This window comes from Novipirellula rosea (assembly GCF_039541335.1).
Classification (GTDB): domain Bacteria; phylum Planctomycetota; class Planctomycetia; order Pirellulales; family Pirellulaceae; genus Novipirellula; species Novipirellula rosea.
In genome coordinates this window covers 1-53,951 of record NZ_BAABGA010000047.1, presented here as the reverse complement: position 1 = coordinate 53,951, position 53,951 = coordinate 1, and the positions used below count along the sequence as shown (strand labels likewise).

Genomic DNA, 53,951 nt, shown 5'->3' with positions numbered 1-53,951 from the left:
GCCACCAACGAGGAGCAATGAGTTGCAGCTTGCCGAAGAGTTCGCCCGTGACCACGTCCTCACTGGATGCACGAACATTGAGTGGACAATGTAGTTTCCCCTGCTCGGCTAAGTCGCAAAGACACCCTGATTTCCCTCCGATTTCAACCAGCACAGACGACCTCTTTGTTGCGATGAACTTCCTGCTTCTCTTGGATATTCAATGTGGTTGGACGCCAATCTCGGCACTCCTGACGATAGGGACATCCAGAACAGTTCATTGGGCTTTCGATGGGGTAGAAAATCTGATTCTCGACTGCCTTCTCAACATTCTTTGCCACATCTCCGAGTCGGTTCAAATCCTGCTGTGACCTCGATGTTTTCAGTCTCTGAATTTTCGGGGTAGTCGTTTTTGTGAAAACGACGAATTCCACTGAAACCCATCGGTCCAGTGTGGACAGGGCTGACTGAGTGTAGCAACTCGGTTGAAGCGAACTTTCCACGTCGAAAACGGAGTAAGACCTTGCCGATGTCTTGAACTCAGTGACTACCGTTTGTTCGGTTGATCCTGAAATCAGATCACATGTTGCGGCCAGTGGTCGCTCTAGGATGTTGCCACTACTATCGCACAATGGAACCAACACACGTTCTTCTACAGCGATGATGTTCGTTGGTGGTTCTTCTTTGGAATACAATTCCATCAGGGCCTGCCCCTTACCAAGCAAGTCAGACGCCGATTCTTTTGCTTTAAACGTGACCTTTTGATCTGCGGTGCGAACATCCCATGATCCCAAAAAATCCGCCTTCAGGTTCTGTTCAGAAGATTCTCTGCCTAACCTGATTCGTTGGTGGTGACCGGCCAGAGCATCATGAATGGCGGAGCCAAAAACGAGACTGCTGCTAAGTGTCCTGCGAGGGATTTTGACAATCCTCTCGAAGAAGAACTGGAGCGGACAGCGTCGATATTGGTTAATCGAACTGAAACTCCAATGGGGACGCTTGATTGGTTTCACGAAATAATCTCGGTTGGTGGGTGCAAATGATCTGTCTAGCCAGATTTCTTGCCGTTCAAGGGCATGAACTGGTCGATGACGTTGCCTGCCTCACGGCGAGTCATGTCGTAGAGATCGGTTTCGCGACCGAGGATCGTTTTTGCTCTCTGTTCCAGTTGGGGCTTCGTGAGACCATCCCGTTTTCCGAGAGTGAGCAAAAACTGAATCTGCTTGTTGGTCGCCGGAGGATGGAATGGCTCGTCAGCATGAGCGGCGTTGCCATTCAAGCGATCGGCGTGTCCATTGCCGTTGGAACTTGGGAGCGTCGATGTTTGGCGAGGTGAATGATGACCGTTGGTGTTGGGCCGCGGTTCGATCGATCCATCGTCTTGGTATCGTTCAATTTGAATTCGGAGCGATTCCTCAGCCAAATCATAGAACTTTTTGATCTCTTCGATCACAAATTCGGGATCGTTGACCGGAGCTCCAATTTCGCCCTCCAGGTTCACACTGAACCCAGTGCTGTTAAAATCTTTCGAAACCTTTCGACTCATCCCCACGTTTACCTTCAACATCAAATTGTCTCGCGTTTTGAGTAAGTGACAAACCACTTACCCCGATTACGACGAGATGACTTCCTACATGTTTGGATCTCACCATGACATTGCAAGCCGTGCTCGACACTTACCGTAGGCTGCCACTCGAAACTAAGTCCCAAATGGAGGACGTAATCCAATCTGTTATTGATGAGGAGGAAATGATTGTGATCAACAGCTCGGAGTTAGGTAATAAGATTTTGCGTCTTGCATCGTCTGTTGACTGGAAAAGAGAGTGCGGTCCCTTTTCAAGACAATGTTTCGGAATTCTGTTGCGAGATTATCTAGCGGAGCAGCCAGATTGGTCCGAACCTTTCGAGGAGAAATTTGCTGGGCGAAAACAGAAAATCTACTATCTGGATGTCGACTGATCAGTACGCCAGCCGTTCTCCGAAACTTGCCATTGCCTCTTGTTGGTCGGATCGTAGGCGGTGAGCTGTCCACCAAAACCACAGCCGGTATCAATGCAGATACAAGTTCCGTAGTCGCGAATTCTTTTGCCTACTGAGTGACCAACGATGGCAACTTTTCCAGTTCGGTGTTTGCATATGTCCATCTCATCGATGCCAGTCCATCGCAGCACGGATGAAAGCTGAAGCGGCAATGGTGTGTAGCTGCAAAAGTTCGCGTGTGTGAAAATGAAGCTTGCAGTTTCGTAGTAGTCACGACATGACTCCAAAAATGCCCAGTGGGATTTGGGGATACCATCCAGCTTTTGCTTACCATAGGAAGCGACAGTTTCTCGGCCACCGCTCACCAAGAATCGATCGTAGGCGTAACGATCTTTTCGTGCATCCAAGAGCATCTCATCATGATTCCCCAAAATCGGGACTAGATTGCAGCGATCTTGAAGTTCGATCAGACATTCGACCACGCCCTTGGAATCAGGTCCACGATTGACGTAGTCGCCCAGCGTCACAATGACGTCGTCTGCGGAAGGCTGAATGGCTTTGATCAAAGCTCGCAGGGCCATAGCATGGCCGTGAATGTCGCCGATCGCGATAAGTCGGCCGTTGGTGTTAGGCTTGTTCGTCATGCGAGTTCCAGGAATGGCGGGAAAACCTAACTTACCTGGAACTCGCGACAACCGTGGGCCAGCCTAAACTGCCAGTTCCAACGCTTCATCCCATGCTCGTGCCTTCAGCGAAGCTCCGCTACCGAACCAGGCCGACTCCAACCGGCTAGAAGCTCGATCCCGATCGGTCTTTCCCCGAGTCGTCCGGTGATGGTCAACAAACTCCGTGACTGCATTAAACGCGGCCCATGTCGTCAGCTTCGTCTCGGGAATGTCGTGCCCTAGCCCTTCCTCGAATAATCGGAAAAGTTCGGATCGAACATTTTCAGCTCGCTTGTTCTTTGAGTCTGGGGTATCTGGGTACAGACGCTCAAAGTAACCGGCCAGTTGCTCGCGACTTGGATAGTGATTCGCCAGATGATTGATCCGTTCCTCGACGCTATCGTAAAATTTCGCCGCGAGTCCCAGGATCTTCTGAGCTTCGCCGACTTTTGCGGCGAGATCACCTTTGTGAATGACGGAGACTCCCTGCCCACGTCCGCGTCGTTCGGCAAGTCCCAGCGTGTTGGCGCACACAACTCGGATTGGGGTAAAGAAAACCCGCAATGCTGAACTGCCGTCATGGGAATTGCTTAGCAATAGGAATTTGTCAGTCACATCCTCGGAGTCTTTGATTCGGATCTCGCCCGGCAGTTTTGCCAGCATCCAAATCTTCTCACCCTTCCCGAGAGCCCCAGCAGTGTGATACCGCAACTGCCCATCCGCGACGATGGAATCCAGGAATCCAAAACTTTGATAGTTCTGGACCGGCTGATAGCTGTTGCCAACGACTCCCAGTACTTCACGAGAATCGTCTCGAACGACGGCCTTCCGCTGAGGAATCAGAGTGCCATCGCTCGTGTAGATCGGTTTTAAGTCGACGTAGTAGTCGAGACCGGCTGCGGTGATCGCTTCACGGGATGTCGCTGGTTGATCTAGCCGAGTCCCAAGTCCATGCCAGGGAGTTTCCCCGGCGTACATCATTGCTGTCTTTCCGTCCGTCGTCGCCAGTGCATGAGCCATTGCGTAGTCCTGAGTTTGAGAAGTGGAACAACTCAAGTACCCTCCTAAATGGCTTTCGACTCGCCAAATTGTTACTTCTGTGATCTCCGCTGTTTGCAAATACACAGTACATCCGATTTGCATTTCCAATCAGTGCCTCGAAACCAAAGACGGAATATCTCCTCCGTTGACTTGATAAGCACTACCAATGCCTTCATTTTCCACCTAATCCGATCGGCTATACTGCCGGCACCAAATTAATGTTAACCTTTTCGAATCTAGAAACCTTGTTGGCATTTTTGTAGACAGCTAAACCTATTGACATAGGCGTGATTCTTCTTGCTTGTTGATCCGAAAAACAGCGTGCAATTGTGTCAGGCGATGAGAACTACCACACTTGCTGTGATCGCTGACAATTCGCTAGCGTGCCAACGAGTTGCAGTGCGGGCTAGTAGATACGATCTAACTCGTAGGAAATTAACGCGACTAATTTCGCAACATCGACAATGTAATTGAGGATTTTTAATTGTCCATCACGTCCAAACCGCTCTTCCGAGGCGAAGCGCTCCGGCCGCATCTAAAATCCTTCTCACTCCACGATAATTCAACAGCGGTAGACGTGATGCACCGATGACCAACAACACAGTCTATTTCATTTCGTCACCTACACCTTGGCTTCTCGCCGTTCTCAACTCACCGGCACTATGGTGGTTCAGTTGGCGTCGGGCACAGCACGGCAAAGACGAGGCACTCCGATACTTCACGCAATACGTTGCTGGAATCCCAATTCCAGATCAACCAGGCGAGTTCGATCCATCCTTGACGGAGAAAATGGGCGATTGCATCGACGGCGTCCAGAAAGCAGATCAAGCGTTCGCAGACTGGCTTCATACCGAAATGGAGATCGAGAAGCTGCCTCGATTGCTTCAAACGGCATCCCTGCAAGACTTCAACGCAATCGTTGCATCAGTCCGAAAGTCGCGTGGCAAAAAGAATCCTATCACGCCTGCAGGATTGAAAGCTCTACGTGACGGATTCAATGAAACGTCACTGCCTGCGTCGAAGCTGCGGCAGCAAGCGAAGCAGCTGGAGTGGCAACTCGCATTGCTGGTCAATCAAGCCTTTGGCCTGACCGTTGAAGAAGAGTCACTTCTCTGGAAAACTGCTCCGCCTCGAATGCCCATCATGCCGCCGTCATCAGCAAATGGAGCAACGACATGAAACGGATCACGGATGCACAGATACTCGGCGAGATGGGGGTCAACCTGATCCAAAAAGTGGTTTTGAAAATGGGCTTCACCTGGCACCCCTCGAATCAACCAGTGGAAGCGGGGATCGACGGATGGGTGGAACTGCGCGATGACGTGACAGGCGAAGTGAAGAACTGTTGGATTCCCGTTCAAAGCAAAGCCGTTTCAGAAATCACAGAAGCAAAGGGAGCACCGACGTATTACTGCAAACCCGCTGATCTCCAGTACTGGCTCGAAGGAAGCACACCCGTGATCTTGGTCGTCTCAGTTCCTGAAGACGAAATTGCTTACTGGGTCAACGTCAAAGACTATTTTCGCGACAAAGATTCTAAGAACGACAAAACGATTCGATTTGACCCGATCGAAGATCGGCTCAACGAGTCTTCCGCTCAACAATGGAAAGCGATTGGTAATCGACACGGTGCGGGGACTTATTTTACCCCGTCACCGACACCTGAAAAACTAATGTCAAACTTGATCCGCGTGGATCGAATAGGGGAAACGATTTTTACGGCGGAGACGGATTGCGAGAGCGGAAAGGATTTCCGAGAGAAGCTCAAGGAAGTCGAACCCTATCCGCCGCGTGAATGGGCATACGGCAACGGGAAGCGAGTCTACTCATACCACGACTTAAGCAATGAACCATGGTCGCTCGTATGCAATGTCACGACAGTGACGACGATTGATGCTGACGCTATGGCCAGCTCGACAGACCCGAAGCTGCGATCGGTATTCGTTCAAATTCTGAACGGGTGTTTCAACGAGATCACCAACTCCTGGCGATTGCGATGGGATTCAGAACAGGAGTGCCACTACTTCAAGCCGCATTCACGTGACATCATCCGAGACTTTTATTATCGCTCGCGAAAGAAAAAGACACAACGAGCCGTTGTTTCCAAACAGATGAACAAGGCCGAACCTACGCGGGTGGCCTACTATCGTCACAACGCTTTCTCGCATCGCTTTTTGCGTTTCGATGATTCTTGGTTCTTGATGATCGAGCCAACTTACGTCTTTACATCGGATGGGGTGGCTCCTGATCCTTACCGACAAGAACATCTTTCGGGAATCAAGAATCTGGAAAAGGATGCGGCGGTGTCGGGAGCCATCGTCATGTACACAGAGATGCTCAAGGATCGAGACTCGTTGCTCGACGATCCCTACCTATTTCTCGGTTTTGGTTCAATCGAATGGGCTGAATGTCCGGTTGGCATCGACGACAAAGCGTGGACACGAATCAAAAGTTCAGTCCCTGAAGAACCGGACGACATCGATTTATCAAATTTTGGAGCAGGTTTGTTTGATGAATAGAAAGGTAACCTTTATCAACGAACCTGAGCTTGAGTTTGGCAGTGGCAAACACATCGACATTCGATTCGGTCTGTCAACGCATGGCCCGCTCGATGCCGGAACCGAGATGGCACCCAGCAAGGTCAGGCTTGGCTTAGTTGGCGACCAACAAACGATTGATCTATTCACACGGTGGCTCAATAAGTGCCGCGCGGGCGTTGCTGCCAAGAAGACGTCTCTTGTGACGTTGTTTCCCGCGTTTCTTGGATTTGGCGATGGCAAACCGCTGTGTGACTTTGTAGCGAACGACCAAACCACGCGATCAATCAATTCGCGAGAGATTCGGCGACTAGCGACGATCGCGGATCGAGAGCGGATGGTTTCTGAGTCGGTGGACTACTTTCTATCTGAAGCCAACGATCTCTTGCAGAGCGTCTCCGCCGACGTCGTGATATGTCTGCCACCGCCGGATCTTCTCAAACCCATCGACACCGGTTCCGTCGCTCCAGGAACACCACGCTCTCGCCGACGAAGGTCGAAAGACGAAGCCCACAAAACAGTTTGGCACGATCTGTTGAAGGCTCGCGCCATGACAATGAAGGCTCCTGTACAAATGGTTCGTCCTGCAACCTACGGTGGAAAGGTCCACCGGTACCGACAGGATGGCTCCTCCACCAAGGATATCGAGGACGAAGCATCCCGTGCCTGGAATTTCTATACGGCACTCTATTACAAAGCGGGCGGAGTTCCATGGCGACTTCCACGCATTGCAACCGACTTGGACACGTGCTTTGTTGGGGTCAGCTATTTTTATACTGCCGACCGTGACTCCATCCAAACGAGCGTGGCTCAGGTTTTCAACGAACGCGGTGAAGGCGTCGTTGTTCGTGGTGGCCAGGTATTGGTTGAAAAAGAGGACCGCACCGTTCACATGGACGTCGATGTTTCAGCCGAACTTTTGCGATCCGCCTTGAAACTCTACAAGAAGGAACACGGAAACCTACCGGCCAGGGTCGTCTGTCACAAAACGTCATACTTCGACGAGGGTGAGACGGAAGGGTTCAACAACGTGGTTGACCAGTTTAACATTGACCAGCTGGACCTTGTCTCGATCCGCAAATCATCGGTTCGATTCTTTCGCGGCAAGCCCAATCCGCCGCTTCGCGGAACCGCCATCGAATTGGACGATTGCACGTCGATCCTTTATACCCAAGGCAGCGTCGACTTCTACCGGGCCTACCCAGGCATGTACGTTCCGCGCCCCATCGAAATCCAGTTCGATCAAATTGAACGCCCGCCTGAACGCATCCTCATGGAGATTCTGGCGCTGAGCAAAATGAACTGGAACAGCACCCGGTTCGTGAACTCCGATCCTATCACGATCGCCGCCGCCAGAAACGTTGGCAACGTCTTACGCTACCTGGATGCCGATTCGGTGATTCCAGTTCGATATAGTTACTACATGTAGAGTGCATTTTCGAAATTGATTAGTAGGTCCATATTCTCGAACTGAATTTAACTTTCGAGCCATCCTCAATCGGTACGCCAGCTACCCGCAACCAACCGTAGAATGCTTCGACTTTATCTCGCTTTTGAGTGCGACCGAAGCGGTTTTTCGCAAACGTGAACAGGACTCGCTTCTTTGCTCGCGACATGGCGACAAAAAAATTATTTCCCTCGCCGTCAGGATCAGACAGGTTGCCGAAGGCCGCATCTTCGAGACCAAGGAAAACTACCGTGTGGTACTCTAAACCTTTGCTCTTGTGAATGGTCATGATTGGAATTGATGTCTCGCCCATCAAGTCCGATAGCACATGCGTCCAGTCTCGCGATTGAGTAGGTTTGTCTCCGTATCGCTTCAGTAATTCCGTTGCCAAATCTTGCAGCGTTTTTTTGAAAAAATCTCCTTGTCGATAGGGTTCATGATTCAGCTTGATCGCATCAACACCGAACGCCTTAACTACCTCCAGCAACTGCGATCCAACACCTCTACCTGTTGCTTCGCATCCCGGAAGCGATACGGCAAGCTTTTCGATGGTCGTAGAAAGCAGGCTGTTACGACGCATCACCACTTTGTCCGTGTTCCCGTAAGTGGTCTGGCTCAAAGTCTTCTGAAGTCTTTCCCAAGCCACCGGTTGCGCCGTTCGGCTAGTCGCGACTTGAAACGCATCCAGCAAGATTGTGACGACCGGTTCAGACAAGAGATCTTGAAGTTGAGACTCATCGCGAACTTGCACCGCAGCAGTTCTCGCACGCATCGCTGTTGAAAGTGAGTCTGAATACTTCGACACTTGTTGCCTGCAAATTACGCAAACATCGCGTGGAGAAATGCCATCAATTTCAATTGTCTGCGTTAAAACTTCGGCAATTGCGTTTGCTTCGGCTTCGTCGTCCGCAAACTCGAAGACGCGGCACTCGCCTTCCCCGTGTTGCTTTCCGAGGCCATGAATCGGAGTCACCGCGTATGGCTCAATTTGCTTGGCGAGGGAACCTATGATCGCGATCAATTCTGGCTCGGAACGAAAGTTGCATCTTAGTAGATGGGGTTCAGCGCGATACTCGTCCGCGAACTGGCGAGTGACTCCCGCCAATGCACCTGCCCAAGTCATGATGCATTGCTTTGTATCGCCGACGGCGGTGAGGATGGATTTTGATTCGTGAAATGATGTTCTGACGAAGTCGTATTGCAGGTCAGTGGTGTCTTGGAACTCGTCCAAAAAGACGTGCGAGTAAGTTGATCGAAGTGCCGACAACAACTGGGGATTGGCTCTGACCAGCAGTTCCGCCAAACGTGAGATCATGCCGAAACTCAAGATCGGACGCTTCGGAGAGAGATATCGCCTCCACGCGGCGACTACGATGCGATCCTCCAGAGAACCCGCCGCCAAATCCGACGGGTCAACTGGTAACCTCTGCAAAAATTGCTCTCGAAACCAAGCGATGGGCTTAATTTGACTGTAGCCTGCCGGACCAACACCAAGAGCGCTCGCCTCTCTCTGTATGATGCTACTTGCCGTCCTGTCTCCAATTTCGTAGAAGTCGATAGAATAGTCGGTTGGTGGACGCCAACATTCTGGAATGGCCAAGCGAAATCGGTCAACAATTTGCTTGTCAAAGGCCGCGTATGTCCACGAGTCGAAACGTTCCGCTAGATTTTCGGGAAGGCGATCAGCTACACGTTCCCGCAAGTTCTTGGCAGCATCTCGCTTGAAACTAATGGCCAGAATGCGTTTTGGGTCGGGACAGATCCCTGTACGCAGCAGGTAGTCGGCCCGCTGGGCCAAAAGCTCAGTTTTTCCGGAACCGGGGCCAGCAACAACAATACTATTCTTTTCACTTCGCACCGCCGCTTCGGCTGCTTCTTCAAGACCTGCGACACCAACGGGACGCCAATCCTGCGGCTCGATTCGCGATTTTTTTGTTGCGCACCTACCCATTTCCGATTCTCTGCTTGATCGCGGAAAAAAAACGCGAGAGTTCGGACGGGCAATTCTGTATCAACAGTTCGTCGTTAATCTGCGACAAAGCCGCCATGTGCGTAGCAGGTTTGCTGCCGTTCAGGAAGAAGTAGCGATACCATCGGAAGAGGTCAATGTCCCTTTCCGTGTAGACTTTTGAAGCTCCAGTTTTTAACCCAAGCACAGCGTCGAGCAGACTCGTCAACTGGGCGGTCTTTTTAGTCGCATCATCCACTGCAAATGCGTGGGGATTGCCTGAAGCGATGGCGGAATACTGCGCCGTGAAAGAACGAAGCATCGAAAAATCCAGGTCCAATGGAGTTGAAAAGTACACTCCGAACTTTTCAAGATGGGCGATCCAAGAATTCAGAGTTGCATCCGCAACATCCGCTGAAGGCATGGTGACAAGCTGCGCCAGCGTTATGAATTCGTCTCCGTACCCGAGCAAACGCAACTGATTGCAAACGTAGTGAATGCGTCCCCAACCACCTCCTTCACGCTCGCAATCGAGGTCCAGTAGAGTGAGATACGGAATTGACAAGCTGTTAAGTAATCGCCACAGGTGATTGACGTGTCTTCCACCAAGAGGAACGACAGAGATTACATTCGGATCCGATTCCAGTTCATTCGCTTGCAACAAACGAGCAAGCACGACTTGTTCGCTGTCACCCTCTCCCAACACAACCAACCGAGCGAAATACAACTCAGGAAAGGCACGGACAGCCTCCCGAACAAATTTGTCTGCTTCTGTACCATCTTCCGGCAACTCAATCATAGACACCTGTGTTACCGCATCCTCGGGACGCAACCGAAGATGCCGCACTTCTTGCGGCTCAATCCTTGAGAGAACAGATGCGGAATGCGAGCTGAAAACGGCTTGTGCACGAGGTGAACCAGCAATTCGACGAAACATTTTCAAGACACGACCAAGTAAGTGCGGTGCCAAATGTGTTTCGGGTTCTTCAATCGCAAAGAGCGTCAACTCGGGTGGCGCAAGCGAGTCAGCATCGAACGTGGACGGCCGGCTTTCGTCCATCGCATCTTGCTCAATCTTGAACGCCGATTCAATGATCGCGAAGTAGAGTAGCGAGCGCAAGCCATCACTGAGACGATCAACAGGAACCGTTTCGCCGTCATTAGCTGTTTGCATCCGCGCAGAAAATGACGAAACTAAATCCTGGAGCGAACGACTCTCTAAGTCCAACGCCACCTCAATGAACCTAGAGCTATTGCAGAGAGCTTTCCAAGAATTGTTAAGTTGAGTTCGCAGCTCGTTTATCGCTGGTTCCGCCGCAAACGATTGCGACAGGCCCTCAACGGCTTGTCCGACAATCTGTTCCAATCCATCGTTCCAGACTGCGGCATCCAACAATCGCTTCAAAAGTGAACCTGACGACACCGCGACATGCTTTGTCGGATCACGAGCGCCGGGGACGTAGTGAACGTGGATTCGTTGCCGTTCGTAAGGTTCAACGCGTTTGCATTGTCGGGGATCCACAGGATCAGAAAAACTCCCAGCTTGGCGAACCCAGGTGAGTGATTGTTCGATCTCGCCCTCCGGCAGATTTCCCTTGGTCCACGTAGCAGCTAGACGCATGCGACAATAAGGGCGTTCACCTGGGGAGTCGACTAACATCTGCTTGAAGTGCTGAGCGACCGTCTGATCGTTGCCTGGGGCGCCAAGTTCCGGGAAGTCCAACCGAACATCAATCCACAATTCCAGTGTTTCGAGCTCGGCATCATTGCGAGAAATTCCGGCGGGAAGAAAGAAATCATCGGCTCGGATGGTTCGTTCACTTTTTGTCAGACCGAATAGCCGAGCAAGGCCGATCATCGTGGCCGACTTCCCGGCCCCATTTCCACCAATCAACGCAGTGACGTCATCGAGTTTGATGGTTGTCGGTTCCGGACCAAAACACCGGAAATTGCATAACGTGACGCTTGAGATTTGCATGATCGCCAGATTGTTGCCGAAATTGCCTCGAACAACAATCACCATCCGGATTAGTTTTGGCAAATTTCTTCATCAGCAACGCCACGATGATGGTGTTCATTGCAGCGGAGTGTCACAGGAAATGTCTGGGATTTAGAAAGAGCGACCGACAGCCGCAATCCCGACACAGTGCTTCTGGATTCAAGTGACACCTCTGATGAGCTATCTTCGATTGAAACCCCGACACGAAGAAGCGTTTGACATTCTCTCAAATTAAATCGAACATCAGTTGTCAAAGTGCGTCGCCGCAATTCCCGGCTACGCAGCAAAACTAAACGCGGGTCGGCGTCAAGAATGCTGGCTGGGCATTTCCCACCAGCGTTATTCTAACATTGAATTTGTCGTCCGTTCACTTCAATTTGCGTGCTTACGCTTATCAGTCCTCTTTTTGGCAAACGACAGCATCAGAGCTATCTGAGAGCGACACGCCTCAGACTTCAGCGGGTTCAAAAATCGTTTCTAATCCATCTAGCAGCTCGGATGTTGAAAGTTCCCTGTAGATTTCGTCTGCGAAGACTACTTTCACAGCTTTTGATTTTGCGGGATAGATTGTCATGGTGCTAACTGGTCGAGCACAATGTTCGTCTCGAGGCCATATCTGTACAATATCTAAGTCATTACCAGGCGTTTGCTCAAGCCTCGTCACCCAAATCTCATGTCGTTTGGATTTTCCTACCATCAGCGAGTAGGCGTTATTGGCCAATCCGAGTCTTGGGAATTGCGTGGTATATGCTTCAGTGAACATGTCTCCTTCTGGCGTCGCACCGGAAATAGTTAACTCGTTTCCGTGTTGCTCAATAAATTGAAGCACCTCGGTCGCGACTCCGCTCCGTCTTGTGCCTTCCTCGACGTAAATCCATTCAACGAAGCTTGATTGGTTGTCGTCAACGATCACAAATGAGACTAAGCGACTGCTGTCAGGCTCTGCTGGAAACGCGAAATACATTTTGCGAGGCATGCTTACACGACCACCGTAATGCTTTACCGTTGCCTTCCAGATTTGAAAGCGTGCAGTGCTTTAGGTTGGTTTCATCAGAAATGCCTTATGGTTCAATGTAAAATGTTGGTGATGTGCAAGGACATAAATACAACTACATAATTGCGCTCTAGCAAGAGCAACGAGCAAGTTTTCCTCTTATTTGAGGTAACGAGAATCAACAGAATCCCCACAGGCAGCCGACACGTTCCAGAAACTTATTTTTGGAATTCTGTCTCGAAAACGAGCAGTCTTCTATCCGGACAGCTATTCCGGCGTGCTTGCTACAAGTTCGTCCCATCTGTGGGGCTGGATCACGCGACCATCTTTGTAAAGGATTCCCGTCCAACATCTAGCACGATGTAGGAAACGATCTCGCTTGGACATCCTGCCGTCGTCGGCGATGTAGTCGCGGACGCTTCGTCGAATGCTGCGAGGAAAGACGTGACCAGCTTGCTTGAACCAACGCCTTTGATGTTGCCGAACGGCTCGAAAGAATGCTGGCGTTGGTTCATCGGCAAGAACAGAGGCAATTGGATTCAAGAAAATGCACCGGTACTCTCCGCTGGCTATCATTGCTTTGCCTCGAGATTCGACTTCAGATGCTAAAGCATTAAAGTCAGGGATGTGCGTTTCGATCTTGACGTTTCTGCTCATAAGAAAACTCGCTCATGCTCTGGTTTCGGAAAACAAATGTTACTTCAAAGAACTTTGAAGTAGATCTGTGACATACTCGGTCCAGGTCTTGCCGGCAAGGAACGCCTGTGCTTTTGCGTGGTTGAATACAGGCTCAGGGACGGCGATGTGAACGACACGATAGCCAGCGGCTGTCTCCCCTCCCGGTAGCCGACCAGTAATCGGCGTTGCGTTTCTCCCGCCATCGGCATTGTTCCCGTCATGATTCGTTGGCATGGTTTTACCGGACATTCGTTTGAATTGAGTTTCAATCGGAAGAGACCTAGGGGGGCGGAGCTTAGAGAGAAGATTGGATGCTTACGTTAAAAGTTCATCCAAAGCACCTCGCTTCGGCTTCCTCCGGAGTTAGAAAACTGAACGTGAGTTGATTTTTCTAATTTCCTCCAGCTTGAGAGCTCGCGGTCGTAAACCGGAGTCGAGTAGCCACTGACGATGACCTTCGCCTCCAGTGCCTTGATGGTGTTTAAGAAAAGCAAATGCTCAGCGTCACTCATGGTGAACTCGTAGAGCGGCTGCTTTTGATTTGCCAAGGTGCCATGTGGATATGGCGGATCACAGTAAAACAGGGAGTCATCGGAATCGTACTTTCTGAATAAGTCAAGAGCCGGAAGTGACTCGACGACGACTGTTCGGAATCGATCTGCTACCTCAGGAAGCCCGTCAACTGCGGAGAGGTATTTTGATATTGGCTCGGGCATTTGACGCCTAGCACGTTTGCTCGTGGCCCAGGCACTTGGCGTTAATGCCTGGCTCCCCAAGCCGCCGCGAGCTTGCCTGCACCGAACAAAGAACCAGTAAGCACGCTGGACAGGATCGCTAGGTTCTTTTTCCTGAACAAGTGACTCAAATTCCTTTCGACTGTACGGTGTCAGCTCACACATCTGTTGAAGCAATTTAAGTTTTTCAGGATCACGAATCACCCGAAACAGGTTGACCAGTCGAAAGTCGAGATCATTGTAAATCTCAATCTCGCTACGTTGTTTCTTCAGAAGAACGTTTGCCATCCCACCGTATGGTTCGACGTATATTCGGTGATCAGGAAAGTGTTCCAAGATCCAATTCGCATGCAAGCTCTTACCACCCATCCACGCAATTGGAGCTGCCGGCGATTTGGCAGTTTTCCAGTCCTGAGACTGGATCTCTAGTTCGTAGTTCATTGAAATTCTCGTGAAGAAGGTTTGGCTGATTCAAGTGATTCAGCTGCTTCTCCATTTACCGATCGCACGATTCCTTCTCTTGTTCGGACTACAGAAAATGCAGATACCAATTGCCAACTTAAAGAAATCACCGCAGCCTCAAAATCGTCACCGCAAAATCCAAGCAATTCCAAGGGATTCGGTCTTGATGGGTGACGGATTTATTGACGGAGAAATAGTTGCGATAGGTTAAGGAATGTTGGTCGCAGACTTGAGTGCGTCCGTCACGCATTCGTCCCAGGTCTTGCCGGCCGTATTTTACGTGTCTGCATTGTGGTTGTTTGCTCTTCGAAAGAATCTGCGTGGAAGATCGTGATCAGCCTGCCTGAACCATCTAGGCTGAAGCAGTTGCACGCTCGAGAAACAGCTTGCTGATGTGACATCAGTTGAGGCTGTGCATGTCGGTGCTCTAAATCGCTTCTCGCGATATTGCTGTTTTTGGCAAGCGACACATTTGGGCTTGCTCTTGGGGGTCGCACTCACACCAGATCTGAGTATTCGAAGAGATTAAGCGGTTCGAGTATTCCGTCGACGGTTCCCTCAACGCAGATATATGCTTTCGCTTCGGATCCTGGGTGAGGTCCGGCCTCTTCAATTTTCAAGAGAGCTCGATGATGAATCGAACCGAATTTTTTAAGGATCATCAGGTACGTCGTGCAAACTCTTTGGATGTCGTTTATGAGAAAGAGCTCATCTTCGATCTGCTTAAGTGATTTGGTAATGTGTTCCAGAATTTCTTCTGTCTTCTCCTCTGAACTTGACCTGACTGAAACGCCATCATTTATTTGCTTAGCAATATCCGGCAATACGTTTTTCAAGTCGAGTCGAAACACTCGAGAGAGGGATGCATGCACTTGAATGATGCCGAATACTCGCTGAAGGTGCTGATTCGTAACATTTGAATCTTCGGAATCAAGATCCACTTTGTTGAGAAGGCTTATGGCGTCCCACCTGACAGAATTAGAGTAGCACTCGCAATCCATAAACCGAGATTCGAGGAATTCGTAACGGTCGATTAAAGGAGCAACCAATGAGTCGACACCAATTATAGAGTCTTGACAGGTGTCGATATTGGGGACTTTTAAGATTAAACCGTCTTGCAAAACTTGAGATGGAGACTTTAGGTGTATTAACGTGGTTTCACGTCCCTGGAAAACTATTTGAGAGAACATCGTTGAGAAATTTGTTTTATCGATATTTGTTTCAGTGACCATTTGAGATGATTTGCTGTAAGGGGTTGGGCGTCCAAATTAGGTTAATGTGACGGTTGTGAATCACACACGAGTCTGTTTTAGCGATGTTCCTGATAAATCTTTTTCTCTTTGCATCCAAACGGCTCTGAGAGTGATTTTGCGGATTTCGATCCACGGAGTCGTGCTATAGTTCGTAGCTATCTTCAGGAGAGATCAGCTGATTCTAGTGAATCATCTGCTTCTTCATTTACCGGTCTAATTGTTCCTTTTATCGCTCGCATGTCCGAGGATGCCAGAACAAATCTGAGTTAGATGTTCTGACGTTCTGGGAAGCAAACGCTCCCAAACCTTCGCAAGTGATTCATTTGCGGAGACATGTGTGTGGTGAGGGTCATGGATTGGTGGACGTAGACTTGAGGGTGTCGGTTATGAATTCGGTCCAAGTCTTACCGGCTAGCAATGCTTGGACTTTGGCGTGTCGGAACACTTGGTCAGGGACGGCAACATGAACAATGCGAAAACCTTTGGAAGGCTTACCATTGGCTTCGCGACCGTTCTTGATCTTCAATGAGTTGTCGTCGCCGGATGTTGCTCGCTTATTCATCGCACTGGTTCTCATTCGGTTTTGGGATTGTGGTTGGCAATACGATGCCACCGGTAAAAGGTGGTTCCTTGAGCAACGATGGCACGTTGGATCGTTTCCATTCCATACGTCGCCCCGCTACTAAAGTGCCTCTCATCCCACTTGGACCGAAACAGACCGCTACTGCGAAACAGGCGGTCAATCTGGGCAACGCATGGCCCACACCAAAATGCCAGGAGACGACACAGGCTGAGATCGGCTTGACTTTGATTGCCGTTGAACTCGCGGGAACTTCCACCCCAAAGCTCGCGGAACTTATCTCCGTTGCGGGCTGCCATTGCCCTATTGAGCACAGCGTGGTCCGACGCACAGGATGGGGCGGCAGGCAGCGGAATGCTCTTGTCGAGATCCCCGGGGTCGTCAAAAAATAGCCTCAGAATATCGGCTATCGCGTCGGTCGCATCACGAATGCGGAGATCACCGTCGATCGTCAGCGTGGTGATGGTGAAGAACCGCCCCGAACTGTAAATTTCGATTTCAGGATCTGACCGCCGACGACTGGGGAAGAATGAGTCAATCGTTGCAATGGCCTTCAATCCCGTACCCGATGGCGATACTTCAGTGTAGGTTGGCAAAAAGTCGCGGATCTCATCCGCTGTAACCGACAGGTTGCCAGTGGTGGGGTCTCGACAGTCGTCCAGGTCGACCCCGATGAAGGGATCGTCCATGGTAAAAACGAACCCGATTCCATCGAGCTCATCCAAGTGCTTCGAATACGTCAGGATAGCGTTGTCGATGCCGGACCATGTCGATGGGTCTTTGACGCTCGCGAAGCGTCTTGACTTCGGATTCACAGGAACCTTTCGCCGGCGTCCGCCGCATTGATCCTGCACGTACTTCCAGCAGACCCATTGATCGAAACGTCGCAGCTTCGCCGGAACGGCGTTGACATCAATGGAAGGTTTGTTGCTGACGGCTGACATTGTTGGATGTACTTTAATTGGTTTGTCTTCATGGTTCTCTTTCTCTCTACCCTGTGAATTACTTGATTTACTCTGCTGTGAAATATTGTTCTCATGGTTCATCTTTTGTTTCCACTTCTTCTTCGGCATGAAATTGTTTTAGATCCGATACTTGAGATTTGAAGCCAAAGCTTCGCACATCGCTGGCACCGGTTTTCCCAAGGCGTTGACCGCATTGGATCGGAACCGGGTTACCGATAATTCTGATACGTTCCAATCATGGGACTTTCTCGTTCGCACGAATCCAAAGAAAGAACCCCACCAGCCGCAGGGGCTGATGGGGTTCAGTGAAGATTTCAACTGAGCCGTCAAACGATCATCTAGGCCAGTAAGTCATCCTTGGGTGATTTGCCGTAACCAGGAACATCAGGAACGCTAGGCGGAGCCACCCGAAGTTGGCGTGTGACGCTGGGAGCATCGCCGAGTGGTGGCATCGGCTTCAACAGATCATCCTTTTCGTCAGGTGAAAGTATCGGATTGAGTATCGTTTCAATCTGACTCAATCCGATTCGATCTTTCAGTACTTGGAGGTTTGCCTCACGCCGTTTCTGACATGCTAAACGTCGTTCGTCGGCTTTCATGCTGGAGTACGTCCCAAAATCGAACTGCCCCCAGTCAAGCGCTTGCTCATATAGGCAGAGCAGATGGACTCGCCAAACGTCTTTGAGTACGCCACCATGACGAGCTTTTTGAGTATTTCGATCTTTCTCATGACTTGCAATCCAACCGTCATCTTTCAGCAGGCGTCCAAACGCCCTCTTGGATGGCATTGGCGACGAGTTGCTGCCGCGTGCGAGTGCATTTGCGACCGTCATGGCCTCGTCACGAATCAAGTCAACAATTTGTCCGTTGTGCAGGCATCCAATCTTGGTCCCATTGGGGCGGTAAACGGTTTTATAGATTTCTTCATCTGAATTACCGTTCGCATCCTCCGCCGCCGTGAGTTTGTTCACAGTAAGAACTTGCTGCGCGGAATAACCTAGGTTTTCGATTGGAACAAGTGGATTTGATTCAAGGTACTCATCAATGTCGTCAATCTGAATGTACGCCCTCCCTGACAGCAACCCGTCGCTGATGTGCTCCGCAAAGGCCATCGTCGGCTTGTCGTCAATGGACTGCAAATGAATGCGCCTGACATGGGCAACTAACGCTTCTGAACAGGCATGAAAGTGATCGTCCGCTTCCTCTTCGGTGCATGCCTCCTGTTGCATCGCAAAGTGCAGGAAAGTCATTGCCGCTGACTGAATTACATTGGCCGCATCCAGGACGCGTCGATGAACCGGCGGTTCCTTGTCAAACAGATGCCGTTCGTCCAACGCCTCGCGGCAGTTTGACAGACGCGGTGCCAGCCATGTCACGAAGGTGTGCGTCACTTGAGTGAACACGCCGTCGGCGGCCAATCCTTGAAAGTAGTCAAGGCGATTAGGTCGAGGCCCCGCAGCGGCCTGCCCGAATGTCTCAGCGTCAACAGACAGGCTGATCGTTCGGTAGAGCATCGAGTCAAGCCCATCGGGCATTTGTTCCCCTGTAAAGATGCAAAGACCGCGTGGCGCATCCCGATCACGAAGGCTGCCGTCGCCATTGCAACGATCACGAGATGCACCGTTCCCCATTGCACGAATGATGTCATCCGCACGCTTTGATTCAATACCGCCATGACGTGAAGTTGAATGCTGCAAATAGTCGTCGACAAGAATGCCGACGTTTCCACAGCGTGCGAATCTCGCCTGGATGCCCATGGACGTCGAATTGAATGCAACGCAATCACTATCGCTTGGCTCTTGGATCCACAAAGAAAGCATCAGTTTCCCTAGCGCCGTCTTCAAGCAACCCGTCGGACCGTAGAGGAACACGACAAATTTTGGATCTCGGATCATCGCTGCGATGACGGAGAAGAACGCCGGATACATCACGTTTGGATCACCAACGAGGAGCATGTCGAGAAACCCCCTGATTGCCTTCTTAGTTTGTTTTTTTGACCTAGCTGGTTTGAGGCGGTATCGCTTGAGCTGTTGACTCACTTCCACGGAAACGTGATCTAGGCCCTTTATGCTGTTCGCTAAAATCGGAACATCGGAACAAGCCGCGTTAATGTCCTTGAGGCCAAGGGTTTGCGCCGCACCGGGTTCGTCCATCCAAACGGCGTCGTGAGCCGAAGGAACGGAACGGATGATTTCTCCTGCGTCTACGTAAACAGGTTGGCCATCTAAAAGCATCCAGCCAAGCTCAGTCACCACCGCTTCTCGTTCCGCATTTGCCACATCATCCATCAAACACTCGCGGAACAGAATGAACGCCTTTGGTAGGGCAGAAAACGAGAATCCCAACGGCGCGATTAGAAGGAACGAACGTTCATCAACCAAGTTTTCCAATTTGACCCTAATTTCAATTGGTTTGGATTTACTCAGAAATCTCAGCAGACACCAAACCTCCGTTCCCCTCGGTTTCACCTTATTGATTACGCGAACAAGGTAAACGCCGTGATTCGCAAGCTTCACGTCAAAGCTATTTCTCCCCTTCCACCTAGTTTCATAGGTTCCCTCTTCGTCACGGTGCCACCTGGGGTTTTGATTTGCAGATTTATTTTGGTTATCCATCTCAATATTCTCTTTTATTGCTGTTGATTTCGTTTCTTCGTAAGTGTTGCTATCGATCACGTTGATTTCCCTACTGTCTTGGAATTGACCACAAGGACCTCGAACGCGGCCTGTAAATGGGCGGACGTGTAAAGCACCGTCCGACCCATCAAGGTATGCGTGAGCTTCAATCGAAGCCTCGCGTCACGCAGGACGTGTCGTGGCACGCCAATGCACTCAGCCGCTTCGGATTCCGAAAGGGAAACACGACCGACTGGCCAGCCCGGCAGAGTTCCGGTGCATTCGAGAACAGACTCGATAAGCTGCCGAAGACTTTCGGCGGGGATGGCGAGCGATATCTGGTGGGACATGCTTGCCGAAGATGGGGCTTGACTCATGGGACTACCTCTTAAAACGGGGGTGGAGGTGATCCCGGATGCAGACACAACATTTCCCCAGAAAAGAAGAGCGCAGACCGGGACCACCAATTAAAAAAATTGATTGTCTCGGCACGCAGTTGGGGCAAAGCGCGAGGAGAGTAGTGAGCTTGTCCACGCTCAAGAGTCATCGACGTGCTCCGGTCCTTTTAACCGTTCCTGATGCAAAGCAGAAAGCATTTCGACAACGCCCATCCAATTGGGCTAGTTTCAGTCTAGCGAGCGAAATGCTAACGGCAAGCCCAGCGTCAGGCTGGTAGGCCCCGTTGCGTTTCCAGACTTGCATTTGACACGATTGAAACGTCGCTGACTCTATCGAAACAGGAAGCCTAGATCGTGTCAGACCTCTTGCGCCGATAGGGTCAGAATGCACGACCCTCGTCGCTGAACCCCGAGCCCCTTGGCTTTCGAGGTCACGTGTGCCGAGACTGGCATCGATGCTAACGCGAGCGGATCAGACAGCCCGGCAGATACGAGCCAAAATTCTATTCGCCCACAGCTGAGAAAATCGCAGCCACGGTCGTTGGACCACCAAAGAGCACGAGAGACACCTAACGGGGTCCAAATCGCAGTCGCTCCAACCGAGGCCGATCGAGACATGTTCGTTCGGATCACCGCGTCGATCGAGTGATTTTGAAGAGCGATCGCGGACCCGGATTGAAGTACTGCCCCCTTGCCGCCCGCGTCACTCTGCATGAAAATTTTTAGCTAATCCAGTTCACGCAAATCTACGGGACAGATATGGTATTTGACGAGCAAATGCGGTGGAGCAATACCATTGGTTCATGAGAAAGTAAGCGTTGCACCGCTGCACGGCCAAATACCGGTTTGAGGCATTTTTGCGAAAGGAAGAAAATGAGCGTTAACCCGCGGGATGAGTTCGTTAAGACTTGGCTGAATCGACGGTGGAAGACCAGCGGCGCAGGGGCGAAGTGGCAGAATATTCGCGGTTTTAATGTTTCTGTGGTGAGGGACTTTGACGATCCAAGTACTTGGAAGTGGCGACTAAAGTCGATAGATTCCGACGTGGAAGAGTTTAGCTCGGACCTATTTGACAGCGAGCAGTTCGCGAAGCGGGATGTACTCCTTAAACTGGCCGGCAAGCTCGGTATTGGCAATTAGGCCGCAGCGTTGACGGCTGGTCTGGCCAAATTCGCAAACGCTTCTTTAGCAACCGTCTATAGACGCCGTGAGGAACGGTGTTCGATTCACTTCTCTAGGAACTCATGTCATGGCCGAATAGGGTCAATGTCAAAGTGAAGTCATTATTCAACGATATCAACCAGAAACGAGTTCCAGATTTCGAAGCTGGTGCTTTCGGTCATGCCAGCCATCGGATCGTGTTTAAAGCTCCTTTGGCCTCAGAACCGTATTCGGGTCGCCCCAGGGGATCAGATGGACGTTGCGAGACTTTCTGCAAGTCGTTAGCAGACAGAGACCTAGCTCGGTGAATGTGGGCTGCGCTGAGTGGTCGAATTGGGGGCCAATCGCACCACTCGTCGTACCCGAAACCAGCAGTCTCGATTCATCTCTTTAACGGCAGCCCATCGACTCAGACGGTGGGCCGATATTGTCCGTGCGGTACAGAAACGTTGCGACCATAAGCTGCAGTGTTTCGACGACCGACGTCGATGCGGAATGTGTTCGATACCGCTGCCGATTTTATTCGGTAGATTAACGAAACGTTGATGATCCACTGCGGTGCAAAGGAGCAACCCGATGATAAACGGTAATCGTAATCTCCAAGTGTTGAAGTGCCAAAACCGGATCGTGTGCTCCCATCAATGGCTTATGCGATCGACCAGCTGTCTGGGCTTGGGGGGTAGCGAACGATTTAATCGTCAACTTGGGGTAGGTTACCGTTGCTGAGCAAGAGCTAGAAGTCTTTTTAGATCTGCTATCGCTATCGGTTTTGAGATAACGGAATCAAAGCAACCCAGTTTGGAGATGTTTTCGAGTTCGTTAACCGCATGAGCCGTAACCGCACAGATCATCGGCGCATCAGTCGATAAATGCTCGCGAATTTGCTTCGCTACCTGACGCCCATCGATTCCTGGCATTTCAATGTCAAGGAAAACGAGATCAGGGTTGAAGGTGACTACCAAATCGAACGCAGTGGCTCCATCATTTGCAATTTCAATTTATGACCGGCAAACTCGATCAATCAGTCGGAACATAATTTTTGCCGCCGCTTTACAATCATCGACGACAAGCACACGTAGCAATCTCTTGGGATCTTCTGATTTTGCCGAAAGTGTTTCCGCAGCGGATTGGCAATCCACGGCCGCAGCGTTGGGTTGCATTGAGACGCCCACAGGTAACCGCACTGAAAACACGGATCCTACGTCGACCTGACTCTCTACATCGAACACGCCCTCATGCTTTTCGATGATTCGACGAACAATCGCCAAACCCAGTCCCGTGCACTTTTCGTCACCGCTAGGTACGATCGATGCCGTTTTAAACGGCTCAAATAGCGATTCAAGTTCGTCCGCCGGGATGCCAGGTCCAAAGTCCTGGACACGAACTTCGAAGGTGTCCGGGTGCCGAGATAGCGTTACGATTACCTGCGACCCGGGGGGAGAATACTTAACCGCGTTACCAATCAAATTGCCCAGGACTTGCAAAAACTTTCCTGGATCGACTCGGGCAAAGAGTGTTCCAGGCATCTTTACAAAGTCGATCCCGATCGATTTCGATGCTGAAAGTAGCTGCTGTGATTGCACAAAACGCTCAATCAGTCCCACCACATCGACAGTTTCCAGTTTGATATTGAAGGAACCTGCTTCGATCGCTGACACATCCAGCAGGTCATTGACAATGGTCAACATAGTCGTACCTTGCTCGGTGATGCTTTGCAGCAAGGTACACTGTTCGTCCGACAAAATGCCCGAGAGCTCTTGAAGAAGCACTTCGGCTTGCATTTTGATCAACGCCAGCGGGTTTCGCAAATCGTGCGCGACGATACCAATCGCTTGGTTCTTTTCTTGATTCAGCCGGCGAAGTTCACTGCTCTGTTTGTGAAGCTGTCGCTGGGTTGTAATCAATTCGTTTGTGATTCGAGTGAGTTCCTCGAATTCCCGCTCACCTGGAGAGTCTGCGTTGGCGGTCTGAGCGGACTCGCGGAAGGGCATTCGGGGCTCCGGTTCTAGCCGAGAAGATCATTTGCAATCGAAATCGCCTCCTCCGCATTGCTCGCCATCGCGTCGGCGTTGATCGCCTGAACAAGCGATGGCTCAATCAGAAAAGGTCGCCCTCCGACCAAAATCTTGACATTCGCTAACGCGGGATCTTCACGGAGAAGCTCGATTACTTGAGTCAGCGGACCAAGGTGAAAGCCCATTGTAGCAGATAACGCAAGGATTTGCGCCCGCTCTTTCGTGACCGTTTCCACGATTCCTCGGATCGGGACATTGGCGCCCAAGTAACAAGTGTTCCAACCGTCAAGCTCAAGCAGGTCAGCCACCATTCGTAGACCGATTTCATGAAGATCGCCTGAAACGCAAGCTGCAACCAATCGTTTGTCCCGCCCTGAATGGGTGAACACCATCGGATACAGTCGCGACATGACCCACTGAGTAACTGCCGTACAAAAATGTTCCTGTGCCACCGTCAGCTCGCCGAGATGCCACAGTCGGCCGATTTCGTACTGGACTGGTTGAAAGATGCCAAGATAGACCGTTTTGATGGGCATTCCGTCATCAACCGCATTCGTAACTAATTCAACCGCAGACGTACGATCTCCGTCGAGCAACGTTTGCAGGTAGGTGGCCGCCAGCCGATCGGTCTCCGATCCCCCTTCCAGATGGCTGGCCTGCGGCAATGGGCGATGTCCGACCGCCGAAATTGCCGGGTCCAAAAATGACGTGATCGAATCACGCTCCTCTTGCTGGTGAAATTGCTCCAACAACAAGGTTCGCAGTTGAGCTAAATAGCGTCTCAGTTCGTCAAAAGGAAGTCCGACATTCACTAGCAGTTGCTGGGTCCACTGAGCGTAGTCTAGAAAAAGTGTCGGCTTGCCAGTTCGCATCGCCGAAATCAGATAATTTAGATGGTATCGTGCGTCTTCACGGCATTTGACTTTGCCTCGTTCGCCGAATTTTCGGTTTAGCTCGGGATGGAGTTCAAAGTACCGCTCGACCAACTGCTCTGAAAAAGCCTCGGTCCGGACGTCTAGCATTTCCGCGACTGCCTGAGAGACATTCATGAGCAGATATGGTTGTAATGAGTTACTTTGTTCTGGCCTGGGACTAGCTTCAGCCCTTTGGGCATTCCCACGTGCGAAGCTTGATAGAGGTGGCTGCGATGCCAGGACTCAAAGGAAGTATAGTCCTGCCAATAAGTCATTAACCAAAACATTTCAGGCTCGTCAACAGGCGAGATGACTTCCATTCGGATGAATCCTGGAGCGTCGTCAACCAAGTGAGGACGATTTCGAAACGCGTCACGAACGTCTTCGTCCATCTTATTTGCTACGACAAATTGACTGATCACTACGTGCATCTTTTCTTCAATTTTCCCGTTTCATAGTTCCGCCCCTACCCAAGTGTCATGCGAACGGGAGTCCCGCGGAGAAAGCACACCCGCCATAAAACTATTCGCGACGAACTCGCCGCCGCATGCATGACGTTCAAATCGACCTTTGCCCTTTGAAGACGTACTCCGGTTATAGTCGATCTACAGTTCATAGACGATCAGGGGCCCAATAGGTTCTGCTGCAAGCCATTCGCAAAATGGCACCGAATCGGCATTGGCGGTATGCGTCCATCCAGGACTGCGATCACGCAAGAATGATGGACAGCGGCCCTGTGAAGGGGGGCCGGGCACATTCGACTTTTTGGGTTTCATGCATTACTGCGGCACAAGCCGATCTGGGAAGTTCAAATTGAAACGGAGAACATCGGCAAAGAAGTTTCGATCGCAGATCCGCGAGCTCAAAGACTGGTTCCGCTCCAAGTTGACGACGCCGCACAGCGAGGTCTGGCCAACGTTGGTCCGCAAACTCCAGGGACACTTTCAGTGCTACAATATCAATGACAATTGGGAGATGCTGATGAAGTTCCGGGAGGCGGCACGAAAGTTAGGTCTTTGTTGGATGCGTCGTCGCAGTCAGAAGGGACGAAATCTCAGTTGGGAAGCTTACGGACTCTACCTCGAGCGACACCCGTTGCCGAATCCGGGACAGATAACAGACTTGATTGCGATGGGGAGTGCAAAGTGTTGCCAGGTGAGAGGTGTCGGCTGGGAGCCGGATGCGCCGGTGGCGCCAGTTGGGTTCTGAGAGGGGTCGGAGATCAATTGGACAAGGATCAAATATTGTGACACCACAAGGAGAAATCTGTGGCAAACCGTGAACACAAAGCGTATCCTAACATCCGAAAGACACCGTTCTACTCGCCCGGAGCCGGGCTTGCGCGCTTTCACGAATGGTAAATCAACTTTCCCGGCCCGGTGACGGGCACCGTTGAACCTAACACCTTTGGGTCGGGCACGTCTGTTTTGATGCGGCGTTGATTGGATGTTTCCGTTCGCTCGTGTCCTTGCACAGCGGTGGTTTGGCTTCTTGGCCAAGCAAGCTTTCTTTGTTGCACTAACGTGCATGCCTCGCACCTTGGCTCAGACGCGAGCACCTGTTTGTGGTCCGGCTGTGACGAATAAAGTGATATTATGGCCTTGCGCTTTTTAAACGCGCAAGCATCCTGGGGAGTATTCCTGTAAACGCACTCAGCGTTCGCGACTTGCCTCCCTCATTAGATCTTTGTCATGACTCCTTATCAAAATCGCCTCAGCAAAAATACCAAGCGTCTCGCTGAAGACATGAAAATCCGGCATTTCGCCGACGCAACCATTGATGCGTATACGTACCACATCGGCCGCTTCGGCGACTTCCTCGATGGCACTTCGCTGCAAGATGCGACGCCTGAGCATGTTCGTTCGTTCCAGTTGCACTTGATCGAAGAACGTAAAGTCGGCTGGAGCAGCTTCAACCAAGCCGTTTGTGGCCTACGGTTTCTCTACCGGACCACCTACCCCAAGCCGTGGCCGGTGGCGATGATCCCCTTTGGCAAGCGGCCCAAGCGATTGCCCACTGTGCTTGGGATTGACGAAGTCGACGGCTTGCTGCAGTGTGTTCCCAGCCTGAAAATTCGCACCTGTCTGACGACCCTCTACGCCTGTGGGCTGAGATACAGCGAAGGAGCGAACTTGACGATCCCCGACATCGACTCGACCAGGATGCAGTTGCGGATCGGCAGCGGCAAAGGAGACAAGACTCGCTACGTACCCATCTCGCCCAGGTTGCTACAGGAACTGCGTCAGTACTGGAAAGTCGAGCGACCCCCGAACTTCCTGTTTCCAGGCAAGACGCCCGACTGCGGGATCAGCGACACCTCGCTACGCAAAGCGATGAAACTGGCGGGCAAGGAGGCCGGGATCAACAAGAGCGTCAGTCCGCACACGCTCCGCCATTCTTACGCGACGGGACTGCTGGAGTCGGGCGTCGACCTGCTGACGATCAGCCGGTTGCTTGGACACAAAAGCTTTGCGACGACGATGATCTATCTGCACGTACGGCGGACGCACTTGGGATCCGCGCCGAGTCCGATCGACTTGCCGCCGGTGCGGCAACTGCCGGGCTGGAAACAGGACGAGTATGCCAGCCTTCCCGAGTCAAAGAACGACGAGGAAGCGGACAAAAAGAAGCCGAAAAACCGCAACTAAAGGTCTCCGATCTGCTTCGCCATTACGCTGGGGCGTATGTTCAAAAGCATCCTTCGGCGGCGGTCCCGCAAGTGCAAAGTACGCTGGCCAAGTTGTCGCTGTGCCGAACATCGGCGTTGGGGATCCGTCAATTCAAATGCAAAAGCTGTCTCGCTGAAAGCATGATCTACAACTCGTGCGGTGATCGTCACTGTTCGGAGTGTGCGGGCAGCAAGCGAGCTAATTGGCTAGAGAAAACTTGTAAGTTGCTGCTGCCCGATGTGGACTACTTTCAGGTCGTGTTCACGTTGCCGAGCGAGTTATCGCGACTGGCGTTGGGCAACCGCAAGCCGATCTATGACTTGCTGTTTCGAACGAGTTGGGGTGCGCTGCGTGAGACGATCGAAGCGGAGCAAGGGTACAAGGCTGCCGCGATGATGGTGCTGCATACTTGGAACCAGAAGCTTGAGGCGCACGGGCATGTTCATGCCGTGGTGCCCAGTGGTGGCCCATCGCTGCGGAAAGTGGGGCATTGGAAACTGTGCCGTTTCAAAGGACAAGAAACGTCCCGTCACTTGGTGGACGCCCGCGAACTCCGGCGAAACTATCGCGAGCGGTTCATCGAGGGGCTGCGGCGACTACATCGCGATGGTCAGCTCAAGTTGACAGGCGAGTTCGAGGACTTGAATGACGAGGATGAATTCGAGAAGTTGCTCGAAAAGCTTGCCAGCGTTGCCTGGGGGCTGAACATCCAGCCGCCTCCGACGAGTGACTGTGATTCACAGACGATGCTGAAGTACTTGGCACGCTACTTGACTGGCGGTCCGATCTCCGATCGTCGCCTGGTCTCACATGACGATGGCACGGTGACGTTCATGGCCCGGGAGGGAACGACGCGAGGAGGCGACCGCAAACAGGTTCCAGTTCCGCTCAACGGAGTGGAGTTCGTTCGTCGTTGGTCGCTTCACGTCCTGCCACGCGGCTACGTGAAAACGCGGCGTTATGGCGGTTGGAGCAACCGGCACTGCGAGGACTACATGCAATTGTGCCGTGATTTACGAAACTGTCCCGCTGAAGATGATTCAAATGAAGACATCGATCCAAGCGAAGTCCCCGAGAAGGAATGTGCCGAGTGTGGCGGCAGTTTGGAGCTGATCTACGTGGAAGACAAGCCAAGCTGGAGCAGAACCATGCACAGCCCTAGTCGTCCATACTGGTATCAGGAGAGCGGATGACTGGTCGTGAACACATCAGCCCACGAACAAAGCGAGATTGGGATCCAGTATGGTCCCGGTTCGATGACCGCTGCACTGTACTCCGACAAACCCGCTTAAGCAGCGTGAAAACGCTCCAAACCATGCTTAGACGCCGCACCAAACGCTTGCAACCCGCGTTCGGTGTCGGCTAAAATCGTCACTGGAATCAATCGAGAATCGATTGAAATCACCAAGACCCAAAGCGGTCACGTTCAACGCGCGATCTATCCGTCTGTAAAAAAGCCGGATAGATCGCAATTCGTTATCCGAACAACGCGTCGTCCAAATATGCCATCACACCTTAACGCGTGCTTGCTCGTACTTGTTTGTGGACCAATTGCGGTCAACGCGCAGCAGGCACCAAAGCATGACAAGATTGGCAAACAGGACCTGAAACGCATTCAAGGCACATGGCTTCAGTCGGAATTGATTCTAGATGGGGTTTCACAGCAATTGGATTCGCGTAAAAAATCGCCCCAGACGTTTTCAGGTGATCGGTGGGAATTTGGAAATGAAACTGATTTTGCGACGCTTGTCCTTCGCGGCTCCACGCGACCAAAGCAGGTTGATATTGCGGTCACCCTGCTTGTGAAGGCTAGTCGCGATGGCACCTTTCCCGTTTTCAAAGAGGGCATCTGGAACATTCGGCTCAAGGGCATCTACAAACTTGAAAATGGAAAGTTGACGCTCGCGCTTGTCGACGAGAATACCGAGCGTCCCAAGAAGTTTGAGTCTCCAACCGGGAAGTCTGTCACGCTGATTCAGTTTCAGAGGGTCGACATTCCTGGTGACGACGGATAACAAAACGGTGCACGTGCGGACTGGCAAGGTCTGATTGACGAGCGGGTGGGAATCCCGCCTGGGTAAGTGCTAGCCACACGCCCAGTATCGAGTGTTGCAGGCTGCGTATAGACATCATTAGCTGAAGTCGCAGTTTGAAGCGTACACAGAGAGGTAGTGAGGATGAATGGATCGCAGGTGGCCCTGCGACCGTGAACGGGATTAGCTCCGAAATTTTGTAACTGTTGGACCCTGCCCAAGGTTTGTGCATGCCTTAAGGCAACACTTCGCACCGCGATATTGGCAAGCTGTGTGAAGAGACCCGGAGTCGGCGCCCCATTCGCGCTATACAACACGTCAGCCAGGCAACCAGTGAGGCCCTGAAGTTCTTGGTTCGATTATGACTTGCAATCACAACGAACCGAGTATGCCCGAGAAGTGGAATAAGCGACGAAGGCAAATGACTCTCAGGGATTCGGATGGCCGCATAGTACCGCAGCCGCCCAAAGTCCAATTGGGTAGCGAGAAGCCGGGTAATACCGGTGCAGGGAAGGCGGTCAGGATTTTACGCGACCAAGACGCCCCACCGCCCACACTCAGTGGTGAGTCTTCGGTGCTGGACCGCTTGGATCGCATCACCCACAGAGCGGAGACGCACCCCGAAGAGGTGTTTAATAACCTCTTCTCGCTGCTCAACTATGAGCTGCTATGGTACGCCTTTCGCCGATTGAAACGAGGCAAAACGCCAGGAGTCGATGGCGTCACGGTGGAAGACTACGAAGAGAATCTCGAAGGGAATCTTCGGGAACTGCTCAGTCGACTGCACCGGGGTAGCTATCGTCCGATGCCAAGCTTGCGTAAGAACATCCCCAAAGGGAATGGGAAGACGCGAGCGCTTGGTATCGCTTGCGTGGAGGATAAACTTGTCCAAAGCGCGCTCGTGATGATCTTGGAGCAAATCTACGAAGTCGACTTCTATGACTTTTCGTATGGTTATCGCCCTGGGAAATCGTGTCACGGGACACTAGTGAATCTTGGCGGAATCATTGCGACGCGGAAAGTGAACTGGGTTAGCGACGCCGACATCAAAGGCTTCTTTGATAACGTGTCTCACGAACGTCTTGTCGAGCTTTTGCGGAAACGCATCAGCGACCGCAAGATGCTTCGGCTGATCTGCCGTTTCCTGAAAGCGGGTGTGATGGTCGATGGCAAATTGCAGGCAACCGAAGACGGAGTTCCGCAAGGAGCAAGTCTCTCACCGTTGTTAGCTAACGTGTACTTGCACTACGTTAGACGAGTGGTTCGAACAAGAGGTGCGGCCGAGACTTCGCGGTGAAGCGTACTTGATACGCTTTGCCGACGATTTTATCTGCTGCTTCGAGTTGGAATCGGACGCGAGGAGATACCAAGCGGTTTTGCCTAAGCGACTTGACCGGTTCTCGTTATCCATCGCCGAGGAGAAAACAAAGTTGATTCGTTTTGGACGTTTCGCGCGTCGCGATAGCCAGCGGCGAGGTGAAGGGGCCCCAGCGACCTTCGACTTCCTCGGATTCACTCACTACTGCGGTCTTTCAAGAGCGGGCAAGTTCAAACTGAAGAGGAAAACGTCGGGGAAGAAGCTGCGTGTGAAGTTGAGAGAGATGCGGCTCTGGTTTCATCATCAGCTTTCCACTGCGGTTGGCGAAATGTGGCAAGTCTTGAACGCGAAACTTCGCGGGCACTATCAGTATTATGGGATCAATGATAATTGGCCGATGCTGATGGCGTACCGTAGCAAGGTTCGCCGGATGGCTAAACGTCACTTAAGTCGTCGCAGTCAAAAGAGCTATGTGAACTGGACCGATTTCAATCGATTCACGGATCTTCATCCTTTGGCGAATCCGAAATGTTTGACGGACCTGATCGCGATGAACCGGCAGGAGTTGTGTGGCGGTGAGAAGTGAAATCTGGGAGCCGGATGCGGTAGCCCCGCACGTCCGGATCTGAGAGGGGCCGAGGGTCAATGAGGCAGGGTTAAAATCTTGTGACACCACCAGGGAAACCGGTGGCCAACAGGGAACACAAAGCTTAACCTAAACCGAAGAGACCTCGGTCTACTCGCCCCGAGCCCTCAAGTGGGTCTTGGGCAATGGTTGGTCATTCGTTCGGGCCGGGTGACCGTCAACGTTCGTCCGACTGAGCGAATGCCAGTTCGTGTTCCATTCAGCGCGCCTCACATCTCATGGCATTGGGCCCACCGTTCAATGAAGCCGTATGCAACACTAAGCCCGACATTTGGAGCCCTTGGTGTTCGGTGACACCCCGCCGACAATCACCTTCGGCCCGGACGACTTGGTTGGCGAAGATTTGGAAACCACCTTTTATCGATTGACATCAATCGAATCATCATGGGCCGGCGGCGTGCACACCGTCCGCCATCACGCTGCCCCCTTCACCAAAAACGATTTCGAATTGGTCGTTGGAGCGGCGTGAGCCAGCAATCATTTTGATGATTCTCTGACGAACAAGGTTGATGCTAGCATGCCTGGGTTTCAAGCCGCGGGAATTCCCCCTCGTCAGAGTCATGCCGTAGGTGAGAATAAGCTTGACGCTGGCCCGGCGGTGGGGGAGAATGACGCGACGGACAGCCCGCTCCGAAGAGGGGGCACGACGTGAGAATAAGTCGAACAAGCCGTGAGAACACCCCAAAACGACTTATTCTCACCCTGTCCTCCCGTAGAAACATAAGTTCTCCCGTTGAATCATGTTTGATCTTCTTGTTGAAACTGAACCGATGGCTGCGTCTGGCTACGAACAGGCGACGATCGATGCTGCGATTCAACGCAACACCATGGTCGAACGCTTCCTTGCTTCGCCACTCGGTCAGCATCTTCGCTCGGTCGAAGGAGCGGACATTGCCGAGGCAAGTGGTGGCCGGTTGCTTGGGACACCAGCCATCAAAGAAGAAATCGACGAACTCGATCCGTGCGCCTTGTTGTTTCCTCATGGCTACCTCCCAATTTGGACTTCGATTGGTGGCAACGCGATTGTTTACGGAGTCAACGAAGCGGCGTTTTTTTGGGCCGACCATACATCTTGGATTCGGGACGATTCAGTCATGTTGCCAGGTACGAATCACGAGCTGCCGTTCACCGACGAAAACATCCCGAAGGGATTGCTTCAACTGTCCACCGATACGCCAGACGAGTTTCTTGCCGATCTTCGCAACGGCGTCTACACTGACCGGTTGAACGAACTCGATTAAAGCAAGGGGGGAACCAAGTGGTGCACCGGAGCGACCGCGCCGTCTTTACTGAGTTCACGTTTCTTGGTGGTCGCCCGGTGACCACTGCCGTTCGTCGACACCTCAAACACGAGATTTGACATGACCCATCGAATCGCGGCTCTCGTTGTGCTCACTGTATTTTGCTCTTACGTGACGGCGGACGATTGCCTGCCTGAGTCGGCAGGTAACGAATCCCGCCAGCTGCCAGCCAATGTTTCGGCCAACGAAGACCCTGCAGTTGTCTACCACGGAAAACGCGAAATTCGTATCGAAAGTGAGGGTGCAAAACCAACTGTGGCGTTAAGCGATCGACGCGGTGGCGCTGAAAAGTTCAATTACTACGGTAAACGTGAAATTCGCGTCGAAGCTATCGGCGCGAGAGCAACTGGTGCGAGAAGGACGAACAAAGTCACTGCTAAGGAGCGCCCCTTCGTCTACTATGGTACTCGCGACATTAGTACTCCTGGTGAGTAATTTTCAAGTCTGCGCTGCGACGAACCATGGGATTCAACGGAGCGGCGGAGGCGAGTTTCTTGGTGAGATCAATGTCGATTTCCGCCGCCCGCTGATCCCAAACGTTAGACCCAGAAAACTATGCAAACCACACACCTCCTCATCTTTGGCCAATTTCTCGTCTTCACGCCGCTATTAATTTCCGGATGTTCGAAGATGAGCGCGGAGGAGGCGAAAATTCGCCAAGATTTCTCGTCAATCCCATCCGATATGCCAGTCGAAATCCTTGGCGAAATTGAATTCGTTTCCGGATCCCCAAGGGTTATTGAACTCAAGGACGGGCAGTCCTTATCAATCATGGCTACTACGCAACTAGACGATACTATTCAGATTTCTCTCGAATACGAATCTACAAAGCAGTCAGTTGGCAGCCTGGTAACGGAATCCTATTCAGAACAACGCCAATTTCTCCTTAGGCCGGGAATGCGTTGTGCTCCAAAATTGGGTGATGATTTGGCGATTGTATTCCGGCCAAGGATCATCGAATCCGATGCCGATACTCTCCCCTGACCGATTGGTCTAACCATCGCGTGCACGCGGAGGCCCGTAGGTTCGGTTTTACGAATGGATACTCAACACACGGGCCCCGGTGACGCGGGACGTTCTGTCGCTCGGAATGATGGTCGGACGGGGTGAGCCGCAATTGCTGTTTGGGCACTGGCTGACTCACTGTATCATGCTGCAATGTCATTTTTGTCGAATCACTTGACCAACAAGGAGATTTCCTGATGCGTCGCTACACCATCGCGTCTTGTTTTGCGTTTGTTTTCGCCACAGTTCTCTTCGCGATAGCGGATGACGCCCCATCGCCGAGCACGGAGAAGAGTTTTCGATTCGTTCTTCAGCCGAATGAATCAAAGGACCGCCTCACCGCCGTGCCAGCGTCTGAGAATGATGAACCGCCAAAAAATGGCACGATCGTGACCTGCGCCAGTCTGCGATTCGAGAAAAATGCAATCGTATTCATTGATGCTACGTTGGAATCCGCGGGCGAGCGTATCACCGCGACGGAGGCGACGGTCCAACTCGACAAGGTTTCCGGCCTCGATGTGTCATGGAACCTCTCTGAAGACTTTAAATTAACATTTAAGACCGCTGAAGCGAAACAACATTTTCTGAAGGAACAAAAACGTTGAGAACCTAAAAGGTGTCAGAACTCTTTTTAGGTAGCGTGAAGCCGGTGTCCGCCTCTTTTAGAATACCGACGACGCTCGTTGATTGACTTTGCTTGAATCATCAAGGGCTGGCGGGGGATGCCGTTAAGCATCACGCGGCATCCCCGATCACAAGCGAATTCTCACTTGCCGCCAGCCCTAGGTTGTCCGTGACACCCGCGATCAAGCAAGTGGACATATCTTGTCCTCGGGGTAAAAAAGCAGAGCTGTCTCGGCAAATGCTGATCTGGTGCTGATCCGCGTCGCTCTGCGTGCATCGATTTTGCGATACCGAGTGTCGCCGTAAACGAATTGTTCGCCAATTCGGAGGCTTCCGAACTCGTCTTTCTTTTCAGCGCTGATAGAGTTTCTTATTTTCTCGATCAAGTTGTCCTTTGGTAATGCAACTTGCGTGGTGGACCGGGCGACCTCCGAGTCGTCGCTGTCCTCCATTAGGCTCCAGCGGTTCTTCGATGCATGATGCGTTAGCCATGAAATCAGACATCGTTCGTAGGCGTGGGTGCCGAAGAAGATGGCAAACACGCTATACGATCCGCTGTGTTGTGTAATCTTGGTATGACCATTTGATGCTGCGACAATGGTGGCGACGACCTCTTCAAGCTGCAGTCGAAGGTCTGGATCACATTCGTGTCCGATTTTCGGTCGAAGCACCAACCGATGAAGGTTCAAATCATGGAAAGGACGCTTTCGAGCCTGGCAAGCTTGCTGGCTCAAGACACAACGTAGTTTCTCTGTGTCTTCGGATCTTACATTGCGGACCAATCGTTTTGCCATTTCCCGATCGTCCGCGGTTGGATGGATCGGGAAACCATAATGACCGATCGGCCGCCCCCAATTTGAGTCGTTTTGCAACACGTTTCTTCGCCCCAGAACCATTTGCGTTTGACTGCGTCCAACCGAATCTCACCTTTTGGGTGACAACCGGATGCGTCTGTGCATGACGCAGCTAAAAAGCCTAGGTTGGGGAGAAAAACCAAGGTCGTTATCCAAATCGATTTCTTGCGATATGTTCCGAGTTCCGAAAAATTAATTGCTACAATCGGTACTGCCGGCACTCAAGCAGGCGATTGTCAGATTATTAGCCGAGCGTCTGATTGCGACTGTTTTCCGACTCCTCGGGGCAAAACAATTGGTGCCAAACAATGTCGAATTTTCAGCTAGAAGAGGAACTCGAGGAAGGTGCAGTCGTCATTTCGAAACTATAAAAGATGTCAAACCATAAAGTGTGTCAGGACTCTTTTTAAGTCGCGTGAAGCTGGTATCCGCCGCTTTTAAAATACCGACGCCGCTCGATTGATAGACTTTGCTTAAATCATCAAGGGCTAGCGGGGGATGCCGTTAAGCATCACGCGGCATCCCCATCACAAGCGATTTCCATGCTTGCCGTCGGCCCACCGTTGTTATTAGCAATCGCGATCAAGCAAACGGGAAAATTTCGTCCTCGGGGTAGAACAGTAGGTGGTTTTCGGCAAACCCCGAACTGTTGCTGACGCGAATCGCTCTGCGATCATCGACCTTGCGATACCGTGTATCGGCGTAGATGAATTGTTCGCCAATCGTTAGGTTGCCAAACGCGTCTCGCTTTTTTACATCGATCGTCTCAAACGCCTCTTCAGTTACGTTGGGATTTGATGCGTCACCTCCGGTGGTGATTGTAGTGTCGCCTGAATCTCCACCGTTCTCCATCAGGCTCCAATGGTTCTTAGAGGCATGATGTGCTAGCCATGAAATTATGCAGCGTTCCAAGGCATCCGTCCGAAAGAAGATGCAAAAAACGCTGTAGGCCCCGCCGTGTTGCGAAATCTTCGTGTGGCCAATCGAAGCCGCGACAATCGTAGCGATGATTTCCTCGAGCCGGTGCTCGATGTCGGGATCGCAATCGTGTCCTATCATCGGTCGAAGCACCAACCGGTGAATGTGCATCGCGCGAAACGGACTTTTCCGAGTGTGACTCGCTTGCATCTTCAAGGCACAACACAGCTCGTCCGCGTCCTCGGGTTTTACACCGTGAATCATGCGTTTCGCAAGTTCTCGATCGTTCTCCGTTGGTTCGATCGTAAAACCGAATTGGCTGGTTGACGGCCCCCGTTTCGGATCGTCATTCAACATGTCTCTTGATCCTCAGACCGTTTGCTTTTCTTGAGTGCAACTGATTCTCACCACAATCGGAGGAGACATTGTTGTTGGGTTTGCCATTGGAACGTTTGTAATCGGATGAATCATTGCGGGCCGGTGGAGGGCGGGCCGTTAAGCATCACGCGGCCGCCTTCCACCCTTTAGAGCAACTTCTCGCTCGCCACCGGACCACAATCGTTCTGGCTGCAATGGATCAGACATTTACGACGTATTTTGTCCTCGGGATAAAAGTTGTACGTTCCATTGCTGTCGCCTGTTTCAGTACAAACCAACACCGCTCGACGATCATCCACTTTGCGGTACCGTTTGTCGTTAAACTCAAACTCTTCGCCATTGCGGACGTTTATAAACTCGTCAACCATCGCTGTTCCTGTCGCTCGTAACATGTGAACTTACGCCCGCTCGCAGGTTCAAATGCTGTGCCATCGTTGAATCAAATCGCATCCGCAACGTCTTCCAGCAAGCTCCAATTGTTTTTCGAAGCGTGATGCGCGAGCCAAGCAATCATACAACGTTGATATGATTCACTTCGGGATAAAACGAACAAGACGGAATACTCGTCACCCTTTTTGGCAACTCCAACATGACCCGTGGTGGCTTTAACGATTGTAGCGAGGGTTTGCTCCAATCTTTCGTGAATGTCAGGATCGGACTCATGACCTGCCATCGGCCTTAGACGTAGTCGATTAACTCGTGGGGTTGATGCGATAAGTTTGCTTATCCTTGGCACACGCCGTGTCAACGATTGTTGAATCCGGTCTTCCGTTTCGGAATCTGCTGATGCAATCAGCTTCCTAGCGATTGCCAGATCATACGGGCTCGCAATAACCGGAAATCCATACTCACTGTCCCCGTTCATCTGCCTTTCCCTGCCGTCGTAACTTAGTGCCTTCGAGGTACCTCAATAGCACTATACGAACCATTCAAGGGGGCAGCATCTTTGCCGTTGGGGGTGTGAGGCAAAAAGCCAAAAAACCTTTGTGGCATCCATGCGTCGGGTCGACAGCAAGCTGAGAAAAGGAGCCCCCACAAACGCCAGAGAACAGTGGCAAGAAAATAAAGATTGAACTGTGTCGATTGTTAAGCGCCACTAACCGTTACACCGATGACGATGATGGCAATAACCAACGCGACCACACAGAACAACAAGCCCCAGAGTAATGCGTTTCGTAAACGGGATCGACCGGGTAATTTTTGTTTGGATTCGGGTGGATCTGCCATCGGAATGCTCTTTGATCGACCAATCGTCCCCCAGCCACTTTGACTTGGCGTTCTTAAGGGACGACTCGACACTGGGATGCAAACGGCGGGCCGTCAGCCGATAGTCAGCGGTTCGAAATCCTGCACTAAGCTCCAATGATTGTTCATGGCTTTGTGCGCCAGCCATGTGATCGCACTTTGACACAAAGCCGGACTGTCGGATATGACAGCGTAAACGGTCCAGTCCTGTTCTCTTTTTGCCATCCTTGCCCGACCCTGAGTGCACTCGATTACTGCAGAGATCGTCGCCTCTAGACCTTGTTTCAGTTCAAAATCATGTTCGGAATCGATTAGGGGGCGCAGCGACAATCGTACAACGTTCCCCGAGACAAGTTGGCCATCCGCCAACTCCAATCTTCTTATTCGTAGTAATTCAACAAAGCGGCTTTCGTCTACATTAGACGCCTGTTTGATTATGCTTCTCGCTTTTGCCAAATAATTTACTCTCGACTGAATCTGATCGTCATTGCCATCTGGCTGCATTTTGCGTCCGTGTGTTGAAAGTTCGGAACGGTACAGAACACCATAGGGCTGCGGAAAGTGGGGCATTGAGTAGACCGTCGGCAAACATTCGTTCACCTTGTCATTAGGTCGACCCCGGGGACGGTTTCAATTAATTGCATGTGCTTGACTGTCGCGATACACTGCCAAGATCGTTATAGGAATGTCAAAGAGTTGTTTCTTACGAGAGCGATGATTGCTACCGACGACGAACGTAGATTCATTTCGCTTTGGCGTTGCAAATGTGAATCGGCTTTTGCGATTGCATCGAGATGTTCCGCTCGTTGTGGTGGAGAGTTTTCCGAGATCATTCTCAGTCGCACTGCCGAGTTTTGTGAACTGGACCCTCCTTTGACTTCGCACCAGTTGGATGTGCGTCAGTCCGAGTTTCTGACTCTGTCTCACTTCATCGAGAGCATTGCGTGTGCCGCTAACGCTGCACTACGGCGTCCGCACCTCGCTTCGCAGATCATCGAAGCAACGCGAAGGTTTAACAGTGCCGCTGTGCTCAGTTGTGACTCACTAAACGTTTGTGTCGATTTCACACAAACCATTGCTGACCTATGCGTTCCCAATCGTAAAGTGACGTCGGAATCTGGTTAAGCTTCGACCTTGTGCAGCGAGGGTAGCCGGTCGACTATACTTCTGGGAAAGTGGTCTACGTCAAAACGGCATTTGACATCGGTCGCGAAATGGACACCTTTCGGGCCTCGTCTCGATTCCTTTGTGCTCGCATACTGTACTCCCACATGTCATGTACGATTTTCACAAGTCTTTGATAGCGAGCCATTGGGCTACTCAATGTGCGATTGCCCGAGAGGAAGAGTCTAGAGCGGCACGATGGTGTGACGGCGACTATATCGACTTCATTCATCGTCGTACTTCAGAGTTCTGTGACCAAACGACCCCTGGTTCGGATGCAGAACTTGGCAAGCGACTCATTCAGTCGGTTGAATTGACCTGCTTCGTCGTTGCGATCCAGGACGCATCACACGCCGCGTCACGTCATCCGCGAATCGCCCCCAGAATATTCGCGGCTGTAAAAGAGTTTGCCGACAATACGACGTTGGACAGCAACCATTCGCTCAAATCGCTTCAACTGCGTGAAATCATCTCGAAGCTGATCCGCTTCGAACGTGGATCAGTCATTGACGCGGATTGATCCCGATGTGGATGCCCCTTTGTTTTCAAAAATGTGGATGAGGTTGCTTTGGCTTCGTCTGCTTGCGTCAGAGAGATTTGAGTTTGCGGAGAATTGAAAACAGAAGTTCGACGGTATCCGGCAAGGTTGAGTACGGATCAAAACAAACGCAAGGCGAATTGGATTCGTTTGTCCATAAGATTGGTGATCGAGAAGTTTGAACGATGATGTATCCCGGAGGTGTTCAATTATCCACCCTACAAGCACTTGGGATGGAGCACGACCTCGGCCCCGACTTTGCGGGGGCGATGATTGAAAGTATTTGGAAGACGCAGTGCCGATCGATCAACGCACTCGCGGCAGAATTAGCCCGGAAGTGCAGATCGGAATTTGGATTGCTGATTTTGATGCGTGCGGCTGAGTTCACAAAGCAGCAATCGCCAAATTCGGTGTCGGCAGCGGCCAAGCGATACAACCAATCGGTAATTCTGGGCGACGTTTTCGGTTGTATCGTCGATGCGAGTCTGACAGCATCGCGGTATCCACAGCAGCAATCTCGAATCTTGGCGGCAGCCAAGGCATTCGCTGAATCCATACCGCTCGATCAAGACCCGACGCTTGCAGCGTCGGAGTTGCAAAAGACCATCGACGAAATTTGCGCGGACGTCGCCTGCGGTTCAAGCGATCGCTAGCGGAGCTTGAACCGCAGGCGAGAGAAATGAAGGAGCCTTTCGCCGACTTGTTCAGTGCAACCAAGACAAGCTACTCGCACCGATGTTCCGCTTGCTGGGTTACCTCAAGACACCGAGGAGGTTGTGCAAGGGACATTAGTTCCAGTGTTCTTGCAGATCGCCAGCTTTAATCAGGTGTGTAAGTTCTCAACTTAGATGGGCCGTATCGCATTTGACTTAGCAATCTCGCTGAGTTGTAAGCACTGAGTGAAAAAAATCACTCGACGTGGATCTGGAAAACTACCGTGTTGAGAAGGGACACCGCACACCAAAGTAAATCTTGGATGCACAGGCCGAGTAACTTCGCATGTTTGCTGATCAAGTCACTGCCGGCAACTTCTTTTAAGCTGAGTGTCACATACGAACCGTCGACGAGTGGAACATCCGGCACTAGCGATTGGATAGGCACTGGCTCGACAACCTCGCCGGTTACGCTATGGGTGATTTGTTGTCCAGAACCAACGTAGTTTCTACAACACACAGGCGACGAGAGAACGTACGAAAGTTGCAGCATCAATAAAACTTTGAGAACGCTTCTAGAAAGAAATTGCAGCGTATTCGATAAGTGGAACTATTGCTGAATGTTTATTTTGCCCGCTTGTCGTCATACGATCTAAAAAAGCATATCCATTGGTTTTGGACAGATTCCCGCGACGTTTTTCCATGAAAACTACTTTCTGGCCCAATTTGCTTTACACGGTTAACCGTAGGCGTTAAGTTTTTTGTCAGGCGGGGCACCATAGGGCAGTAGCAGTGCTCCTCGGCGTTCACTTTGAAAAGCGACCACGGAGAGTATTGAATGTCTTCCAAAAGCGTGTTGCGGTTTTTCGGCCGAAAGCAAACGCATCGTCGTGCGAACCAACGTCAACAACGACGTTTCGTACCGCGATTTGAGCATGTTGAATCGCGACGTTTACTGGCAGCCTATGTGGTCGACCTCGCTGGCAGTGGCGATTTTTCCACGATCCAAGACGCTATCGATGTTGCGACCGCCAATGGCGGCCAGGACGATGTCATCCAGATCAAGCCTGGTACCTATGTAGAGAATCTATTGATTCCTGCACAGGACGGGCGACTCGAAATCCAGGGGCTCCCCGGTACAGGACCCGCGGGCGAAGAAGCCGTCTACATCGATGGCAGTTCGGGAGTTGAAGGGCTAAGCACAATTGCAACTCAGCCGCATCTCAATGGTTACATCGCTTTGAGAGACTTGCAGGTTACCGGTGGCTACCACGGCATCGAGCAAATGGGGACTGTAGCCCCCGTTGAAAACACCTTGGTCGTTGAACGAGTCCATTCATATGGTAATGACGTAGGCGGCTTAGCTTCGAGTTACTCAGGCGACTTGATCGTCAACAACAGCAGGTTCGATAACAACGGCGACCACGGAATCTACAACTACCAAATTGCGTCGGTATCAATAAATAATGTTTGGTCGCACTGGAACGGGGGAGACGGAATTTATTCCGAGCTCGTCAATGATGTGTCAATTAGCAATAGCAACTTTAATGATAACAACAGTGAGGGACTGTATTCGTCCGAAGTCGATCGACTTTTCGTAACAGCATCAGTGTTTCGCAACAACATCGACAACGGAATCGATTTGCGTCACGTATCGGACGTCTCGATTTACGGCGCGCAAGTCACCAATAACGGTACACGTTCAAATGGCGGATTGGTTGCCGGAATCTTCTCGTATTACTCCGACGTCGTTTCCATCACTCACTCAGTGCTCTCAGGAAACACAGCTACAGGTGCAGGAATATTTAACACCTCCCAGGCTGTTCAGATTTCGGGCGTGAGTGCTCGCAACAACAACCGAGCCGGTATTCGGATAGGCAACGCTCAACTTGAAAACGCTGGAACCAATCAGATGGTCGCCACCATCGAAGATTCGCGATTCCAGTGGAACTTATACCGCGGGTTGTCTATTGAATCGGTTTCGGATGCAACGGTGTCCAATTCAATCATCGCGGATAATGGCTCGGCATCCAACAGTGAGGCGATCCCTGGCGGTGGCATTCGATTCCTCGGTGACGGTGACTTGACGGTCCTGACATCGCAGATCACCGACAACTTTGCCATTGGCGCTGGTGGCGGCATCTATGTGCAAGGTTCACAAGGGGAATTGGCGGAGCCGGGCAACGGGCATGTGAACATCCACCAGACGGATATCAGCGGCAACACTGCAACGACACTTGGGGGTGGCTTAAGCATCGCCACGGCGAGTCTATTGCTCGATCAATCAACCATCGCTGGTAATACGGGTGGCACGGCGGTCATCGGTTCCGGAGGCGGCGGAATCTGGCTTTCATCTACCGAGACTGACATCGTCAACACAACCATCTCGGGCAATACGACCCAGGGAGAAGGCGGCGGAATATCATCGCTTAGTGGTCATCTACCACTCCGAATCGTCAACAGCACGATTACCGGTAATGAGGTCGGCCGAACACCGACAGGCGCACCGCAAAGCGGTGCAGGTATGTATATTTGGTCAGGAACGACGCTAGTTCTTAACACCATTTTTGAAGGCAATACTGCTCCGGGGGCGTCACTGCAGACGCGGTCTCCATCGGATGTTGATGATCCGAATGACAGCGTGTTTAGCTTAGGTAACAATTTGGTATCTGATTCGGGGGCGGCTGCTATCTTTACTGGACCAGGTGACGTCGTGGGGATCAGTGCATTGCTTGGCCCGCTGCAAGAGAATGGTGGCGCCACACGAACCCACGCTTTACTGCCGGGCAGCCCGGCTGTTGACGCTGCCGCGCCCAATGCTCAAAATTCAGCGCCAAACTTGGCGGTACCAACGCACGACCAACGCGGATTCATTCGCCCTGGCTTTTGGGGTAAAGATATTGGTGCCTATGAGAATCAAGGGCCTCTTGCAAATCCCGACTTCACATCCACCGATGAAGACGTTTCGGTTTTGATTGACATCCTCGCCAACGATATTGATCCAGACGGCGATTCGCTGGAAATCGAACGGATTGTTAATATCATTGGCGGCAGTGTCGCCGAGAATCCGGATGCAACCATTACGTTCACTCCTGATCCAAATTTCACAGGCGAAGCAAGGTTCTCGTATATCGCTCAAGACACGTTTGGGCGTCAGTCAAGAACATCGGTGCTGATTGAAGTCAATGCCGTCAATGATGCTCCGTCGGTATCGGATCAATCGTTTACCGTTGACGAGAACGCTGAAGCGGGAACAGCGATTGGTACCGTAACGGCAAGCGATGTCGAAGGGGACGATCTTAGTTTTACCATCACGTCGGGAAACGAGTCCGGCGCGTTCGCAATTGATGGATCCGGCAACATTACTGTCGCGGACTCATCGCCATTAGACTTTGAGACGACGCCTGAGTTTACGCTACAAGTTGCAGTTTCTGATGGCAACCTGACCTCAACTGCAATAGTCACGGTATCACTTAACGATCTGGTGGAAGTGGTCGCCGCCAGCATCGACATTCAACCCGGAGACGACAACAATGCAGTCTCGCTCAAACGTGGCATAGTCGAAGTGGCCATCTTCACGACCGACGGTTTGGATGCCACGCAGATCGATATCGACTCGCTGCGTTTTGGAGCAACGGGAAACGAAGATTCTCTACGTCGCCACAAGAAGCACTTGACGCCTCAGATTCGTTACGAAGACATCAATGGAGATGGTCAACTTGACCTGATCGCTTCGTTTGATGTCACTCAAACCGGACTCACTGCGGATCACACCGAAGCGACGTTAAACGGGAGTACACTGGGGGGAGAATCTTTTGCCGCATCACAGACGATTACGATCTCCCAAAACGGTAGAAAACAAGGCGGGGGCAGCGGAAAAGGGAAGAACAAATAGCGCGCGGTACAAAAATGTTGCACCACCGAAATTGCGTGATTTCCGGTGGGATCGCCGGTTTCCAACTCTGGAAAAAGAAAGCCACCGGGTTAATTTGGGAGTCTGTCGTACTTGCCACAATGCGCTTCGTCGCGGTAAATCGCTTTGTCTAAACGGATGTCATGACGCCTAGGCACAGGGCAGGTTTCGATCAACGCAGCAATTTACGCATGCGCGACCCGATCTTTTCGAGTGAATCGGTCACGCCGAGGTGTGGTAGGACTTCAAGTGTCCGCCGAGTTCTTCTTTATCGCGCAGGCGGCAGATGACTTCTCGCAGTATGGTCGCGGCAATGATTGTACCAATCTTGTGATACGCGAAGTATGTGGTCCAAGTGCTGCTCGTTGATCACGCAAAAAGCATTTAGAATTTCATGTTTGAGCGTCTGAATCACCCGCGCAACAATCGCTTGGAGTTTGGGTGATCGGGCGGGCGTCTTCATGATTCTGCTGCTAGTTAAATGGAGCTTTCGTCAAGCGACTCGACGTACTTTGAATCCTGGTCCCGCCGTAGAAGTTCACTGGGAAGCCCCTCATCCTACGAAGGCATTTGGAAATTGCGACTTTGCTGCGTCGTCCAGTCTCCAGGTAAATTCTCGGTCCACGACGAGATCCATATCTGACACGTACCGATATTGCTCAGTACCAAAAATTAAACTGCGACGAGACCCCACGTTGACTCTGCGATTACTTTCCAATTACGAGCTTTTCGATTTTGCCTTCCAGTTTCAATCGAGTGAAAGAGGCTTTTCGGATCGAGTCAACGTCAGAGTGAGACCATTCTCAGGGCGCTCACCCAAAATTAGATATGGGATTTGAGATCTAGATAATTCTCTCGACTCTCGCCTTCATTCTGTATCGTTCCGCAGCCGCCGCAGTACCTGCGTGACGCGTGCGCGGGTAACACCTAGATACCGAGAGAGAGCCGCCCTGCTTTCGACCACTTTGTTATCCAAGAGAGACTGGTAAAATCGAGCTCGAACCATCGGATCGTGTTTAGCTTTGGCTCGCTTCTGGGGTTTTAGGACCGCGTTTGGATCGCCCCAGGGGATCAAATGGACGTTGCGAGACTTTCTGTAAGTCGTTAGCAGGCAAAGACCTAGCTCGGTAAAAGTGAGCTGCGCTGAGTGGTCGAATTGGGGACCAAACCCACCACTTGTCGCACCCAAAGTCGCCTGTCATGCTTGCATCTCAAATTGCCTGCAGTGCATCGGCTCGGCTGGTGGTCCGATAGGCTCGACTATGTCGTGAAGAACCGTCGGTTCGATTGAATCTGACGGCCGACAGTCTCCGCTTTTTGAACGCTGAAATCTTAGATACCAAACGGCACCATGATTCATAAGCGTTGGGACCGAATTGAGCGACCAAAGAATTGCTTTCGCTCGAAACCCCACCCGCGGCCTCAACGCTGTTTGATGGAAATAGCGACACTATTTGCCTGCGCGCCTTCGCCCAGCAGCATTCTTGAATTCCGACCATCGCAAGCATCCGTGGACCGGGCCAACCGACTGCTGGAATTGAACCGACAAACCTCGCTCGATGAGGCATCGCGGGCCGAGCTGATGTACGAAGCAGCACTATTGGTGAAACTGCATCCTCGAAAAGGCATGAACCGTATAACAGGTGCCGCTCATAACAAAGCCATTGATTCTGTATTCGATTTCTCACTTCTTCGTAAAATGCATCCTATCGTTAGTCAAACGCTAAGCTGACATATGCATGATTTGGAGGATGTAATTGGATATGCATTCGCTTACTTTATCGCTCGTGGCAAGCAGTCCAACTGAAATAGTGAACTTGCCGTAGGTGCGGGCAAGCTGTTTGGAATTCGCCCGAGTTTTTTATGATCAGACGTTCGCAGGATCAAAAAAACGTATGCGGCTACACAAATCGCAATTTGCTTCAAAATCTTTTCAACGACTTCCTCGCGAGAACGTTCTTGCTCGACAGCGACATCTCGGCTGCGAGCTCGAACTTCTCTCTGCGTTTTCGGTGTCAATGTTAAACTCAAATTGTGCAGTTTTCTGATGATACACTTTTGACGCTTAGCAACCAATTAGAGACCAAGTTATCAATCCAATCTCTTGTAAAGCAATGTTAAATGGTTATGATCCGCTTGGCATAGCTTCCCTCCAGCTGTGCGATTCTGAGTGACGAAATGGACATTCGTCACCCAGTTTTTCATTCAGACCAGAGCGTTACGCAAGACGTTTTTGAAGATTGTTTAAGAACTGAGTCGGCGTTCAGCCTTCACTCCGTTTCGGCCGTCTTTCTTTGCACAATATAGAAGTTTATCAGCACGGTGAAACCAACTCACTGGAGTATCGTTTTCACGTAATATTGCGACTCCGATCGATGCAGTCACCCGCTGTAACGTTTGATCGCTTTCCTTATGCTTGAATCGGCTCGCTGAGAGTGATTGACAGATATCTTTCAACTGAGGCAACCAATATCGTTCGGTATCCGAATTCGTTGAGGCAATGCGCTAATTGTCGCTAAAGCGGAGAACTAACTGTCGCCGAACATAAGTTCTAGTTGAGCAATTTTCGTCGCCAGACTTGTTGCAATCATGTTTCTATGAAAACGCCTTTCATCAACTAATTGCATGACCAGTGCTGTCCGCGGATTCCTTAACCAGTACAACTTTTCTTTTTTTTCTAAATGTCTTAAAAACGAACCTATGATTGAAAACTAGAAAAGAAAGGAGCCCGCTGATGTTTTCGTTTTTAAAACGCAAAGAGGAATGTCGTGCAGAGGCGACGTTACGACGCATTTTGGACCTTACCACGCCGAGAGTTATTTTTGACGTGGAAGATGGTCGATGTCACAATCGTTACAGTCGAACTTTGCCTGTGCTTGTCACACCTCGTTGCGGCAGTTCATTTCTGATCGACCAATCTATCATCGGCCTAACTCGCGATGTTTCAGATAACGGGATGTCAGTTTTACTGTCGCGATCCCTAGATCTCATTCCTGTGGCCGTCAGTATCTGGCTTGCTTCGCAAAAATTCGTCGATCCGCATCCGGTGACCTTACTGGGACTCGCTGTGCATTCGATTGAGATTGGAGGCGGATATTGTAACGTGGGAATTCGCCTCACTGATCGGCTAGAAGACAACGCATTGGCAGAACAGCTCTTGCCTTTAGTTGAGAAGCTGCTCCCCCCAGAGGCACAAATGGAACGAGCTACGACTTGAATGAAGCTGGCATTTCCCCGCCGAGGTGATCAGATTCGGTGTTACGCAAGCTCGGTGGCGCCGCCGCGAGACCAGTGATGAACCGCAAGCGCGACCAGACCTAAAAAAGCGAGTCGGATTACCAAGCTTGCCACAAACAAAATATGCCGTCTATCTATCTTCAATACGGTATCGGGGAACTAGGAACACATGTGACCGATTACGGACACATGTCTTTCATAGGAATTTAAGAATTTCCGTACCGCATTAATGCAGGTATCGACCAAGGCAAAATGTGCCCATTTCCTGAAATATCCTAGGGAAACTTTTCCCAGATAACCGCGGCCGCGTAATCGCTACTGGCAACGCAACCGTTACGTCTTTCAACAGGGTTGAGTGTGGATACCGAATAGACCGATGACAGCATCGGGGCATGAGGAGGTATTGTGTGAGCGACTAGGGTGCCTCAGAGCTTTTATTCCCATTGTCTAACACAACTCATTGAGCAAACTGGCCTAATCTCATGCCTCGCGAATTTGATTTCTATCCGCTAGAAGAACGCATCCTTCTCAGTGGCGAAGGTCTTGATGTGAGTGAGAGCCTCAGCGAGGTCAATCTCGATTTGGTCGCTACGCTACTTCAACAATTCAATGACGCGGATGGAACAGTTGTCGATCCGATGACACTCAATGCACCGCAGGCGAGTGAGAATGATAACACCAGCGGAACGGAGTCGACTCACACGATTGTCGATGCACCCGGCTTCGATCCTGCCAGTCCGATCGAAGTGGTGTTTGTTGATTCGCGTGTGGAAGATGCTGACACCCTACTCGCGGATCTCCGGGATAGTGCGGAAGACCAAACACAATGGTTGATCATCCAGCTCGACTCGGACCGTGATGGCATCGAGCAGATCAGCGAAACGATGGCGTCACTTACCGGCGTTGACGCGATCCATTTGCTCAGCCATGGCGACGGCGAGAGCATACAGTTAGGATCGACGCGGCTTGACGCCCAAACGAGCCAAACTTATGTGAGCGGTATTGCACGCTGGGGTCTATCTCTCGATGCCGACGCCGACATTTTGATTTATGGCTGTGATCTAGCGAGTACTGAGTCGGGGCGTGAACTGATCCAGCAGATTGCGGCAGTGTGCGACTGCGATGTCGCCGCTAGTGATGATGCGACAGGGCACACCGAACTGGGGGGTGACTGGGTTTTGGAATATTCGGTCGGTGACGTGACCACCGAAGTGTTTGTAGGCATACGTGCACAGGAGTATTGGCATGGTTTGCTTGACCTGAATGCCTCGGGAGGCGAAACCCTAGTCAATCAAGTCACCATTAACACTCAGGCTACCACTCCCAACGGTGGCGGCAACGTTGCCATGGATGACAGTGGCAACTACGTGGTGGCTTGGCAAGACGGACGTAGTGGCAACAACGACGTATGGGCAGCCGTCTACCACGCCGATGGAAGCGTAAAAGTTTCTGAATTCAAAGTTCATTCGAACCAGTCATCGAATCAGGAATGGGCGAACGTTGGAATGGCCGACAACGGGAACTTCGCGGTCACTTGGAGCGATAACCGCTCAGGTACCTACGAAACGTATATGCGTTTGTACAACTCGGCTGGGACGGCAATCACAGGTGAAACTCTCGTTAGCACATTATCGGGTGCTCAGGACTACAGTGCGATTGACTTTGCATCGGACGGTTCGTTCGTCGTCACGTTTGACAACGCATCGAACTCCGACATTTATTTTCAGCGTTTCAATTCAAGTGGTGTGGCCCAAGGCTCCAACACCAAAGCCAACACTTACACGAGTAGCACGCAAGTTTCTCCCGAGATTGCCGTCGCCGACAATGGCAGCTTTGTAATCGTTTGGGAGAGCAATGGACAAGATGGATCAGGATATGGAGTTTATGGCCAGCGATTCAATGCCAATGGAACTACGAGCGGAAGTGAATTTCGAGCTAACACGACGATTTCGGGAAATCAATGGTTGCCTTCCGTTGCTGCTGCGAGTGATGGCAGCTTTGTCGTGAGCTGGGAAAGCAGCAACCAAGACGGCAGTGGATACGGTATCTACGCTCAACGATTCGACGCTACAGCAACGAAGTTAGGTGGTGAGATCTTAGTCAATACATTTACGTCGGGCGATCAAACTAGTTCCCATATCGACCTCAACAGCGACGGCGATTTTATTGTTACTTGGCGTAGTAGCAGTCAAGACGGTTCCGGCTATGGAGTCTATGTCCAACATTTTGATTCCGATGGTATCCGGATGGGCGGTGAAACCCTAGTCAACTCGACCACCTCCGGCAACCAAACGGATCCATCAGTCGCCTACTCCGGAAGCAAGGCTGTCGTTGTCTGGAGCGGTCAGGGGACCGGCGACACGACCGGAATCTTTTCACAGCGACTGGACACATTCAATACCGCGACCGGCACGAACTCTGCACCAACGGTCGTCGATAGCAGTGTCAACGCAACCGAGGATATCCCCTTTGTTTTCAGTGCTTCGGATTTTGGCTACTCGGACTTGGACGGCGATCCGCTGAGCAAGATCCAAGTGGTCGATCTGCCTACTTTGGGTCAATTGAAGCTCAACGGTACGTTGGTCACACTCAACCAGGAGATCAGCCGAGCCGATATCGATTCAGGACTATTGACCTTCACCACTGCTCAAAACGCCAATGGTGTTGGCTACGACAACTTTCAATACCGCGTTCATGACGGAACCGAGTACAGCGATTACGCAACGATCACGCCACAACTAACAGGCACCTTTGATGCTAATGCCGACGGTTTTGTTTATACTGATATCGTCAATGGCGGTTTTGCAGACGGTACTTACAATGGGACTGGAGGATCCAGTGGCGGTGGGTTGCGGATTGATCTAGGATCGGCCATTACCAGTGGAACGACTTCTGGCGGCTGGTCGAATACTTTCACGCTTACCGAAACGACCGAGATCACAATATCGACCGATTACCGTTTGCGGATGAGCAGCGAGTATGAATTGAACGAGTACGGCGAACTGCTTTTGCAAGTCAACGGCACGCCCTACGGCACCGATACGAACACGTCTCTGATACATCAAGTCGGTGATGGAAACGGTGGTGCTGTCTTTGACAGTGGTTGGCAATCTTACCAAACGACGATCATGCTTGGTCCGGGCACACACACGCTGTCGCTGGTTGCAACTAACAACGACAGTACCACCACCGATGAATGGGTCGAGGGCTACTTTGATAATGTAAGCGTCACTTCCGGCCAGCATGCAGTCATGACTGTGACCGTGGATCCCGTCAATGATGCACCGGTGATTACCGGCGGACCGGATACGCTTGGTCTGACGGAAACCGATGCCGGTCTGACGGGAAGCGGCTCGTTCACGGTCAGTGACGTTGACACGACTGACAACGTCACAGCAGCCGTTGATTCGGTTACCGTTGGCGGCACAGGATCGGGCAGCGTGCCCGTCGGCTTGGACAATAGCACACTGAAAAGTTTTCTGTCCGTCACGCCCACCGCCATTCTCGATGGAACCGAGAACAGCGCCACCCTCGCCTGGAACTTTAACAGCGGTAGTGAAGCGTTCAACTTCCTGGCTACCGGGCAAACTTTGATCCTGACCTATACCGTCAGTGCCACCGATGATGACGGCACGCCGCTCAGTGATACTGAGACGGTTACCGTGACGATCACAGGAACAAACGATGCGCCGGTGATCGATTCCAACGGCGGCGGACCCACCGCGGCGATTAGCGTCGATGAAAACACGACGGCAGTCACAACCGTCACGTCGACTGACATCGATAGTACAGCAGCGACCTATACCATCAGCGGTGTGGATGCAGGCTTGTTCTCGATCGGTGGAACGTCCGGAATTTTGACATTTACGGCCGCACGCGACTATGAAGCCCCGCTCGATTTCGACGGTGACAACGTTTACGAAGTCACAGTGCAAGTCAGTGACGGTGCTGGGGGTACTGACACCCAGGCGATTTCAGTCACGCTGCAGAACATCATTGATACTTCGTTCGATGGACCATCCACACTGATTTTTTCGGAAAGTGGTGGTACCACGCCCCAGGCGAGCGATTTTAATGGAACAGACTTCAGCATTGCGGTTGGGACAAGCAATATTGATGGGCCGTGGCGGGTCCTGGCCGGCTCAGAGTCGCCAGACCGTGACGAGAAAATCGTGGTCGGGGTCGATGCGGCAGGTAACCTCAGCGGCCAGATGTGGGATGGGAGCAGCTGGACCGCGTTTACGTTTAATGATTTCGCAACCGTCAGCGACTCGACCAAGCACGGATTTGCGGTCCAGTACGAATCATTATCCGGCGATGCCATCCTGGTCTGGAACAACGGCACGACGGGTACCTCCGGAGCGTCCTACAAGGTCTGGAACGGCATCACATGGTCGGCCACCAACACGATCACGACCCCCGTTTCCGGTGAGCCTTCGCAGTTGCAACTTGCGACCGCGCCCGATTCGGATGAGTTGGTGCTAGTCGGAAGCAACGCCAGCAACCAGGACTTTGCCATTGTTTGGGACGGTGACAATTGGGGGAACGCCCAGACACTCTCGACGATTGCGGGTGCGAGTAACACCGAAATCGCGGTTGTTTATGAGCAACAAAGCGGTGATGCGATGGTCGTCTACGGTGACAATACATCGAGCGCGCACTATCGTATTTGGAACGGCACTACATGGGGTGCTCAACAGGACCTGACGCCACCGGGCGGCGTCACGGGACAAGTCACTTGGTCCAGCGTCGCATCGGATCCCACCAGTGACCGGATTGCCTTCTCGGCTCATACGGCCAACAACGAGACTTGGCTGGCCGTCTGGAACGGCAGCAGTTGGGGCGACAAACTATTGGCCTCAACCTCTGAGAGCAACAATACGTTCCGTAGCGTCGCGGTCGCGTTCGAATCGCAGTCGGGCGACCTGCTGGCGGTCTATACGGAAAACGATAACCGATTCAGTTATCGCACCTGGGCCAACGGGAGCGGATGGTCAGCCGAAGCGTCGGGAGTGGACCTTGGAGACAAGGTTCGAACGATCACACTGACCAGCCGCCCTGAGACCAATCAGATCATGCTGACGGCACTCGACGCCGGTGGCGACATTAACAGCCCGCTTTGGGACGGACGATCCTGGAGCGAGCGGAATGAGGTCGAAAACAACTCCGGTGAAACAACCACTCAGCCATTCTTGTTTCTATGGGACGAGAATCTTGCCTACTTAACGGCCGCTGCCAACGACACGGCGTTCTGGTTCAGCACCGACGGGGATGTCAATTCTAAAGGTGCCGCAGGCCTCAACTCATGGACCAGCGGTGAAATTATTGCGTTGGGCGATCCTAACCTGAAGTTGGAACCGGTTGACGGAATCACGACTGCAACAGCCACATCGGTTTTCAATCTAGACAACTTTGGCGGCGACACCAAAATCGATGCTCTGCATTACGTCGGCGCCAATATCCAGGTAGGCAGTTCCAATTTTAATCTGCTTGCTGGCGATATCCTGTTTTCCACGCAGGACGCGGAGACGTTGGTCAGCACGAATACTCTGACAGTCGCTAATTCCGATATCATTGTCTTCCGCGCCGATTCGGTGGGCGATTATTCCTCGGGACGTTTCTACGTCTTGTTGGAGAATCCGACTGGTCAAGATCTGAATAGTATTTCACTGGTCGAAAAGAACACCGTGGTCGGCGACACCACGCTGCAGGCGGGTGACTTCCTGATGAGCACCGGCACGTCACTGTTGCTGTACGAAACGACCAACGTTGGGGCCGGTACGACCAGCGGCACGGTGAGGACGTTGCTGGACGGTTCGGACACCAACGTCAAGTTTAGCGAAAACATCAACGGAGTTGAACTGTACGAATCGGACACTGTCATTGGTGGACACACGATTCTTGCGGGTACGATCCTCGTTTCCATCGACAAAGACACCAACGTTGGCAGCAACAGTCTAAGTATCAAAAAGCACGATTTGGTTGCCCTTTCCGTCACGCAAACCACGCTGGTTGCTGGATCGGGAAATGGCGCTGTGACAGCCCAGTTGATCATGGATGGATCGGACATCGGTCTAACCGCGGGAGCTGAAAAGATCTCGGGTTTCACGGCAATCCCGAACAATCAGGCACCCACCGACATTGCGCCCAACAGCATGTCGGTCGATGAGAACACAGACACATCCAGCGGCTACAGCGTTGGTACCCTGACGGCAACCGACGTGGATGCCGGCGAAACGTTCGCCTATAGCATTGTCGGAGGAACCGATGCTGCCAAATTCTCGATTGGCGGCGGCAGCAACAACGAACTTGTCCTGACCGACGGCACGCTCGATTTCGAGTCGCAGTCGTCTTACAGCGTCACGGTACGGGTGACGGACTCCGCATCGAATGTCTACGAAGAAACGCTGACGGTTAGCGTCAATGACTTGAACGAAGCTCCGGTAATCACCGGCGGTCCGGATACGGCTGGACTTACCGAAACCGACAGCGGCTTGACGAGCAGCGGTACGTTAACGGTGACGGATCAGGATATTTCCGATTGGGTCACCGCAAACGTGGATTCGGTTGGGATCAGCGGCACAGGAAGCGGCAACGTGCCGCTGAGTTTGACGAATACGATATCGAAAGGCTTCTTGTCGGTCAGTCCGACTGCGATCCTTGATAATACAGAAACTACCAACACGTTAACCTGGAACTTTAACAGCGGTAGCGAAGCATTCAACTTTCTGGCTACTGGCGAAACCTTGGTCCTGACATACACGGTCAGCGCGACCGACGATGATGGCACACCGCTGAGTGATACCGAGACGGTCACGATCACGATCACGGGAACGAACGACCAGCCGACGATTACCGTGGTCGATGTCACTGGCGCCGTAACCGAAGACGCGACAGCGCCGAATCTAACTGACAGCGGTAGCGTTACCTTTGCGGAAGCCGACGAGACGGATCTGATCAACTCATCGGTTGCATTGAGCAGCACGACGACGACCGGACCTACGATTCCATCTGGGTTGGCGACGGCACTGGCATCCAGCGTCAGTCTCACTCAGACCGGAACCAATGACGGATCGATCGCCTGGGACTT

Annotated in this window: 46 protein-coding genes and 1 pseudogene; 21 read left to right on the top strand and 26 right to left on the bottom strand. The window is 51.6% G+C overall.

Annotation, left to right across the window (positions count from 1 at the left end; translation table 11 throughout):
• Positions 1-143: 143 nt before the first annotated feature.
• Positions 144-992 carry a PD-(D/E)XK nuclease family protein gene (locus ABD971_RS18910; protein ID WP_345324612.1) on the bottom strand — a complete coding sequence of 283 codons (849 nt, stop codon included), beginning with the start codon at positions 990-992 and terminating at the stop codon, positions 144-146.
• A 35-nt stretch (positions 993-1,027) separates the two neighbouring features.
• Positions 1,028-1,546: a hypothetical protein gene (locus ABD971_RS18905; protein WP_339944570.1), complete on the bottom strand. Its 519-nt coding sequence runs from the start codon at positions 1,544-1,546 to the stop codon at positions 1,028-1,030.
• 83 nt (positions 1,547-1,629) lie between these two features.
• On the opposite strand from ABD971_RS18905, the gene ABD971_RS18900 reads away from it, so the two are divergent.
• A complete protein-coding gene (locus ABD971_RS18900; protein WP_345324609.1) occupies positions 1,630-1,938 on the top strand; it encodes a hypothetical protein in 309 nt (102 codons plus the stop codon).
• Here ABD971_RS18900 and ABD971_RS18895 read toward each other — a convergent pair.
• From ABD971_RS18895 to ABD971_RS18885, 3 genes are all read right to left on the bottom strand, one after another.
• Positions 1,920-2,603, bottom strand: coding sequence for a metallophosphoesterase (locus tag ABD971_RS18895; RefSeq protein ID WP_345324607.1), 684 nt, complete (start codon positions 2,601-2,603; stop codon positions 1,920-1,922). The two genes, ABD971_RS18900 and ABD971_RS18895, sit on opposite strands and share 19 nt — an antisense overlap.
• 63 nt (positions 2,604-2,666) lie before the next feature.
• Positions 2,667-3,644, bottom strand: coding sequence for a DUF932 domain-containing protein (locus tag ABD971_RS18890; RefSeq protein WP_345324605.1), 978 nt, complete (start codon positions 3,642-3,644; stop codon positions 2,667-2,669).
• Between the two features lie 427 nt (positions 3,645-4,071).
• Entirely contained in the window at positions 4,072-4,200 is a 129-nt protein-coding gene (locus ABD971_RS18885) for a hypothetical protein (RefSeq protein WP_345324603.1), read from the bottom strand.
• 53 nt (positions 4,201-4,253) lie between these two features.
• On the opposite strand from ABD971_RS18885, the gene ABD971_RS18880 reads away from it, so the two are divergent.
• Genes ABD971_RS18880 through ABD971_RS18870 form a run of 3 tightly spaced genes read left to right on the top strand, consistent with a single transcriptional unit; the run spans position 4,254 to position 7,631 of the window.
• The gene (locus tag ABD971_RS18880) at positions 4,254-4,844 is read left to right on the top strand and encodes a hypothetical protein (RefSeq protein ID WP_345324601.1); all 591 of its coding nucleotides are present in this window, start codon (positions 4,254-4,256) and stop codon (positions 4,842-4,844) included.
• Entirely contained in the window at positions 4,841-6,184 is a 1,344-nt protein-coding gene (locus tag ABD971_RS18875) for a DUF4365 domain-containing protein (protein WP_345324599.1), read from the top strand. Before ABD971_RS18880 ends, ABD971_RS18875 begins: the two co-directional genes overlap by 4 nt.
• Positions 6,177-7,631, top strand: coding sequence for an argonaute/piwi family protein (locus tag ABD971_RS18870; protein ID WP_345324597.1), 1,455 nt, complete (start codon positions 6,177-6,179; stop codon positions 7,629-7,631). Before ABD971_RS18875 ends, ABD971_RS18870 begins: the two co-directional genes overlap by 8 nt.
• Before the next feature lie 19 nt (positions 7,632-7,650).
• Here the strand turns inward: ABD971_RS18870 and ABD971_RS18865 are convergent, their stop codons facing one another.
• The 9 genes and pseudogenes from ABD971_RS18865 to ABD971_RS18830 all read right to left on the bottom strand — a co-directional run bounded on the left by ABD971_RS18865 (position 7,651) and on the right by ABD971_RS18830 (position 17,343).
• On the bottom strand, positions 7,651-9,600 hold the full coding sequence (locus ABD971_RS18865) for a UvrD-helicase domain-containing protein (RefSeq protein ID WP_345324595.1): 1,950 nt from the start codon (positions 9,598-9,600) through the stop codon (positions 7,651-7,653).
• A complete protein-coding gene (locus tag ABD971_RS18860; protein ID WP_345324593.1) occupies positions 9,593-10,990 on the bottom strand; it encodes an ATP-dependent nuclease in 1,398 nt (465 codons plus the stop codon). The genes ABD971_RS18865 and ABD971_RS18860 overlap by 8 nt, the downstream gene beginning before the upstream one ends.
• 348 nt (positions 10,991-11,338) lie before the next feature.
• Positions 11,339-11,575 (bottom strand): annotated as a pseudogene (locus tag ABD971_RS36105) (AAA family ATPase); the annotation flags it as partial.
• Positions 11,576-12,044: 469 nt separating this feature from the next.
• Positions 12,045-12,572 (bottom strand): hypothetical protein, encoded by a 528-nt coding sequence (locus ABD971_RS18855; protein ID WP_345324591.1) that lies wholly within the window; start codon positions 12,570-12,572, stop codon positions 12,045-12,047.
• A 1,016-nt stretch (positions 12,573-13,588) separates the two neighbouring features.
• Positions 13,589-14,443: a DNA adenine methylase gene (locus ABD971_RS18850; protein WP_345324589.1), complete on the bottom strand. Its 855-nt coding sequence runs from the start codon at positions 14,441-14,443 to the stop codon at positions 13,589-13,591.
• Positions 14,440-14,616: a hypothetical protein gene (locus ABD971_RS18845; RefSeq protein ID WP_339944546.1), complete on the bottom strand. Its 177-nt coding sequence runs from the start codon at positions 14,614-14,616 to the stop codon at positions 14,440-14,442. The genes ABD971_RS18850 and ABD971_RS18845 overlap by 4 nt, the downstream gene beginning before the upstream one ends.
• A gap of 345 nt (positions 14,617-14,961) precedes the next feature.
• Positions 14,962-15,696, bottom strand: a complete 735-nt coding sequence (locus ABD971_RS18840) for a hypothetical protein (protein WP_345324584.1) — start codon at positions 15,694-15,696, stop codon at positions 14,962-14,964.
• Positions 15,697-16,066: 370 nt separating this feature from the next.
• A complete protein-coding gene (locus tag ABD971_RS18835; RefSeq protein WP_339944542.1) occupies positions 16,067-16,279 on the bottom strand; it encodes a hypothetical protein in 213 nt (70 codons plus the stop codon).
• An 11-nt stretch (positions 16,280-16,290) separates the two neighbouring features.
• Entirely contained in the window at positions 16,291-17,343 is a 1,053-nt protein-coding gene (locus ABD971_RS18830) for a phage NrS-1 polymerase family protein (protein ID WP_345324582.1), read from the bottom strand.
• Between the two features lie 49 nt (positions 17,344-17,392).
• Here ABD971_RS18830 and ABD971_RS18825 point away from each other — a divergent pair, with 49 nt between their 5' ends.
• Positions 17,393-17,584, top strand: coding sequence for a hypothetical protein (locus tag ABD971_RS18825; protein ID WP_345324580.1), 192 nt, complete (start codon positions 17,393-17,395; stop codon positions 17,582-17,584).
• 16 nt (positions 17,585-17,600) lie between these two features.
• On the opposite strand, the gene ABD971_RS18820 is transcribed toward ABD971_RS18825, so the two are convergent.
• Positions 17,601-19,937 carry a hypothetical protein gene (locus ABD971_RS18820; protein WP_345324578.1) on the bottom strand — a complete coding sequence of 779 codons (2,337 nt, stop codon included), beginning with the start codon at positions 19,935-19,937 and terminating at the stop codon, positions 17,601-17,603.
• 1,211 nt (positions 19,938-21,148) lie between these two features.
• Between ABD971_RS18820 and ABD971_RS18815 the strand changes: the two genes are divergently transcribed.
• Entirely contained in the window at positions 21,149-21,415 is a 267-nt protein-coding gene (locus ABD971_RS18815; RefSeq protein WP_345324576.1) for a hypothetical protein, read from the top strand.
• A 734-nt stretch (positions 21,416-22,149) separates the two neighbouring features.
• On the opposite strand, the gene ABD971_RS36100 is transcribed toward ABD971_RS18815, so the two are convergent.
• From ABD971_RS36100 to ABD971_RS18800, 4 genes are read right to left on the bottom strand one after another with little or no spacing between them, the layout of a single operon-like run.
• The gene (locus ABD971_RS36100) at positions 22,150-22,428 is read right to left on the bottom strand and encodes a response regulator (RefSeq protein ID WP_425571336.1); all 279 of its coding nucleotides are present in this window, start codon (positions 22,426-22,428) and stop codon (positions 22,150-22,152) included.
• 6 nt (positions 22,429-22,434) lie between these two features.
• Positions 22,435-23,427, bottom strand: a complete 993-nt coding sequence (locus tag ABD971_RS18810) for a sensor histidine kinase (protein ID WP_345324574.1) — start codon at positions 23,425-23,427, stop codon at positions 22,435-22,437.
• A gap of 14 nt (positions 23,428-23,441) precedes the next feature.
• Positions 23,442-24,500 (bottom strand): cobalamin B12-binding domain-containing protein, encoded by a 1,059-nt coding sequence (locus tag ABD971_RS18805; RefSeq protein ID WP_345324572.1) that lies wholly within the window; start codon positions 24,498-24,500, stop codon positions 23,442-23,444.
• Positions 24,497-24,796, bottom strand: coding sequence for an antibiotic biosynthesis monooxygenase family protein (locus tag ABD971_RS18800; protein ID WP_345324570.1), 300 nt, complete (start codon positions 24,794-24,796; stop codon positions 24,497-24,499). Before ABD971_RS18800 ends, ABD971_RS18805 begins: the two co-directional genes overlap by 4 nt.
• A gap of 1,260 nt (positions 24,797-26,056) precedes the next feature.
• Here ABD971_RS18800 and ABD971_RS18795 point away from each other — a divergent pair.
• From ABD971_RS18795 to ABD971_RS18765, 7 genes are all read left to right on the top strand, one after another.
• Complete coding sequence (locus ABD971_RS18795; protein WP_345324568.1) at positions 26,057-27,013, top strand: tyrosine-type recombinase/integrase; 957 nt, start codon at positions 26,057-26,059, stop codon at positions 27,011-27,013.
• Positions 26,929-28,227, top strand: coding sequence for an IS91 family transposase (locus tag ABD971_RS18790; RefSeq protein ID WP_345324616.1), 1,299 nt, complete (start codon positions 26,929-26,931; stop codon positions 28,225-28,227). The genes ABD971_RS18795 and ABD971_RS18790 overlap by 85 nt, the downstream gene beginning before the upstream one ends.
• Before the next feature lie 309 nt (positions 28,228-28,536).
• On the top strand, positions 28,537-29,049 hold the full coding sequence (locus tag ABD971_RS18785; RefSeq protein ID WP_345324566.1) for a TIGR03067 domain-containing protein: 513 nt from the start codon (positions 28,537-28,539) through the stop codon (positions 29,047-29,049).
• Positions 29,050-29,488: 439 nt separating this feature from the next.
• Complete coding sequence (locus ABD971_RS18780; RefSeq protein ID WP_345324564.1) at positions 29,489-30,364, top strand: reverse transcriptase domain-containing protein; 876 nt, start codon at positions 29,489-29,491, stop codon at positions 30,362-30,364.
• On the top strand, positions 30,342-30,971 hold the full coding sequence (locus ABD971_RS18775) for an RNA-dependent RNA polymerase family protein (protein ID WP_345324562.1): 630 nt from the start codon (positions 30,342-30,344) through the stop codon (positions 30,969-30,971). Before ABD971_RS18780 ends, ABD971_RS18775 begins: the two co-directional genes overlap by 23 nt.
• A gap of 343 nt (positions 30,972-31,314) precedes the next feature.
• Entirely contained in the window at positions 31,315-31,500 is a 186-nt protein-coding gene (locus tag ABD971_RS18770; protein WP_345324560.1) for a hypothetical protein, read from the top strand.
• A gap of 301 nt (positions 31,501-31,801) precedes the next feature.
• Complete coding sequence (locus tag ABD971_RS18765) at positions 31,802-32,272, top strand: hypothetical protein (RefSeq protein WP_345324558.1); 471 nt, start codon at positions 31,802-31,804, stop codon at positions 32,270-32,272.
• Here ABD971_RS18765 and ABD971_RS18760 read toward each other — a convergent pair.
• Positions 32,269-32,394: a hypothetical protein gene (locus ABD971_RS18760; RefSeq protein ID WP_345324556.1), complete on the bottom strand. Its 126-nt coding sequence runs from the start codon at positions 32,392-32,394 to the stop codon at positions 32,269-32,271. The two genes, ABD971_RS18765 and ABD971_RS18760, sit on opposite strands and share 4 nt — an antisense overlap.
• Here ABD971_RS18760 and ABD971_RS18755 point away from each other — a divergent pair.
• The 3 genes from ABD971_RS18755 to ABD971_RS18745 all read left to right on the top strand — a co-directional run bounded on the left by ABD971_RS18755 (position 32,393) and on the right by ABD971_RS18745 (position 33,942).
• The gene (locus ABD971_RS18755; protein ID WP_345324554.1) at positions 32,393-32,767 is read left to right on the top strand and encodes a hypothetical protein; all 375 of its coding nucleotides are present in this window, start codon (positions 32,393-32,395) and stop codon (positions 32,765-32,767) included. The two genes, ABD971_RS18760 and ABD971_RS18755, sit on opposite strands and share 2 nt — an antisense overlap.
• Positions 32,768-32,887: 120 nt before the next feature.
• A complete protein-coding gene (locus ABD971_RS18750; protein ID WP_345324552.1) occupies positions 32,888-33,316 on the top strand; it encodes a hypothetical protein in 429 nt (142 codons plus the stop codon).
• Positions 33,317-33,534: 218 nt separating this feature from the next.
• Positions 33,535-33,942: a hypothetical protein gene (locus tag ABD971_RS18745; protein ID WP_345324550.1), complete on the top strand. Its 408-nt coding sequence runs from the start codon at positions 33,535-33,537 to the stop codon at positions 33,940-33,942.
• A 201-nt stretch (positions 33,943-34,143) separates the two neighbouring features.
• On the opposite strand, the gene ABD971_RS18740 is transcribed toward ABD971_RS18745, so the two are convergent.
• The 4 genes from ABD971_RS18740 to ABD971_RS18725 all read right to left on the bottom strand — a co-directional run bounded on the left by ABD971_RS18740 (position 34,144) and on the right by ABD971_RS18725 (position 37,956).
• On the bottom strand, positions 34,144-34,755 hold the full coding sequence (locus ABD971_RS18740) for a hypothetical protein (protein ID WP_345324548.1): 612 nt from the start codon (positions 34,753-34,755) through the stop codon (positions 34,144-34,146).
• A gap of 642 nt (positions 34,756-35,397) precedes the next feature.
• Positions 35,398-36,090, bottom strand: coding sequence for a hypothetical protein (locus ABD971_RS18735; RefSeq protein WP_345324546.1), 693 nt, complete (start codon positions 36,088-36,090; stop codon positions 35,398-35,400).
• A gap of 167 nt (positions 36,091-36,257) precedes the next feature.
• On the bottom strand, positions 36,258-36,479 hold the full coding sequence (locus ABD971_RS18730; protein ID WP_345324544.1) for a hypothetical protein: 222 nt from the start codon (positions 36,477-36,479) through the stop codon (positions 36,258-36,260).
• A 952-nt stretch (positions 36,480-37,431) separates the two neighbouring features.
• Entirely contained in the window at positions 37,432-37,956 is a 525-nt protein-coding gene (locus tag ABD971_RS18725; RefSeq protein WP_345324542.1) for a hypothetical protein, read from the bottom strand.
• A 676-nt stretch (positions 37,957-38,632) separates the two neighbouring features.
• On the opposite strand from ABD971_RS18725, the gene ABD971_RS18720 reads away from it, so the two are divergent.
• The 3 genes from ABD971_RS18720 to ABD971_RS18710 all read left to right on the top strand — a co-directional run bounded on the left by ABD971_RS18720 (position 38,633) and on the right by ABD971_RS18710 (position 43,606).
• Entirely contained in the window at positions 38,633-39,040 is a 408-nt protein-coding gene (locus ABD971_RS18720; protein ID WP_345324540.1) for a hypothetical protein, read from the top strand.
• A 203-nt stretch (positions 39,041-39,243) separates the two neighbouring features.
• On the top strand, positions 39,244-39,711 hold the full coding sequence (locus tag ABD971_RS18715) for a hypothetical protein (protein WP_345324538.1): 468 nt from the start codon (positions 39,244-39,246) through the stop codon (positions 39,709-39,711).
• Positions 39,712-40,549: 838 nt separating this feature from the next.
• Positions 40,550-43,606, top strand: a complete 3,057-nt coding sequence (locus ABD971_RS18710; protein WP_345324536.1) for a right-handed parallel beta-helix repeat-containing protein — start codon at positions 40,550-40,552, stop codon at positions 43,604-43,606.
• Positions 43,607-43,892: 286 nt separating this feature from the next.
• Here ABD971_RS18710 and ABD971_RS36095 read toward each other — a convergent pair whose 3' ends face one another.
• Both ABD971_RS36095 and ABD971_RS18705 read right to left on the bottom strand, forming a co-directional pair.
• Positions 43,893-44,087 carry an integrase core domain-containing protein gene (locus ABD971_RS36095; protein ID WP_425571335.1) on the bottom strand — a complete coding sequence of 65 codons (195 nt, stop codon included), beginning with the start codon at positions 44,085-44,087 and terminating at the stop codon, positions 43,893-43,895.
• A gap of 1,781 nt (positions 44,088-45,868) precedes the next feature.
• A complete protein-coding gene (locus ABD971_RS18705) occupies positions 45,869-46,081 on the bottom strand; it encodes a diguanylate cyclase (protein WP_345324614.1) in 213 nt (70 codons plus the stop codon).
• 277 nt (positions 46,082-46,358) lie between these two features.
• Between ABD971_RS18705 and ABD971_RS18700 the strand changes: the two genes are divergently transcribed.
• Positions 46,359-46,841: a hypothetical protein gene (locus ABD971_RS18700; RefSeq protein WP_345324534.1), complete on the top strand. Its 483-nt coding sequence runs from the start codon at positions 46,359-46,361 to the stop codon at positions 46,839-46,841.
• 502 nt (positions 46,842-47,343) lie between these two features.
• Positions 47,344-53,951, top strand: a 6,608-nt coding sequence (locus ABD971_RS18695; protein WP_345324532.1) for a DUF4347 domain-containing protein, incomplete at its 3' end; no start/stop codon positions are given.

Bases quoted from the DNA above. Each gene is read 5' to 3' on its own strand.
- ABD971_RS18750 (WP_345324552.1), top strand. From the start codon at position 32,888: ATGCAAACCACACACCTCCTCATCTTTGGCCAATTTCTCGTCTTCACG.
- ABD971_RS36095 (WP_425571335.1), bottom strand. From the start codon at position 44,087: ATGAAGACGCCCGCCCGATCACCCAAACTCCAAGCGATTGTTGCGCGG.
- ABD971_RS18880 (WP_345324601.1), top strand. From the start codon at position 4,254: ATGACCAACAACACAGTCTATTTCATTTCGTCACCTACACCTTGGCTT.
- ABD971_RS18875 (WP_345324599.1), top strand. From the start codon at position 4,841: ATGAAACGGATCACGGATGCACAGATACTCGGCGAGATGGGGGTCAAC.
- ABD971_RS18900 (WP_345324609.1), top strand. From the start codon at position 1,630: ATGACATTGCAAGCCGTGCTCGACACTTACCGTAGGCTGCCACTCGAA.
- ABD971_RS18780 (WP_345324564.1), top strand. From the start codon at position 29,489: ATGACTCTCAGGGATTCGGATGGCCGCATAGTACCGCAGCCGCCCAAA.
- ABD971_RS18830 (WP_345324582.1), bottom strand. From the start codon at position 17,343: ATGAACCATGAGAACAATATTTCACAGCAGAGTAAATCAAGTAATTCA.
- ABD971_RS18890 (WP_345324605.1), bottom strand. From the start codon at position 3,644: ATGGCTCATGCACTGGCGACGACGGACGGAAAGACAGCAATGATGTAC.
- ABD971_RS18760 (WP_345324556.1), bottom strand. From the start codon at position 32,394: ATGTCAAATCTCGTGTTTGAGGTGTCGACGAACGGCAGTGGTCACCGG.
- ABD971_RS18785 (WP_345324566.1), top strand. From the start codon at position 28,537: ATGCCATCACACCTTAACGCGTGCTTGCTCGTACTTGTTTGTGGACCA.
- ABD971_RS18740 (WP_345324548.1), bottom strand. From the start codon at position 34,755: ATGGCAAAACGATTGGTCCGCAATGTAAGATCCGAAGACACAGAGAAA.
- ABD971_RS18700 (WP_345324534.1), top strand. From the start codon at position 46,359: ATGTTTTCGTTTTTAAAACGCAAAGAGGAATGTCGTGCAGAGGCGACG.
- ABD971_RS18710 (WP_345324536.1), top strand. From the start codon at position 40,550: ATGTCTTCCAAAAGCGTGTTGCGGTTTTTCGGCCGAAAGCAAACGCAT.
- ABD971_RS18745 (WP_345324550.1), top strand. From the start codon at position 33,535: ATGCGTCGCTACACCATCGCGTCTTGTTTTGCGTTTGTTTTCGCCACA.
- ABD971_RS18800 (WP_345324570.1), bottom strand. From the start codon at position 24,796: ATGCACGTAGTGATCAGTCAATTTGTCGTAGCAAATAAGATGGACGAA.
- ABD971_RS18815 (WP_345324576.1), top strand. From the start codon at position 21,149: ATGAGCGTTAACCCGCGGGATGAGTTCGTTAAGACTTGGCTGAATCGA.
- ABD971_RS18810 (WP_345324574.1), bottom strand. From the start codon at position 23,427: ATGCCCTTCCGCGAGTCCGCTCAGACCGCCAACGCAGACTCTCCAGGT.
- ABD971_RS18865 (WP_345324595.1), bottom strand. From the start codon at position 9,600: ATGGGTAGGTGCGCAACAAAAAAATCGCGAATCGAGCCGCAGGATTGG.
- ABD971_RS18895 (WP_345324607.1), bottom strand. From the start codon at position 2,603: ATGACGAACAAGCCTAACACCAACGGCCGACTTATCGCGATCGGCGAC.
- ABD971_RS18855 (WP_345324591.1), bottom strand. From the start codon at position 12,572: ATGCCTCGCAAAATGTATTTCGCGTTTCCAGCAGAGCCTGACAGCAGT.
- ABD971_RS18755 (WP_345324554.1), top strand. From the start codon at position 32,393: ATGACCCATCGAATCGCGGCTCTCGTTGTGCTCACTGTATTTTGCTCT.
- ABD971_RS18715 (WP_345324538.1), top strand. From the start codon at position 39,244: ATGATGTATCCCGGAGGTGTTCAATTATCCACCCTACAAGCACTTGGG.
- ABD971_RS18765 (WP_345324558.1), top strand. From the start codon at position 31,802: ATGGCTGCGTCTGGCTACGAACAGGCGACGATCGATGCTGCGATTCAA.
- ABD971_RS18885 (WP_345324603.1), bottom strand. From the start codon at position 4,200: ATGCGGCCGGAGCGCTTCGCCTCGGAAGAGCGGTTTGGACGTGATGGA.
- ABD971_RS18905 (WP_339944570.1), bottom strand. From the start codon at position 1,546: ATGTTGAAGGTAAACGTGGGGATGAGTCGAAAGGTTTCGAAAGATTTT.
- ABD971_RS18805 (WP_345324572.1), bottom strand. From the start codon at position 24,500: ATGAATGTCTCTCAGGCAGTCGCGGAAATGCTAGACGTCCGGACCGAG.
- ABD971_RS18850 (WP_345324589.1), bottom strand. From the start codon at position 14,443: ATGAACTACGAACTAGAGATCCAGTCTCAGGACTGGAAAACTGCCAAA.
- ABD971_RS18720 (WP_345324540.1), top strand. From the start codon at position 38,633: ATGTACGATTTTCACAAGTCTTTGATAGCGAGCCATTGGGCTACTCAA.
- ABD971_RS18870 (WP_345324597.1), top strand. From the start codon at position 6,177: ATGAATAGAAAGGTAACCTTTATCAACGAACCTGAGCTTGAGTTTGGC.
- ABD971_RS18730 (WP_345324544.1), bottom strand. From the start codon at position 36,479: ATGGTTGACGAGTTTATAAACGTCCGCAATGGCGAAGAGTTTGAGTTT.
- ABD971_RS18835 (WP_339944542.1), bottom strand. From the start codon at position 16,279: ATGAATAAGCGAGCAACATCCGGCGACGACAACTCATTGAAGATCAAG.
- ABD971_RS18840 (WP_345324584.1), bottom strand. From the start codon at position 15,696: ATGGTCACTGAAACAAATATCGATAAAACAAATTTCTCAACGATGTTC.
- ABD971_RS18735 (WP_345324546.1), bottom strand. From the start codon at position 36,090: ATGTTGAATGACGATCCGAAACGGGGGCCGTCAACCAGCCAATTCGGT.
- ABD971_RS18795 (WP_345324568.1), top strand. From the start codon at position 26,057: ATGACTCCTTATCAAAATCGCCTCAGCAAAAATACCAAGCGTCTCGCT.